The organism is Arsukibacterium indicum, assembly GCF_019100565.1.
Classification (GTDB): Bacteria; Pseudomonadota; Gammaproteobacteria; order Enterobacterales; family Alteromonadaceae; genus Alishewanella; species Alishewanella indicum.
The window spans coordinates 1-57,539 of sequence record NZ_JAHRID010000007.1; the positions used below are offsets into that span (position 1 = coordinate 1).

The window sequence follows — 57,539 nt, forward strand, 5'->3', positions numbered from 1 at the left end:
TAGTGATTTAAACCTGACTGTCAAGGGTCTTTTTTAAAGATTTTTGCAATCCGGTTTATCTCACCTGAAGCCTGCTTAACGCAGCACCCGTCGGCATGGCGCGCATTATAGGGGGTTTGAAGTTGGGTGCAAGCGATAAAACAGTAAAACTTAGTTTTTAGCGATCGTTCGGATAAAGTTTCAACGAAACGCGTTTTTTAGCAGCATTTGCTGCATAATAACTCAGCATTGCCGGCGATTTGGAGATGAAGATGTCGATTAGAGCTTATAAAGGAATACTGCCGAAACTGGCAGCAGGCGTTTACGTAGATGAATCCAGTGTACTGATCGGTGATATTGAACTGGCAGCTGATGTCAGTATCTGGCCCTTAGTTGCGGCCCGGGGGGATGTGAATTATATCCGGATTGGTGCCCGCACTAATATTCAGGATGGCACAGTGTTGCATTTGTCCCGGCCCAGTAGTGGTAAACCTAATGGCTGCGCCCTGATCATTGGTGAAGATGTAACAGTTGGTCATAAGGTTATGCTGCATGGCTGTACCTTAGGTAACCGTATTCTGGTTGGTATGGGTGCCATTATTATGGACGATGCCATAGTTGAAGACGACGTTATTATTGGCGCAGGTAGTCTGGTGCCACCAGGGAAGCGTTTACAAAGCGGTTATCTATATGTCGGCAGCCCGGTAAAACAGGCACGGCCATTAACTGATGCAGAAAAGGCATTTCTGCCGGAGTCCGCCGCTAACTATGTAATTCTTAAAAATGAGTATCTGGCTGACATTTAAAGCCAGATCTCGCCAGCCGGGTTAAAAGCGTCGTCTGCAATCGCTTGCTCTGCGCTGTCTTCCCAGTTGAAAGCTTCAGCTTTAACTGAGGCTAAGAACTCTGAAGCTGTTGTGCTGGCGGGTAGCGCAACAAAGCAGTGTACTTTTAAACCCGCTAGCAGACAGCTAAAACGCACAGCCTGTCGCACTGCATCATATTGAAAATCGTTATTGAAAATCAGTTGCTGATTCATGATGCTAGTTGCTTTTTAAGTAATGCAATTACCGGTTCAATATCAGGGGTTACTCCGCGCCAAATTGTAAAGGCAGCAGCGGCCTGTGCCAACAACATGCCCAAGCCATCGGCTTGCTGTGGCACGCCCTGTTGTTTAGCCCATTGCATAAAAGTTGTCGGTTTTGCACCATATACCATGTCATAAGCAAGCTGGCAGTCTTTCAAGTGCATTGCAGCTATTTCTGGCCTGCCATCTGCTAACCCTGTCGATGTTGCATTAATAATAAGTGGGTAGGCCTGCTCAGGAATGTCAGTTAAACCACTGGCAATTACCCGGCTATCAAAACTGGCTGCTATGGTCTGAGCTTTACTGACAGTACGATTCGATAAAACAAGTTGCCTGATACCTGCATCCAGTAAAGGTCCAATTGCGCCACGGCTTGCACCACCTGCGCCCAGCAACAATACTGTGCAGCCTGCTAAGTTGACCCCTAACCTGATTAAATCGGCTACCAGGCCAATACCATCTGTATTATCGCCACAAAACCTACCGGCGCTGTCTAAATAAAGCGTGTTAACCGCACCCGCTTGTTGTGCCCGCGCTGAAAGCACGTCTGCCAACTGATATGCCTGCTCTTTAAAAGGTACAGTGACATTACCGCCCTTACCGCCACTGGCAACAAAGTTTCGCCAGCTGTCGGCAAAGCCATCTGCCGGTGCTAGAATAGCTTCGTATTGCATTGGCTGGTTGCATTGCAATGCAAACTGGCTATGAATAAAAGGCGACTTTGACTGGCCTATCGGATTTCCAAATACAGCGTAACGGTCCACAACTGATGTCCATCAAGAAGTTAGTAAAGATGATTGTTAATAAAACCACCGCAAATAGCAAGCAACACCCTACACCGGCTCAAACACCTTACTACCTGATGGGGGGAGAGCCAAAGGTGCGGCAATTGGCTAACCGCTTTTATGACATTATGGCAAGCGACCCGCAAGTAGCTGAGTTATATGCTATCCACCCGTTGCCGCTGGATACTATCCGTCAGAAGTTTTTTGAGTTTTTATCCGGTTGGTTGGGAGGCCCGGCGCTGTTTGAACAAAAATATGGCCACCCACGGCTTCGGGCGCGTCACCTGCCCTTTCAGGTAGACGAAAAGCTGCGTAACCAGTGGATGTATTGTATGGATAAGGCGCTGGATGAGGTGGTAGATAACAAGTTACTGCGAGATGGCATTCGCCAGTCGATTGGCCAACTGGCGAGCCATATGATCAACTGCTAATTATTGCTGGCTAACCAATTCTGCGGTTTAAGATAACGGCTGTACAACAAGGCCTCGGCACTGCCTGGCTCGGGTTGATAACCATACTGCCAACGCACCAGCGGCGGCATCGACATTAAGATGGATTCAGTACGGCCGCCACTTTGCAGACCAAATAAGGTACCTCTGTCGTATACCAGGTTAAACTCGACATAACGACCACGGCGGTATAGCTGGAACTGCCGTTCCTGCTCACCATAAGGTGTGTCTTTACGCCGTTCAACTAGAGGCAGATAGGCTGGTAAAAACGCCTCTCCCACTGCACGCATTAAGCCGAAGCTTTGGGAGAAACCCAGGGCATTCAGATCATCAAAAAATAAGCCGCCGACGCCGCGGGTTTCGCCACGGTGCTTTAAGTAGAAATAGTCATCACACCATTTTTTATAGGCCGGGTAATACTCAGTACCAAAAGGTTCCACTGCAGCTTTCGCCGTTTGATGCCAGTGCACTACATCCTCTTCGTACGGATAATAAGGGGTTAAATCAAAACCGCCACCAAACCACCAGACTGGCTCTTCACCGTCTTTTTCAGCAATAAAAAACCGTACATTGGCATGGGTAGTGGGTAAATGCGGGTTATGCGGATGCAACACCAATGAAACCCCGCAGGCATGGAAGCTGCGGCCAGCCAGCTCTGGCCGGTGAGCTGTGGCAGAGGCTGGCATTTGTGCGCCAAAAACGTGTGAGTAATTAACGCCGGCTTGTTCGAACACACCACCATTGATCATTACCCTACTGCGACCACCACCGCCCTCCGGCCGTTGCCAGGCGTCCTCGACAAAATGGCCTTTGCCGTCGGCTTTTTCCAGTTCGCTGCAAATAGTATCTTGTAACGCCATCAGAAATTGTTGTACCTGCTGCAACTGCTCATTGTAACTCTGTGCCATATTAACTCCTTACTACCTGGCCGCTGATGGCATCACGGATTTGACTGGGCTGAGCTGAGCCGCCTAACGCTCCCTCTACTATGCAGGCCACTTTTAAACCCAGCGTAGCCTGGAGCTGCTGAAAGTCAGTTATAGCAGGTTCGCCAGCCAGATTTGCACTGGTTGAAACCAGCGGTTTGCCATATTGCTGACACAATTGCTGCACTACCGGGTGCGCACTTACCCGCACCGCGATACTGTTAAACTGACCGGTAATCCACTTTGGTGCCGTTTTGCTGGCGGGTAACACCCAAGTTATATGCCCTGGCCAGCTGGATATAATCTGGTAGCGCTTTTCCAGAGGAATAGCTTTATCATCAACATAAGGCAATAGCTGAGAATAGGTTGCAGCCACCAGAATAAGGCCTTTTTCAACCGGCCGTTGCTTTACTGCCAGCACCTTCAACACAGCGGCTTCATTATCAGGATCGCAACCCAGGCCATAGACTGCCTCAGTCGGATAGCTGATCACTTCGCCTTGTTGCAACAATTCTACAGCTGTGGCTACGGTGCACCCATTCATCAATGTACCCCTGGTATCAGTAAAAATTCTAATCAGACTCAGTTGCCGCTATAATAGCGCCTTAGTCATTTCAGTTCATTAAGTTCAGAAGGAAAGCGGCATGCAAGTGGGTATTATAATGGGTTCAACATCAGACTGGCCAACCATGAAGCTGGCAGCTGATATGCTTGATTCTTTTGGCATCAGCTATGAAACCAGGGTGGTATCTGCTCATCGCACCCCGCAATTACTGGCCGACTATGCCAGCAATGCGGCCAGCCGTGGTTTAAAGGTTATCATTGCCGGCGCTGGCGGCGCCGCTCATTTGCCCGGTATGGCAGCCGCTTTTACCAGCCTGCCGGTACTGGGAGTACCAGTGCAATCTAAAGCGTTAAAAGGTATTGATTCGTTATTATCGATAGTGCAAATGCCAAAAGGCGTTGCCGTAGGTACTCTGGCAATTGGCGAGGCCGGTGCAGCCAATGCCGGCTTGCTGGCAGCGCAAATTCTTGCAACAAGCAACCCTGCGCTGCTTAGTAAAATAGATGCCTTTCGTCAGGCCCAGACCGATACGGTACTAAGCCAACCAGACCCATCTCAGGTGAAAGCATGAACGTATTAGTATTAGGTGCCGGCCAACTGGCCCGGATGATGGCGCTGGCCGGGGCGCCGCTCAATATCGTGATCAGCGCCTATGACGTTAACACTGACACTATTGTTCATCCACTAACCCTGCAAAAACTTGGAACTGGCCTGGCAAATGCTATTGCAGAGGCACAGGTAATCACGGCAGAGTTTGAGCACATTCCGTTATCAATCCTTGAGCAGTGTCAGCAAAGCGGTAAGTTTCTGCCCGGTAGCGAAGCCATCCAGGCCGGCGCCGACCGCCGACTTGAGAAAGCGTTGCTGGCCCGTTGTGGCGTAGCCAGTGCCCGTTATAAAGTGATAGAAAATGAAGCTGACTTTAAACAAGCGGTCAGCGAGCTGGGTTTACCCCTGATATTTAAAAGTGCCCTGGCTGGCTATGATGGTAAAGGCCAGTGGCGGTTAAAAGACGCAGCCAAAGCCAGTAGTGTGTGGCAAAAAATGGCAGACTTTCTGGCTGAAGATAATAAGCAGGCGATTGTTGCCGAACAATTTATTGGTTTTAACCGCGAAATATCGCTGGTTGGGGTCAGAGCAAGCAGCGGTGAAATCAATGTATATCCGTTAACGGAAAACCACCATGTCAATGGTGTGCTCAGTGTTTCACTGGCACGGCCGGTTGACGCCCAGCTGCAGCTGCAGGCTGAACAGATGTTTGCCGCTATTGCCAATTACCTTAATTATGTCGGGGTGCTGGCGATTGAGTTTTTTGACGTAGATGGCACGCTGCTGGTTAACGAAATTGCACCACGGGTCCACAATTCCGGGCACTGGACCCAGCAAGGTGCAGATGTTTGTCAGTTTGCCAATCATCTACGTGCCGTAGCCGGCATACCACTGGGTAATACCGAATTGCTGCGGCCCACCCTGATGGTTAATATTCTGGGTGAAGATAGTGTACCAAACGCCATTCTGGGCATTCCGGGTTTGCATCTGCACTGGTATGGTAAACAAAAGCGACCAGGCAGGAAAATGGGCCATATTAACTTATCAGCAAGCTCGTTAGCCGAACTCAAAGCCCGTTTTGCCCGGCTGATTGACTTATTGCCCCCGGCAGCGTTCCCGGAGTTAGAGCAAATGTTAGGCCGGGTGAGTGATTAATCTGCTACGCCGGCTGCTGCAGCCGGCTGCTTTTTCTCACAGCCTTTTTTAACACAATACAGTCCATCTTTTTTCTGCACCAATAGAGGGTAATGGCAGCAGTAACATTGCCCCTGCTGTGGTTTGTCATTCAACAAAAAACGGCAGTCCGGATACCGGTCGCAGCCATAAAAATGCTTACCAAATTTATTTATCCGCTCAATTAACTGACCCTTTTTGCATTTTGGACAGCTTAGCTGTGGCTGGTCTTTGTTGTCGTCAAATTGGTCAACAACAAAATCACAAGCCGGATAAGCCGTGCAACCGATAAACATGCCATAGCGGCCGTTTTTAACGGCCAAGCCAGCCCCGCATTGTGGACATAATTCAGTGGGCAATGCTTTTACTATGGTGTGGTCGTGTTGCTGCAGCGGTTTAATATAGCTACAAGCCGGGTAAGCACTGCACCCCAGGAAAGGGCCGCTCTTAGATGACTTTATCTGTAAAGTATTCTGGCATAGCGGGCAAAGCTGCTGCTGTTGCGGCAGCTTAAACAGCGGTGTGTCGTCGGTCATATCTACTCAGGCCGCTTAATGCAGCGGCCCTTCGGGTTCATCAAAAATTAAATCTTCCATCTGGGCGTAGGCCGATTCGCGACCCGGCACATTAAATAGTACCATCAGGACTACCCACTTTAGGTCTTCCAGACTAAGCGCTGCGCTATCTAGATCCATTGCCCGGTCTATCACCATCTCCCGGGTATTGGCATCAAGCACGTTAATTTGCTCTAAAAACAGCAAAAATCCCTGATCGGCAACGTCCAGTTTACGCTGCTCTTCCGGCGTATAAATCCTGATCGCGGTAGAGTTAACTTTAGTTAAATACGGCTTGATATGACTTTCCTGCAGGGCAGATAAGCTATCCAGCCATTTCAGCGCTTTAAAAATATCATCATCATGAAAGCCAGCACGGCTGAGTTCTTTGGTCAGATCCGCATGGTTAACATAAATATCAGATTCATTATGAATATAGTTTTCAAACAGATAAACGAGGATATCAAACATTATCAGGCACTCCTCACTCTAATGTAACCACCGGGTACTGCTGCCACCTCACCTGCTATTTCCAGCTGCAGTAAGGTTATGGATACGTCTGTCACTGACATGTTAGACCGCTCCGCAATCAGATCTATTGCAGTAGCGTCATCTCCTACGTTAGCCAACAACTGCTGCGCAGACAAGTCCGGCGCAGACTTTTTTTCATCCAGAGCTAAAGTACTCAAACCATTCTGGGCAAAAAACTGCCACTCTTCCAGAATATCGGCCACACATGTAACAAGTTTAGCCCCTTGTTGAATTAACCAGTGACAACCGGCAGATTGCCGGCTGTATATCGGGCCTGGCACCACAAAAAGATCGCGATTATATTCTGCCGCTAAATTAGCACTGATCAGCGAGCCACTTTTCAGGGCGGCTTCGACCACTATAGTGGCGGAGCTTAGCCCGACGACAATCCTGTTACGTTGCGGAAAAAACTCTGCCCGCGGCTGAATATCCGGGAAAAACTCACTAACCAGGGCTCCGCTGGCACATATTTGCTCTGCCAGTGCCCTGTTGCTGGCCGGATATATTTGTTGCAAACCATGCCCCAGTACAGCAATAGTAAAACCGCCACCCTGAAGTGCACCTTTATGGCTCTCACTATCAATGCCCCGCGCCATACCACTGGTAACCATATAGCCTTGTTGCACCAGTTCTGCCGCAAAGTTCTGGGCCACCTTGCGACCGGTTGGGGTTGGCTGGCGGGTGCCAACCATTGCCAGTTGCTGGCGGGGTAACAGTTCAGCCTGCCCTTTTACGAACAACAGTAACGGCGGCTGTTTCGTTTGCTTAAGCAGCGGTGGATAACGTGGGTCATGAAAGGTAACAATGTGATGGTCAGCAGACTGAGCCAGCCACTGCAAAGCTAAATCAGCGCGTTTTGAACCGTGCAGCGCCAGTAATTCAGCCTGGCGTGGGGTAAAACCGATATTACGTAACGTACTAACTGGTAAGCTGACCAGCTCGGCCAGAGAAATATGCTCGCTTAGGCGTTGGAACTTCAGGCCATCCAGGCCATGCACAGAGGCTAAAGCGAGCCAGTTGCGGAGATCATCCATGGCAAACTGGCTCCATCAAATTTATTACAGATTGGAGATAGAATCTCCAACCCGGATAGGCCGGCGAGTACTGGTAACAATACCGAAACTGACCCGCTCTGCTACTTTAAATATCATCAACTCGCCGACTTTCTCCCGCGGCATGCTAATGCTATTGTCTCCGAAATTACGGAACATTTTCTGAAGTTTATTGGCATCTTCCACATATACCGGACCATTTTCACCATCTATCACCGACGGTGACTGGCGGTATATACCTAACATCTGGCCAGCTTGCATATCGTTGATAAGTCCCTGGTTAAGCACCACGATATCCATTTTTGAGAACTCTCTTAACTGCGAGGTAGTATCAATAATGGTACCATTTACGTCAAAATCAGGTTTGGTGATTAGGAAGAACGCCGGTAATGATTGTCCCTCCAGGGCAGGCATCACCCGGTCGCCTTGCTTTATTTCGCGTTTAACACTCAATACCTGCAAAGATGCGGCTTCCAGGGGACTATCCTCTGTAGCTTCACGGCCTGGCCTGAACGCTCTGGCAGTAGCAATCAAACTGGTTTCATAGCCCAGAACAGAGCCAGACTCAGGATCAACGTAAGGTTTTCCTTTGCGGTAAACACCATAAGACGTGCCCGGCTGCAATACACCCTTAACATAAACGGTATGGGTTTCCGCAGCCATTTTAGTTGCAGTATTGGTACCCAGAACATAAGGCATTGCTGCAATTTGCTCTTCACTTAGCGCTTGCTCGTAAGTAAGAAATGGCCGGATCATACTAAGTGGCAAAGTGGTAATAGCGCCATCGCCTTTCATGGTTTTCCGCACTTCAGGCGTCAAACGTTTAACATTTTCATTCACCGACAAACGAGGTCTTCCCATACTGTCATAAGTCAGGGTTAGTACGTCGCCCGGATAGATCAAATGCGGATTGTCTACCTGCGGGTTCATTTGCCATAGTTGAGGCCACAACCAGGGTTCATTCAGGTAAAGTGCAGAAATGTCCCACAGGGTGTCACCTTTTTTCACAACATAGGAAGCAGGAGCATCCTCTCTAATTTGCAGTACATCTGCTTGCAGGCTGAAAGACAACCAACAAAACAGTGCGATGACAGATATTGCAATTTTTTTCAGCATGCCTGCTTCCTTGAACTTATTCTTGTTGTAATTATTGCACACTATGCTGTTAATACAGCGGATTAATGGCTAAAATTAAAACATATCACAACCTTTGAAATAAAGCATATTTTTGTAGGTATTATGGCAGTTTTAAAAGTATTACATTTTCCAGACGATCGGTTGCGTACTGTAGCGAAGCCGGTTACAGAAGTCACCCCGCAAATCAAGCAGTTAGTCATTGATATGCTTGACACCATGTATGATGAAGAAGGCATTGGCCTGGCGGCTACCCAGGTAGATGTGCACCTGCGGGTCGTTGTTATTGACGTATCTGAACAGCGTAATGAGCCTTTGGTACTGATTAACCCGGAAATTGTTGAGCGCGATGGCGTCACCAGCTATGAAGAGGGCTGTTTATCGGTACCGCAAAACTATGCCTCAGTGGAGCGGGCGGCCACCGTTAAAGTGAAAGCACTGGACCGTGATGGTAAGCCCTTTGAACTGGACGCTGACGGTTTACTGGCTATTTGCCTGCAACATGAGCTGGACCACCTGGTCGGCAAGTTGTTTATTGACTATTTGTCACCGTTAAAGCGTGATCGCATCCGCAAAAAATTGGAAAAAGAAGCCAGAATGGCCCAGCGCCACGCGCTGTAACACAGGACTCACAGTGACTCAGCCTTTACGAATTATTTTTGCCGGCACTCCCGATTTTGCTGCCCGTCATTTACAGGCCCTGATTAACAGCCCGCACCAGATTGTTGCGGTTTACAGCCAGCCAGATCGCCCGGCTGGCCGGGGCCAGAAGCTGCAAGCAAGTGCAGTCAAACAACTGGCAGAACAACATGACTTACCGGTTTATCAGCCAAAATCTTTAAAAAAATCTGCCGCACAGGCCGAACTGGCGGCTTTAAATGCTGACGTTATGGTGGTGGTTGCTTATGGACTAATCCTGCCAACGACAGTATTGCAATGCCCTCGGCTTGGCTGTATCAATGTGCACGGTTCATTACTCCCACGCTGGCGCGGCGCGGCACCTATTCAGCGCGCAATCTGGGCGGGTGATCAGCAAACCGGTATTACCATTATGCAAATGGACGAAGGTCTGGACACCGGCGCTATGCTCAGCAAAGTCAGCTGTGATATCAGCCCCGTTGATACCAGTGCCAGTCTTTATGACAAACTGGCTGAATTAGGCCCGGAAGCGTTATTAGCAGCGTTAGCCAGCTTACCAGCACTGCAGGAAACTGCAGAACCGCAGGATGATAAACAGGCCAGTTATGCTGAAAAGCTGCAGAAGGAAGAAGGGTTGCTCGACTTTGCGAAAACTGCAGCAGTCCTTGATCGGGAAATCCGCGCATTTAATCCCTGGCCAGGCAGTTACCTGCAACTGGCGCAAGGTACGGTAAAAATCTGGCAGGCGCACTGCAAGGATTCATCGCATCAGGCGACACCTGGCCAGATAATAGCTGCAGGTAAAAAAGGAATTGAAGTTGCCTGTAAAGATAGTGTGTTAGTACTTACTACGCTGCAACCCCCAGGTAAAAAGCCTATGCCGGTAGCTGACTTTCTAAATGGCCGGGCTGACTGGTTTAAAGCCGGCACCAAACTTCAGCCGCAAGCAATGTTGCAAGAAGTATGAGCCGGGATTGCCGGGCATTGGCTGCGCAATGCTGTTATCAGGTTATTGATCAGGGACGTTCATTGTCAGATGTGCTGCCTAAAGCCCAGCTTAAGCTTAACAACCCGCTGGATAAAGCCTTGCTGCAGGAGATTTGTTTCGGTGTGATGCGCACCCTGCCCCAGCTTGAACATGTTTGTGCGCGGCTAATGCAAAAACCATTAGTTAAGAATTTCCGGGTATTACAGTTTCTGATCTATGTCGGCATCTATCAGCTGCACTTTATGCGGGTACCTGATCACGCCGCTATTAACGCTACTGTTGATGCAGCGCGCGAATTAAAAGGTCAGTCGCTAACCAAGCTTATTAATGGTGTTCTGCGAAATGTGCAACGTCAGCCGGACTTATTTGATTTTAGCCAGGCAGGCCAGGCGGTGCAGTTTAATCATCCGGGCTGGTTAATAAGCAGCCTGCAAACGGCTTATCCGGATGAGTGGCCACAGATACTCCAAGCCAATCAGCAAAAAGCCCCATTGTGGCTGCGGGTCAATAACCGGCAAATCAGTACTGAACAGTTTTGTGCTGCTTTAGCGGACGAGCAAATTGCTTACAGCCAACCGATTGCCGGGCTGCCCAGCGCAATATTACTGGACATCCCAGCCGACGTGATAACCTTACCTGGCTATCAGCAAGGTTGGTTTTCAGTGCAGGACGCCGCAGCGCAATACGCCGGCTGGTTACTAGCTCCCGCTAAAAATGACCGGCTGCTCGATGCCTGTTGTGCGCCGGGTGGTAAAACCAGCCATCTGCTGGAACTGGCTGATGATACTGAGCTTACGGCATTGGATAAAGACCCGGCCCGGTTAGTACGGGTAACAGAGAACCTGGAGCGGCTTAAGCTTAGTGCTAAGGTACTTGCGGCTGATGCGGCAAATCCTGCCAGCTGGTGGGATGGTCAGATGTTTGACAAAATTCTGCTGGATGTACCCTGCTCAGCCACTGGTGTTATTCGCCGCCACCCTGATATTCGCTGGCTGCGCAAAAAAAGCGATATTGCACCGCTGGTGCAATTACAACAGCAGATTTTGCAGCATTGTTGGGCACTACTGGTGCCGGGCGGTAAGTTGCTCTACGCTACCTGCAGTGTGCTGCCGGCAGAAAATCAGCAGCAAATTAGCCTGTTTCTTGCTAATAATGCTGATGCTGTGTTGCTGCCAACAACATTACCGGCCAGCAATGAAATTGATAGCACCGCTCAACCGGGTTGGCAATTATTACCGGGCCAGCTGAACCGGGATGGCTTTTATTATGCGCTGTTGCAAAAAGCGCCACAGGATAATCACGCCGGATGAAGATTATTATTTTAGGTTCAGGTCAGGTAGGCGCCACCTTAGCTGAAAACCTGGTTGGTGAGCAGAACGACATTACCCTGGTTGACACCAATCTGGATAAGTTGCGCAACCTGCAGGACAGATTTGATTTGCAGGTAGTCCACGGTCATGGCTCTCACCCCGATATACTGAAGAAAGCCGGCGCGGAAGATGCCGATATGATTGTTGCCGTAACCAACAGCGATGAAGTAAACATTGTTGCCTGTCAGGTGGCTTACAGTATTTTTAATACACCGCTAAAAATTGCCCGCATTCGCACCAATCAGTATCTGAAATACCGCGATGAGCTGTTTCATAAAGATGATATGCCGGTCGACCATTTTATTGCGCCAGAAGCGCTGGTTACCAATTATATCCGCCGGCTGATTGATTACCCTGGTGCGTTGCAGGTAGTGGAGTTTGCCGAAGGCAAGGTTAGCCTGGTGGCAGTTAAGGCCTATTACGGTGGCCTGTTAGTAGGCCATGCGCTTTCTGCACTAAAAGAGCATATGCCCAATATTGAAACCCGGGTAGCTGCCATTTACCGGCGCGGTAACGCCATAAAACCGCTGGGTACAACGATTATTGAAGCCGATGATGAGGTGTTTTTTGTCGCGGCCACTAAACATATCCGGGCTGTTATGAGCGAACTACAGAAGCTGGAGCGTAGCTACCGCCGGATAATGATTGCCGGCGGTGGTAACGTTGGTTTCGGCCTGGCGCGGGCACTGGAAAAAACCCACAGTGTTAAGCTTATCGAACGCAGCAAAGAGCGCGCAGAATTTCTGGCCTCCAGCCTTGACAGCACTCTGGTTTATGTCGGTGATATTTCTGATCCGGAGTTACTGGAAGAAGAAAGCGTTGAACAAATTGATGTGTTTATCGCTGTAACCAATGACGATGAGGCAAACATTATGTCGGCAATGCTGGCGAAAAGGATGGGTGCCCAGAAAACCATGGTGCTGATTAAACGCGGCGCTTATGTTGATTTACTGCAAGGCGGTGAAATCGATATTGCCATATCACCGCAGCAGGCCACCATTTCAGCTTTGCTTACCCATATTCGCCGGGGTGACATTGTCAATGTTTACTCATTGCGCCGCGGTGCCGCTGAAGCCATAGAGGCTGTGGTTCGTGGTGACAGCAGCACCAGTAAGGTTGCAGGTAAAACCATTGGTAACCTGAAATTGCCACCCGGTACCACCATCGGCGCTATTGTCCGCGGTGATGAAGTGTTAATTGCTCACGATACAACAGTTATTGAAACCGATGACCACGTTATTCTGTTTATGGTAAACAAAAAGCATATTGTCGAAGTGGAAAAACTGTTTCAGGTTAGCGCTATATTTATTTAGTCCCGCCAGAATGCCGGTATAAATAATACCAACAGTGTAAAAATTTCCAGCCGGCCAAATACCATGGCCAGAATCAACAACCATTTGGCAGCATCGGGTATGGCGCCAAAATGTGCTGCGACTTCACCCAGCCCGGGGCCCAGATTATTTAAACACGCAGCGGTGGCGGTAAAAGCGCTGATATTATCCATACCGGTTAAAATAAGTGACAGCATAATCACTACAAATACCACAGCATAAGCCGCAAAAAAGCCCCATACCGCTTCCACAATCCGGTCTTCCACCGGCCGGCGGCCCAGTTTAATGGCATAGACTGCCCGCGGGTGCACCAGCCGGTTTAACTCACGGCGGCCCTGCAAAAACAAAAGCAGCACCCTAACCACTTTCATGCCGCCACCGGTAGAACCGGCGCAGCCACCGATAAAGCTGGAGAAAATTAACAAAATAGGTAAAAACAGCGGCCAGGTGGAAAAACCATCAGTGGTAAAACCAGCTGTGGTGGAAATAGATACCGCCTGAAATGCAGCATGATTCAGCGCTTCAGCACCGGTTGCATAGACATTGGTATTCAGCAGTACCAGAAAACAAATAAGTATCAGAGTAGCCTGAATGCCCAGAAACACTTTAAATTCCGGGTCTCTGAAATACGTACTGACGCTTTTGCCACGAATAGCCGCAAAATGTAGTGGAAAATTTACTGCACTAATCAGCAGGAATATGACGCAAATCATATTAATGGTGGCGCTGTTAAAATAGCCCATGCTGGCATCATAAGTAGAGAAACCGCCAATCGCCACCGTGGAAAAGGCATGGCAAATAGCGTCAAAAACCGACATGCCAGCGAGATGAAATGCCAAGGCACAGGCAATGGTAATCGCCAGGTAGATATACCATAAATGTTTGGCGGTATCGGCAATGCGCGGGGTCATTTTGTTATCTTTTACAGGGCCGGGAGTTTCTGCCCGGTACAGCTGCATGCCACCTACTCCTAGCAGTGGCAGAATAGCGACTGCTAAAACGATGATCCCCATTCCACCAAGCCATTGCAACTGCTGGCGGTAGTAGAGGATAGCCTTAGGCAGGGTTTCAATGCCGGTCAGCACGGTGGCGCCGGTGGTTGTCAGACCGGAAAACGCCTCAAAAAAGGCGTCTGCCGGACCCAGATCCGGATTGCTGGTTAACAGCAGTGGAATAGCCCCTACTGCACCCAGCACTGTCCAGAACAGCACCACTATTAAGAAGCCATCCCGCACTTTTAATTCCGAGCGGTTACCCCGGTTTGGGTACCAGATGGCAAAACCCATGGCAAGACATAACAGGAAAGACAGGATAAAAGGAACGCCTGCACCGTCTTTGTAACCAAAAGCCACCAATGCCGGCGGGATCATGGTGATACTGAAAATGGCGATCAGCAACCCCAGGATCCGTATTATAGAGCGATATTGCATAGCGTCCCTTTACGCCTGATCAGGCGAGCTGCAAATCCCGGGTCATATTTTCATTCCGGTCACGATGCACGATGATATCGTCCTCAATCCGGATCCCCCCGAACTGACGGAACGCTGCTATTTTATCCCAGTTTATGCTGGCCGCTGCATCTGTTTGCTTTAAGTCTGCCAGCAGGCTGTCGATAAAATACAAGCCTGGCTCAATCGTAAAAACCATATCTGGCTCTATCAGCCGGGTGCAGCGCAAAAACGGATGGTTAGCCGGCGGCGCAATATGAGTGCCCCGCTCATCCTGCATAAAGCCACCAACGTCATGTACCTGCAAGCCAAGGTGATGGCCCAGGCCATGCGGGAAGAAAGTACGGCTGATCTCACGCTCGACAATGCTTGCGGGGTCCAGCCGAACAAAATCAAAGTCATGTAAAATCCGGGCTATGCCCTGGTGGCACTGTAAATGTAAGTCAGTGTAATTAATACCAGGCTTCAGCCCGTCAACCAACGTTAGCTCTAACTGATTAACGGCGGCGATCAGATCGCTAAACTCATCGTTTTTATTAAAACTGTAGGTGCGGGTAATGTCTGCGGCATAACCGTTAAATTCAGCACCGGCATCAATTAAAAATGAGTGATGTTGCGCAGGCTTTTTCCGCTCTAACGCGGTGTAATGCAAAATTGCCGCATTCTGGTTCAAACCAACAATATTGCCATAAGGCACTTCGTTCTCGGTCTGGCCAACAGCTGCCAGATAGGCCAGCTGAATATCAAACTCGCTGCCACCGGCATAGAATGCTGCTTTAGCCGCCCGATGGCCAGCTACCGCCAGTTTGTTAGCCTGGCGTAAGCAGGCCAGCTCATAACCGGTTTTATAAGCACGGTAGTAATGCAGATAACTTAACACGGGCTCCGGGTTAATTTCGGTAAAGCCCAACGCCTGTGCTACCTCCAGATATTCGCCGATATAGGCCAGCCGCGCTTTATCATAAGGCAACAATGTTTCAACCTTATTGGCTTTTTCCAGCAACTGGATATCAAAATATTCTGCCCAGAAGTCAGCGGGCTCGTCCGGCACTTTATGCCAGAAGTCTTTTGGCCGGTAAAAAATCAGTTTCGGCTTGTTTACGCCATCGAGTAACAGCCAGCAATGCGGGTTATCAACCACTGGCAACCAGGCTTTGAAATGCGGGTTTGCTTTAAATGGATAATCCATATCATCCAGAAATTTGCGCTTGGCCTGGCCTGAGTGAATAACCAAACCATCCAGATTTTCGCGGGCCAGCACTTGCCGGGTACGCTGCTGCAACTGTTCAATATGCGCCTGATATAACGCCTGATAACCTGAGTTCATAGCTACCTTTTTTGGTTGGGTGGGCTTAATTGGGCAAATAATAGCACTATTCGACAATCACCCCAATCTTCATAGCCACCAGCGGTTTAAAAACATCCTGAGCCACATTCATCCGAAGATTATAAATCTGATAATAAGCCATTACCGCTTTTACGTACTCACGGGTTTCCCGATATGGAATGGTTTCAACCCAAACATCGGCCGGTAGCGCATAATCCTGCGGGATCCACTGTCTTACCCGGCTATACCCGGCATTATAAGCCGCCGTTGCTTTTAGCAGGTTGCCATCGTTGCGTTTTTTTAAATAGTTAAGGTAATCCGTACCATAATCAATATTGATTACCGGGTTATACAACTGACGAATTTGTACCTTTTTTTTCGCAATCTCATTAGCCGTGCCCGGCATAATCTGCATTAAGCCTCGGGCACCCGCCGGCGAGTAAGCATCTGCCATAAATGAGCTTTCCCGGCGCGCTATTGCCATACTCCAGCCGGAATCGATTTGAAACTTATCGGCAGACAACTGCATCTCCTGCTGATATGCCAGCGGGAAGCGCAGCTCTACGTCGTCCCAATAGCCCACATCTGCCAGCGAGAATATCGCCCGTTCATACCATTGCAGCTGACTGGCCAGCTTTGCTGAGGTCAGTTTTTGCTGCTCGTCCGAGGTATCCTGTAAATGATTCCATTCGCGCCGCGCTTCAGTTAATCGCCCCAGAGCCAGAAATTGCTGGGCACGCTGTACTGCAGGGTGCTGCTGCAATTGCACTATTTCTTCATCGCTAACCTTCACCGGATTGTGCGCCAGGCTGGGTGGCAGGCCAATTCTGGCCGCAGCCATAAAGCCGTAATAATGACGCTCGCCGGCAATAGCGGTAAACTCTGTGGTTGCCTTTTCGGCTTGGCCTTGTTCTTCCAGGGCCCTGGCCCGCCAGTAGCGCCAGTTAATATCGCCCTGCAGTTCAGCAGGCAACTGTTCTATTACCTGCTGCACCTTTGGCCAATCCAGCTCGCGCAAGGCATGGGCTACCTGCCACTGGGCCAGGTTAGCGTCAAATAATTCCGCAGGTAAGGTTGTCAGCCAGTTATCAGCGCGGTTATCGCCCTTGCTGGCCAGAGCAATAGCAAACTGGCGCTGCACATCTAACCGTTGTGCCCTGGTAAAGTAAGGGTCATTAATATGACGTTGCCAGGTCGCCAGCGCCTGATCAGGCGAACGCCAGACTAAGCGTTTTAAACCATAGGCGAGGATGTCCCGCTCGATAATATGCTTACCCGGGAAAAATTTAGCCCGGGCAATCACAGCCGGGTTACGCCGGGTTTGCAGCCATAAATCGGCCAGATATTGCTCGCTGGCCGGAAGCAATGTTTTCAAGTATGGAATAAGCTGAGTCTGGCCGCCTTCTGCCGCTAATTGTAAGCGACGGTGCACGGTTTCACTTTGCAGTGGCTTACTATTACGCCATGCAGTAAATAAGGGGTCACAGGCTTTTGGCTGTGACTTACCCTGGGTCCAGATGTCCTCTGTTTGCTGCCAGATTTCAGGCTCTGAAAGGGTTTTGGTTTTTAGCTGAAAGCGCAATGCATGGCACTGCAGCTCGCTATCAGATGAACCCGGGTAGTTCGCCAGAAACCGTTCAGCCAGCCCCTGCTCTGCCAGTCGCTTTAACCAGGGTTGTCGTAATGGCCAGTCCATTGGTGTGCCCTGATACTGCCCCAGAAACTCTTCAATCGCGTCATGGGCATTTAAAAAATTTTGCAGCCGCTTTAAGCGCAAATACGGCTGCAACGGATAATCGGCCAACTCTGCATACCAGGCTTCCGCCTGCTTGCGACTAACCTTGTCAATATTGTGCTCTAACCTGACAAAGCGCTCACGTTGTTGTTGAAATTTATCCTGTTCAGCCGCGCGGGCTGTTAATGCGCAGGACGCCACCGTGGTAGTGAAAACGGTGGCAATGAATAATGAACGAAAAGCTATCACGACTTACCTCTGACTCCAGCGAAAAATAGAAAAACAACTATAGTTAGTGACATTCAATAGCAACGTTAAGCTGGGTTTAGCTACCTTTTTCAAACGCCTGTTTAAATAACGGTTGAAATTTTTAGTAAAGCACGACACACTGAACCTGTTAACCTCATCGTACCAGTTGCGACAATCACCCTACAACGCGACCAAGGAGCATTTTTATGATCTACCAGAGTGACACTATCAGTGTTGAATATATTAAACCTGGTATCGCCCGGTTTACCTTTGCTGCCGCAGGCTCTGTCAATAAATTTGATCAACAGACCCTGACTGATTGTAAGACAGCTTTAGACAAGCTGCACGCTGACAGTAACCTGAAAGGTGTGATCTTTACCAGTAGCAAAGACACCTTTATTGTTGGCGCGGATATCACCGAATTCTTAAGTACTTTCCAGCGTCCGGAAGCAGAACTGGTACCGTGGATTAAACAAGCCTCTGATATTTTTGATTTATGTGAAGACCTGCCGGTTCCGACCGTGGTAGCCATAAAGGGTTTTGCCTTAGGTGGTGGTTGTGAATGGACCCTGGCGTGTGACTACCGGGTTGCTGACACCAGTACCCGGATTGGCTTACCGGAAGTAAAACTGGGTTTAATGCCCGGCTTTGGCGGTACAGTGCGCCTGCCGCGGATTATTGGTGCCGATAATGCGATGGAGTGGATAACCACTGGTAAAGACCATAGCGCTGAGCAAGCCCAGAAAGCCGGTTTAATTGATGCTGTAGTCGCACCGGAAAAACTGGAAGCTGCTGCACTTAGCGTATTAGAAGACGCCATTGCCGGTAGTTTAAACTGGCAGAAAAGACGCGCTGTTAAGCTGCAGCCGTTAAAACTGAACAAAACTGAAGCCACCATGAGCTTCAGCACCGCTAAGGGAATGGTATTTGCCAGCGCCGGTAAGCATTACCCAGCGCCAATGGCTGCAGTACAAACTATTGAAGCTGCAGCAACCCTGGACCGCGCCGGCGCCATGGCGCTGGAAAACGCTGGCTTCGCCAAGCTGGCAAAAACCGATGCAGCAACTGCTCAGGTTGGCCTGTTTTTAAATGACCAGCTGATAAAAGGCAAAGCGAAAAAGGCTGGCAAAGTGGCCACCAAAACCATTAAAAAGGCCGCCGTATTGGGTGCTGGTATTATGGGTGGTGGCATTGCCTATCAGTCAGCATTAAAAGGCGTACCAGTGGTAATGAAAGACATCGCTGATAAAGCGCTGGCGCTGGGCATGGGCGAAGCGACTAAGCTGCTGAGCAAACAAGTTGAGCGCAAAAAGCTCGATGTCGCGGGCATGGCTAAAGTGATCGCCAGTATTACCCCTACCCTTAGCAACGACATGGTAAAAGACGTTGATATCGTGGTTGAAGCGGTAGTAGAAAACCCGAAAATTAAAGGTGCAGTGTTAAAAGAAGTGGAAGGCTTAATCAGCGACGACGCTATATTAACGTCAAATACCTCGACCATTTCAATTAACGCCCTGGCGAAAAATTTAAGCCGACCACAAAACTTCTGTGGTATGCACTTCTTTAACCCGGTACACCGGATGCCGCTGGTAGAAGTTATTCGCGGCGAGCACACCAGCGATGAAACGGTCGCTGCGGTAGTGGCATACGCTGCGAAAATGGGCAAATCGCCGATAGTGGTCAACGACTGTCCCGGCTTCTTTGTTAACCGGGTGCTGTTCCCCTACTTTGCCGGTTTCAGCAAACTGGTGCTGGACGGCGCCGACTTTGCCCAGGTTGATAAGGTAATGGAAAAGCAATTTGGCTGGCCGATGGGCCCGGCTTACTTACTGGATGTCGTCGGATTAGATACTGCTTTCCATTGTACTGACGTGATGGCTGAGGGCTTCCCAAGCCGGATGGCGAAGCTGGATAACGACCCGGTTGCTGCCATGTACAAAGCTGATCGCTACGGCCAGAAGAATGGCGTGGGTTTCTATGCTTACAGTAAAGATGCCAAAGGCAAACCGAAAAAAGATATCGACCCGAAAAGTGTCGAGTTACTGACTGGCATTGCTGAAGATAAAAAAGAATTCAGCCCGGATGAGATTATCGCCCGGGTTATGGTGCCGATGATCAACGAAACGATTCGCTGTTTAGAAGAAGGCATCGTACAAACCGCTGCCGAAGCCGATATGGGCCTGATTTTCGGCCTGGGTTTCCCGCCGTTCCGTGGCGGCCCGCTGCGTTATGTCGACACCATCGGTTTAACTAACTTTGTCGCCCTGGCCGATAAATACGCCCACTTAGGCGAAATTTATCAGGTTACAGATAAAACCCGCGCTATGGCCGACAATGGCCAGCGTTTTTTCCCGGTTTAAGCGCAGGAGCAGAATAATGAAAAATGCAGTTATTGTAGATTGTATCCGTACCCCGATGGGACGCTCAAAAAATGGTATGTACCGTAATGTTCGTGCTGAGCAGCTATCTGCCCATGTTATGGCGTCATTGCTGGAGCGCAACCCGGCGTTAAACCCCAGTGATATCGACGATATTATCTGGGGCTGTGTCCAGCAAACCCTGGAGCAGGGCTTTAACGTGGCGCGTAACGCTTCGCTGTTAGCCGGCATTCCGCATTCGGTGCCTGCCGTTACCGTTAACCGCTTATGCGGCTCGTCGATGCAGGCGCTGCATGATGCAGTTCGCGCAATTCAGACCGGTATGGGTGAAGTGTATTTAATTGGTGGCGTAGAGCATATGGGCCATGTGCCAATGAACCACGGTGTCGATTTTCACCCGGGCTTGTCTACGTCAATTGCCAAAGCGGCTGGCATGATGGGCCTTACGGCTGAACTGCTGGGCAAAATGCACGGCATCAGCCGTGAGCAGCAGGACGAATTCGGCGCCCGCTCGCACCGGTTAGCGCAGGAAGCCAGTGAGCAAGGCCGCTTTAAAAATGAAATTATCCCAACCGAAGGCCACGACGCTGATGGCGTGTTAAAACTGATGGATTACGATGAAGTTATTCGTCCGGAAACCACAGTAGAAGCTCTAGGCCAGTTACGGCCGGTATTCGACCCGGCTAACGGCACGGTAACAGCCGGTACCTCGTCAGCGTTATCTGACGGTGCCTCTGGCATGCTGGTAATGAGTGAAGAAAAAGCCAAAGAACTGGGCTTACCTATTCGTGCTTATGTGCGTGGTATGGGCGTGGCCGGTTGCGACCCGTCAATTATGGGTTACGGCCCGGTGCCGGCCTCGAAAAAGGCGCTGAAAATGGCCGGTTTGTCTATTAACGATATCGACTTCGCTGAGCTTAATGAAGCATTCGCAGCGCAGGCGTTACCGGTAATGAAAGACCTAGGCTTAATGGAAGTAAAAGATCAAAAAGTAAACCTGAACGGCGGCGCCATTGCGCTTGGCCACCCGCTGGGCTGCTCTGGTTCACGGATCAGCACTACCTTAATCAACGTTATGGAAGATAAAGGCGGAAAATTTGGCCTGGCTACCATGTGTATTGGCTTAGGTCAGGGTATCGCGACTGTTTTTGAGAGGCCATAAGCTGACAGCAACAGGCTGGTAGCAACCAGCACAATCGCATAGAATAAGGGCCGTTTTTACGGCCCTTTTTTTGTTGTTTGCTATTCAGGTAACGGCTGTAGGTTGCAACACCCACTGTGCTCGCCACAGCAACTCGGCTTTGCTGACGCAAACCCTCAGACACTCTGTGTCTGCGCAAGTGGGGTTCCAACCATCGCCTTAGCTTAGCGATAATAGCCCACTACAATTTATACTTGATAGTACACAATCCGTTTGCTGAATAAGTTAGGTTTTGAAATAAGATTATCGGAGTAACCATGAACCCGCATTTTAACAGCGCCACCCAAACCCTGGACGCCTTAGGCATGCGCTGCCCCGAGCCGGTAATGATGGTGCGGCTGCAAATGCGTAAAATGCAGGTCGGTGAAACCTTACTGATTATCGCCGATGACCCGGCCACCACCCGTGATATCCCAGCATTCTGCCGTTTTATGGATCATGAGTTACTAGCGAGTGATACAGCTAAGCTGCCTTATCGGTATGTGGTGAAAAAGGTAAGTAGCTAACAACTTTCAAATGGCACAACATTTTGAATTAATTATTGAGCCACAATTGCATCGTACCAATTCCCCTCTTACACCCTTTGTTACAATCGCTTGCAAAGCGCCGTTTGACTTAAAAACCTCGGTTTTATACCGTTGCTGTGTGAGTTAATGCTATGGAGTAGCATGTTATGTTATGGCCTTTAATTAAAGACTCAGTGCCGGTAAAAGCTTTAGTGCTGCTGGTGTTAATGTTTCTGCTGTGGTGGTTTAACTGGTATACCGCTGGCGCGGCGCTGATACTGCTTATTACCGACATTCTAATCACCTTAAGTATAACCCCGGCAAATAAGGGTGAGTTCGTCTTTAGCAAAGATATTCAAAAGCTGTTCTCTACTGATGGCACCTGGCTGCAAGTGGCAATGGAAAGAGCCAAAGTCAGTGATGTGAAAGAGCTCAATCTATATCAGCAGGACCAACTGGCTTACGTTGATTTCAAACTTAACGCTAACCTGCATGTGCGCTATAAGTTTCCGCTGCAACAATACCAGCCGTTTTTACTGTGGCTGCAAAACCATTTACCACAAACGCAAATAGTGACCAGTTTAAAAAGCTAAGTTCTTTGTTGCAAATTGCTAATTGCAGTGGCAGCACTCACTCCTTTTGCTATGGTTGTGATTACCCTCTTTCTGTTCTGGACAACGCACGACTATGACATCGCAGTTTTCAGCCAAACTTGATGAGCTTCACAGCGCTATTTACAACCCTGAGATCAATGAAAACGAAGCCCGCGAGCATTTGCTGCGATGCTGTTTAGACGGGCTGAAAATCCAGCAGGTCGGGCTGTGGCAGTTTGTTGACCATGACTTACTGCGCTGCCAGTTGCTGCTGGATAAAGACAATGGCTTTTCCCAGGAAGCCTTGCTGGTCGATCGCTGGAGCTTTCCGGGTTATTTTGCCGCGCTGGATCAGAAGAAAGTTATCCGGGCGGTCGATGCCCTGAAAGACCCTGCCACCAAAGATCTCGCCGAGCTGTTTTTAAAACCTTTTAATATTAAATCGTTACTCGATGTACCTATTTATCACGGTGACAAAGCGACCGGTATCATCTGTTGTGAACAAACAGCGGTTATTAAACGCTGGACGGAGGAAGAGGTAGCCTTTGTCGTGGCGGTAGCTGATATTTACCGTTCACGCTTTAGTTAAGGCGTTTTGCCGCGTTGCACTGGCGCCGTAGCTAAAGCCTTGGCACACTGGTGCCCATGCCCCCTGTATAATCTGAAAGGACTTACCATGCGCCTGCTGTCTAGCATCTTATTGCTGTTTATCAGCACCAGTTGTTTGCCTGTGTTAGCAAATACCCCTGAACGTACACCATCTGCGCCTGAGCGCATTCAAGGTGAAGGGGACGGCCCCTATAAACGGTTAATTTTACGCGGCGGCATCTTAATCAGTGGTGAAGGCGCGCCCGCTATTGGCCCGGTGGATATTGTCATTGAAAACGACCGGATCAGTCAGGTTACCGTTGTCGGTTACCCCGATGTACCGGTGCTGGCCGGCGGCCGGCCGGTTGCAAAAGACGGTGACACCGAAATGGATGTCAGCGGTATGTATATTTTGCCCGGTTTTATTGATATGCATGGCCACATTGGTGGCTCTGCTAATGGTATTCCGGCTGAGTACGTGTTTAAACTCTGGTTGGCACATGGCATTACCACGGTGCGGGAACCCGGTAGTTTTAATGGCCTGGCCTGGACCTTGAAACATGTGAAAGCCTCGGCAGAGAACCAGATAGTGGCACCACGAATTGTGCCTTATGTCGGTTTTGGTCAGGGCTTGGCGCAAGCGGTGTTTAACCCGGAGCAGGCCCGCAAATGGGTGCGCGATATTAAAAAGGCCGGTGCAGCCGGTATTAAATTTTTTGGTGCCACCCCGGGTATTATTGCCGCTGCGCTGGAGGAAGCAAATAAACAACAACTGGGTACCATGATGCACCACGCCCAGCTGAATGTCGCCCGTACCAATGTACTGGACAGTGCGCGAATGGGTTTAGGCTCAATGGAACATTGGTATGGTTTGCCAGAAGCATTGTTCACCGGTCAGACTATTCAGAATTATCCGGCAAATTATAATTACCAGAATGAACAGGACCGTTTTGGCGCCGCAGGCGAATTGTGGCGTCAGGCTGCCAAACCAGGTTCAGAGAAGTGGAATGCAGTGCGCGATGAGTTAATTGCGCTCGATTTTACCATTAACCCCACTCTTACTATTTACGAGGCCAGCCGCGATGCCGCAGCACAGCGCAACGCCGAGTGGCACCAGCAGTATACCCTGCCGACGCTGACTAAATTTTTTACCCCCAGCCGCTATGCCCATGGTTCTTACTGGTTTGACTGGACCACTGACCATGAAATTGCCTGGCGGGAAAACTACCGGATTTGGATGCAGTTTTTAAATGACTATAAAAACCATGGTGGCCGGATCACCGTCGGCTCCGATGCCGGTTATATCTATAAAATATACGGCTTTGCCTTTGTTCAGGAGCTGGAGCTGCTGCGCGAAGCGGGTTTTAATGCGCTGGAAGTGGTTCAGGCTGCCACCCTTAATGGCGCTCTCGCCCTTGGGCTGGAGCAGGATATTGGCAGCGTTGTGCCGGGTAAAAAAGCCGATTTAGTTATCGTTGCTGAAAACCCGCTGGCAAATTTTAAAGTATTATATGGTACCGGCCACTACCGGCTAAATACAGACAATCAGGCTGTGCGTACCCAGGGCGTGCGTTACACCATTAAAGACGGCATCGTGTATGACGCGCAGCTACTGCTGGCTGATGTGCGGAATTTGGTTGCGCTGGCAAAGCAACAGGAAACCAAACCGTAAGTCTTAAACTATGTATGCAGAAGGGCAGGCTGCGCCCTTTTGCATTTGCCCGCTCTTTATTCATTTACAGTTCATGCTCATCTTTTACACTCCTTTTTATTAATTGAAATGCAATAATTTTGTTTCAAATACAAGGTACTGGCTCGCCGTTTTAACTGGTGTGCCCGCCTTGCGTATTTACGTTGTGCAAAATTACCAAAATGACTATATGGAGCCTGACCTGCTATGGAATCGCTAAAGAATAAATCCTCCCATCGTTACAAATTCCCTGCTGCAGTCCTGTTAGTGCCGTTGTTCAGTACAGCGCTGCTATGGCAGCAAGCCGCTTATGCAACAACCCCTGTCTCAGTGCCAGATGAGCCTGTTATTCTGGAGCGGGCAGAACCCCGCTATCCGGTGCAGGCTGCTTCTGATGGCGTACAGGGCTTTGTTGAATTACAGTTTAATGTTGAGGCTGATGGCTCAACCAGCAACATTCAAGTTATTGAAGCAAAACCCAAGCGGGTGTTCGAACAGGAAGCAATAAGGGCATTGGCACGCTGGAAATACCAACCCGCAGCTACTGACTCTGCCAATCAGAATGTCGTAGTAACAATTGACTTCAGTCTCAGGTCGCATCTGGCCCAAACCCTGAGTAAATAGCCCGGCTGACGTGATTATCTACATCTGACGCAGGGCATTACTAATGTTGTTATTGCTACAGTACTACCTTTGTATGCTAGGATGAATAAAAAAGGGGGTAGTGCTGTTGCAGGTAACTCTTAACAAGGATAGTGCTCAGCAAGCTGAAAAAATTGATGCCAGACGCCGGCGTTATATTTTATCTTTTGTCAGTTATATTACCTCTGTTGTCATGTTTATCTATGGTTTTAAAAACCTCGGTGGTGAAATTGCCTTACTGCCTGTGATCTTGTTTGGCACTGGCGCTACCTTTCTTATTAATATCAGTTACTTCCGCTGGTCTGGCAATTTAAACCTGGCTTGTAATATTGAAGCTGTGCTGGTCGGTTTTTTTGTACTTGCCCTGGTATATCAGGGTGGCTTTAATAATACCGCCCTTTACTGGGTGTTCCCTTTCCCGGCTATTCTGTTTGGCTTACTTGGAGTAAAGAAAGCGCTGTTAAGCAATGCATTACTACTAACTGTACTGGGGGTAATGCTATTCATACCGGACCTTATTTTGGCTGACTATAAAGAAGCCGAGGCCAGCCGGTTTATTGCATCACTGCTTATCGTCATTATTGTCTGCTGGATTAACGATCACTACCGGGAGCGTAGTCATGAAGCGATGGACTTACTGCAACAGAGTAAAGAAGTACAGGCCAATACTGACCCGCTAACCTTATTACTTAACCGCAGGTTTATTGATTCATCGCTGAACATTAATTTGCAACAGCAAGCTGACGCCTTTCTGCCGATGGCAGTTATTATTTGCGATATTGACCACTTTAAACAACTGAACGACCAACATGGCCATGCCGCAGGTGATGCTGTTTTACGCCACCTCGCCAATTTATTTCGACGTAATCTGCGACAGCAGGATATTGCCTGTAGGATAGGCGGCGAAGAGTTTCTGTTTTTTCTGCCTAAAACCAATACTGACGACGCCATGCTGGTTGCTGAGAAAATACGCCAGGCTTTGCTGGATCACCCGCTACAACTTGGCAAACTGGCACTGCCGGTGAGTGCCAGCTTTGGGGTTGCAGGTTGCAACGACAGCACCAGTCTTGCTGCCGCTATAGAACACGCCGATAAGCAATTGTACCTGGCAAAACATAGCGGCCGTAACCTGGTGTGCTAAACGGTTAACTTTGCCACAGCCAGTTCCAGCCTTTTCAGTTCACGCAATGTGGAGCTACGGTTGGTTTCCATCCATATCCACATTTTAGTACCGACCTGTGCCTGGAATGCCAGTAGTAGTAGCACGCCCCAGAATAGTTGTTGTTCCGGCTCTGCGGTAAAAAAATGGAAGCCGCAATAAAAAATTGCCACGGCCAGTAAGGTTGCCAGTATATAAGCAATTATCATAATGCTGCCCAACCCGCCTTTAAAGCCAGAGGCTAATACTTTTTCAAGCCCCTGCTCTTCCCGCATTAATTTATCCAGCTCAGCTGCCTGCTTCGCTAATTGCTTTTTAATATCGTGGTCAATGGTCATAAGCTACTCCTCGTTGTGTTTGTAAGAACTATTTCACTTGCTATTGCAGGTGCTGTTGCAACTGCTGTCGCGCCCGGTGCAAGCGTGATTTAACCGTACCGATGGGTATTTCAACAATTAACGCGATCTGGCTTAGTTCCAGCTCATGCAAATAATGCAACTGCAACACCAACCGTTCATCTGCCGCCAGCATCGCCAGTGCTTTACGTAAGTCGCTGTTATCAGCATGCTGCTGAGCGTAATCCGGTCCGAGGCCGGATATTGGTTCAGCGTCATCGATTGACTGCTGCTTTCGGCTCGCCGCCTGCTTCTGATAATCCAGCACTTCCCAACGCACTGCCCGATATAGCCAGCTGGTAAATACTGCCGGGTCATTTAAGCGGGTAATTCGCCGGCTTACTTTCAACCAGACGTTTTGCACCAGATCTTCCGCCACTGCCGGGTTAGCCAGTAAATAGGCTGCGAACCGGCGCAAATCACGATGATAATGCTGATATAACAAGGCAAAAGCGCGTTTGTCGCCGTCTTGCATGGCCATCACCAGTAAATGAAGTTGCGCCTGCTGCATTTTCACCCTTAATGTTGTTTTACCGTTAAAAGACGACGCTAAGTATTACCAGGTTCACGCTAAGCCAGGTTTATTTTTCTGACAGTGTGGTAACTTCCCTTATCAGGCAAATAAAAAAGCCAGCGGTTAAGCTGGCTTAGTTAATTGACGGGGCGCTTCGTTATTACTGTAATACCGAGATATCGGCCACTTGAAGGAATAATTCCCGTAACTGTTGCAACAATGCAAGGCGGTTAAAACGCACTGCGTTATCGTCAGCATTTACCATTACCTGGTCAAAAAAGCTGTCGATCACACTGCGCATACCGGCTAAATGGGCCAGGCTGTCGCGGTAGCTGTGCCCTTCTGCCTGATATGCATGTTCGGCAGTAATCGCCTGATAAAGCGCCTGCTCTGCGGACTCTTGCAGTAAGTTAGTGCTTACTTGCACTGGTATATCGTCAGTTACTTTCGCCAGAATATTAGCCACTCGCTTATTGGCCGCAGCCAGCGCTGCTGCTGCATCCAGCTTACTGAATTCGGCCACGGCGCTTACCCGCTTGTCAAAGTCACTCGGGCTGGTTGGCCGGCGCGCCAGAACCGCCTGAATAACATCGACTGAATAGCCTTCGTCCTGATACCAGGCGCGGAACCGCCCCAGCATAAAGTCCAGTACTTCTTCAGCCACCTTAGCATTAGTTAACTTATTGCCGAAAGTCTGCTGGCTAAAGGCAATAATATCTACCAGATCTAAAGGTAGTTGCTTTTCAACCATAATCCGCAGTGCGCCTATAGCAGCCCGGCGAAGCGCAAACGGGTCTTTATCACCTTTTGGTGTCTGACCAATGCCAAAAATACCGACCAAAGTATCCAGCTTATCGGCTATTGCCACCGAAGCGCCTTCCTGCCTGCTTGGTAGCTGATCGCCGGCGAAGCGCGGCATATACTGCTCGTTCAGTGCCAGGGCAACGGCTTCATCTTCACCATCCAGCCGTGCATAGTGCATACCCATAATGCCCTGCACTTCCGGAAACTCGCCAACCATATTGGTCATTAAATCGGTTTTCGATAGCAAACCGGCCCGCTCGGCAGCGGCCTGGTCGGCGCCGATTTTGGCTGCAATAAAGCCGGCAACTTTGCTGATGCGCTCTGATTTTTCTGCCAGCGTGCCAAGTTGCTGCTGGAACAACACCGTTTTTAAACTATCCAGCCGGTGTTCCAGTTTGGTTTTACGGTCGGTTTTAAAGAAAAACTCAGCATCAGCCAGCCGTGGCCGGACGACTTTTTCATTGCCACTGATAATTTGCTGCGGGTCTTTGCTTTCGATATTGGTGACAAAGATAAACTTATTGATTAACTTGCCTTGCTTATCCAGCAATGGGAAGTACTTCTGATTATCTTTCATCGTTGAAATTAATGGTTCAGCAGGTACCTGCAAAAAGCTTTCTTCGAAACTGCCCACTAAAATTACCGGCCATTCCACCAAAGAGGCCACTTCTTCCAGCAAAGCATCATCCATTTGGGCTGTGGCATTTAAGCTATCTGCTGTGGCTTTAACCTGTTGGGCGATAGTGGCTTTGCGCTGCTGATAATCAGCCACCACATACGCTTGCTGTAAAGTGGGCAAATAAGCATCAGCATTGGCAATTTCAACCAATGCAGGTGCATGGAAGCGGTGGCCATAGCTCTTATTACTGCTACTACGGCCTAAAATAGTGGCAGGCACGACCTCATTGCCATATAGCATAACAATAGTATGCACTGGGCGGATAAACTCTGCATCTGAGTTGCCCCAACGCATTGGCCGGGCAATCGGTAACTTGGCCAGGGCAGTTTTAATCACGTCTGCCAGTAAGTCAGTTGTATTCTGGCCCTTTTGCAATTGTTTGTGCAGCAGCCAGGCACCTTTATCGGTTTCCAGTCGCTCAGCCTCCTCAATACTGATCCCGCAGCCTGCAGCCCAACCCTGGGCAGCTTTTGTTGGCTTACCATCAGCATCGAAAGCAGCAGCAATAGCCGGGCCGCGCTTCTCGACAACTTTGTCGCTCTGGCTGGCAGCCAGGCCATTAACCCGCACTGCTAAGCGCCGCGGTGCGGCGTACCAGACTATGTCGTCATGGTTTAACTCTTGTTTAGCCAGCTCTGCAGCAATATTATCAGCAAAAGCGGTAGCAAGCGTTTTCAGTGCCTTCGGTGGTAACTCTTCGGTGCCAATTTCTACCAGAAAATCCTGAGCGCTCATTTGGCCTCCTGCTGTGATGACTGGTCTTTTTTACATAGCGGAAAGCCAAGTTTCTCGCGGCTGGCAAAATAGGCTTCCGCGCAGGCCTTAGCTAAAGTACGCACCCGCAGGATATAGCGCTGGCGCTCGGTGACCGAAATTGCATGGCGGGCGTCTAACATATTAAAAGCATGGGAGGCTTTCATGACTTTTTCATAAGCTGGCAACGCCAGACCTTGTTCTATCAGGTAATGGCTTTCTTTCTCACACTGGTCAAACTGAGCGAACAGCGCCGGCACATCAGCATGCTCAAAATTGTAGGTAGATTGCTCTACTTCGTTCTGATGGAACACGTCACCGTAAGTTACCCGGCCTAACGGACCGTCGGTCCACACCAAATCATAGATAGAATCGACACCCTGAATGTACATCGCTAAGCGTTCTAAGCCGTAGGTAATCTCACCGGTTACCGGCCGGCATTCCAGCCCTCCTACCTGCTGGAAATAAGTAAACTGGGTTACTTCCATGCCGTTTAACCAAACTTCCCAGCCCAGCCCCCAGGCACCCAGGGTTGGCGATTCCCAGTTATCTTCTACAAAGCGGATATCATGCACCAGGGTATCAATGCCTAATTCACGCAACGAGCCTAAGTACAGCTCCTGAATATTGTCTGGCGACGGCTTTAAAATTACCTGAAACTGATAGTAATGCTGCAACCGGTTCGGGTTTTCACCATAACGGCCATCGGTAGGCCGGCGGCATGGCTGGACATAAGCCACATTAGTTGGTTCTGGCCCTAATGAGCGTAAAAAGGTCATCGGGTGGAAAGTTCCGGCACCCACTTCTAAATCCAGCGGCTGGACAATAACACAGCCCTGACGCGCCCAGTAATCCTGCAGGGCTAAGATCAGGCCCTGAAAGGTTTTAATATCATATTTATGCATGCGCTGCTAACTCGCTAAAATGACTGAGGGGCCGCAGCCCCTGTCTTGTTATCTGGTAAAAAAACTATACGTCTAAGTTGGCAACGTACAGCGCGTTCTCTTCAATAAAGGCACGCCGTGGCTCTACATGGTCACCCATTAAGGTGGCAAACAGCTGATCGGCACCTACCGCATCTTCAATAGTAACCTGCAGCATCCGGCGATTCTGTGGGTCCATCGTAGTTTCCCACAGCTGATCCGGGTTCATTTCGCCCAGTCCTTTATAACGTTGAATGTATAGACCACGCTTTGATTCAGCCATTAACCAGTTTAGTGCTTCCAAAAAGCTTTCAACAGGCTTAACTTTTTCACCACGGCGCACATAACCGCCTTCTTCTATCAGGTCGCGAATTTCATCACCTAAGGCAACAATATTCTGATAGTCGCGCGAGGTAATAAAGTCGTAATGCAGTGCATATTCGTTATCAATACCGTGCTGACGGATAATCACTTTAGGCTGGAATAAGTGGCGCTCGCGATCTTCCAGCACGTCATACTTATAGCTGGAACCATCCCCCTCTTTCTCGTCCAGCCGTTTGGCCAGGGTTTTCACCCAGGCTTCAACTACGGTTTTATCCTTCACGTTTTCCGGGCTCAGACCGGTAACGTAGATAAGCTCGTTAAGCAGGTTATAAGGAATTTTCCGACTTAAGCGGTCAATAATAGCGGTAACTTTGTGATACAACCGCACCAGTTTTTCCAGGTGCTCACCACTAATCCCTGGTGCATCAGCATTAACGTGTAAACTCGCTTCATCCAGTGCCAGGGTGGTTAAGTACTCAACCAGCGATGGCTCATCTTTAATATATTGTTCCTGCTTACCTTTTTTCACTTTAAACAGTGGTGGCTGCGCAATATAAATATAGCCTCGTTCAATCAGTTCCGGCATTTGCCGGTAGAAAAAGGTTAGTAACAAGGTGCGAATGTGTGAGCCGTCGACGTCAGCATCGGTCATTAATACGATACTATGATAGCGGGTTTTATCTGGATTATATTCTTCACGGCCAATGCCACAGCCAAGCGCGGTGATTAGGGTACCCACTTCCTGCGATGATAACATTTTGTCAAAGCGGGCTTTTTCTACGTTCAGAATTTTACCTTTAAGTGGCAAAATAGCCTGATTTTTACGGTTACGGCCCTGCTTGGCAGAACCACCCGCAGAGTCACCCTCTACAATGTAAAGTTCAGATAAGGCAGGGTCTTTTTCCTGACAGTCTGCCAGCTTTCCTGGCAAACCTGCGATATCAAGCGCCCCTTTGCGACGGGTCATTTCCCGCGCTTTACGGGCGGCTTCACGTGCCCGGGCAGCATCAACAATTTTGCCGACAATGATTTTGGCATCGCCCGGACTTTCCAATAAGTATTCGTTCAGTTTTTCGGCCATTACACCTTCGACTGCCGACCGCACTTCGCTGGAAACCAGTTTATCTTTGGTTTGCGAGCTGAATTTCGGATCCGGTACTTTTACACTGACCACCGCAGTTAAGCCTTCCCGGGCATCATCACCGGAGGCCTGCACCTTCATTTTTTTGGCGTAGCCTTCCTGCTCAATGTAGTTATTCAGTACCCGGGTTAAGGCGCCACGAAAACCGGCTAAATGGGTACCACCGTCACGTTGCGGAATGTTGTTGGTATAGCAGAACACGCTTTCCTGATAACTATCATTCCACTGCATAGCAACTTCAACTGAAATACCATCATCCCGCTGATCAGAGAAATAGAAAGCTTTAGGGTGAATACTGGTTTTACTACGATTTAAGTACTGCACAAAGGCTTCAATGCCACCTTCATATTTAAAGTGGTCTTTTTTATCATTGCGCTCATCAGTCAGAATAATACTGACGCCTGAATTCAGAAAAGATAGCTCACGCAGTCGTTTTGCCAGAATATCATAGTGGTAGTCGATGTCGCTGAACACGGTAGGGCTTGGCCAGAAGCGGATAGCAGTACCGGTATCGTCGGTTTCGCCGATAACAGATAACGGTGCCTGAGGCACACCCAAATGATAAATCTGGCTGTGTACCTGCCCTTTGCGCCGGATGGTCAATTCCAGTTTGTCAGATAAAGCATTAACTACAGAGACACCAACACCGTGCAGGCCACCTGACACTTTATAAGAGTTTTCGTCGAACTTACCACCAGCGTGCAGTACCGTCATAATAACTTCAGCAGCTGATACGCCCTCTTCGTGCATTTCAGTTGGTACGCCACGGCCATTATCACGCACAGACACAGAACCATCACTATGGATAGTTACCCAGATATCAGTGCAATAGCCTGCCAGTGTTTCGTCAATTGAGTTATCAACCACCTCAAACACCATGTGGTGCAAACCTGTGCCGTCGTCGGTGTCGCCGATGTACATGCCTGGTCTTTTACGAACGGCATCCAGCCCTTTTAATACTTTAATACTTGAGGAATCGTAATTATGTTGTTCGGCCATCTTCATCTGTCCGTGCTGTTATCTGACCGTGTTCCACGTGAAACATTTTGCTGCGCTGTGCAGCAATATAGGGTGAAACCTGATCAGCATTAATTGCAGTAATAAATACCTGTGAATTAATCTGGGTTAAATACTCAAAAACAACTTGGGTGGAACTGACATCCAGTTCCGACGCCAAATCATCAATCAATAACAATGGCTGTTTGCTACCACTATTGCTGATTACATTGTTCTGGGCGATTTTAAGTGCAAATAATAACACTTTTAGCTGGCCACGGGATAATACTTCTTCCACGTTCAACTGCGCTTTTTTTAACTTCAAATCGGCTTTCTGAGGTCCGTACTGACTGAATCCCTGTCGACTATCCTGTTCAAAATTTTGTTGCAGTAATTCCAGTAACGCCTGTTCGCTATTAATCCGCTCAGGCCAACCACTTTGTAGCTGCATACTGATGTCGGCTAACAATGCGTTGTTTTCCACCAGCAAATTGTACGACTCAGCTAGCTGTTGCACGTATTTGTGTCGCTGTGCTTGCAGTTGCCAGGCCAGGTTTGCAAATTGCTGGTCCCAGTACGCAAATTCATCGTCATAACGACGACGTTGCTTAAGTAACGCATTGCGTTGCTTCAATACCCGGTTAAATTGTAACCATACCGGGAAAAAACCTGGTTCCACGTGGAACACGCCCATATCAAAAAACTGTCGCCGCTCTTTTGGTCCGCCAAAAAATAAACGGAAACTGTCAGGTGTTAGTAATTGCACCGGTAGCAATTCAGCAAATTCAGCCAAACGTTGCACGTTAGCACCGTTTAACCGCAGCAGCAATTCTGAACTTCGACTACGTTGCAAGCCCAAACTGTAACTTTGCTGATTGTTGCTGACTTTAGCGTGTAAGGTAAATTGCTCAGTGTCGTCTTTAATCAGACGTTGATGCACCCTGCTGCGAAAAGAGCGGCCGTGCGCAAGATAATAGATTGCTTCAAGCAAACTGGTTTTGCCGCTGCCATTCTCTCCGTAAATAAGATTAAATTCTGGGTGGGCAGTTATAGCCAGCGCCGAAATATTACGGAACTGGCTAAGTTGCAAAGACTGTAAAGCCATATGTTACAAACGCATCGGCATTACTACATAAGACGCGCCTTCATTCCCAACCCCTTCAATCAAGGTGCTGGAGTTAGCATCATTTAAATGCAAAATAACCAGGTCAGTATTCAGGGTATTTAACACATCTAGCATGTAGCCTACGTTAAAACCAATCTCCAATGGCTCGCCCTGATATTCAACTTCAATAACCTCTTCTGCTTGTTCATGCTCAGGGTTATTTGCCATAATTTGCAGTTCGTCATTGCTCAGGGTAAAACGCACACCGCGATACTTCTCATTTGACAAAATAGAGGCCCGGGTACAGGCATCTTTTAATACCGGACGATGTGCTGTCACCAACTTAGTGCTGTTTCGTGGCAACACCCGCCGGTAATCAGGAAAGCGGCCATCAATCAGCTTGCTGCTAAAAGTAAAGCCCTGATCAGATAACCGGATATGATTTTGACCAAGACTCAGCTCAATAAGTTGCTCGTCATTGGCCAGCAAGCGCATAATTTCCAGTACACCCTTGCGCGGGATAATAATTTGCTTCTGCTGCAAATTCAGGCCTGGCAGCGCCAATTTGCTTAGCGCCAGACGGTGGCCGTCAGTACCGACGGCTGTCAGGCTGCCGTTATCAACTTCAAATAATAATCCATTTAAATAATAACGTACGTCCTGGTTAGCCATTGAAAAGGCCGTATCATCTAATAACTTGCGCAATTGTTGCCGGCTGATACTGATATCAACTTCGCCCTGCCAGCTTTCCAGATTAGGGTATTCTGCAGCACTTAACGTTGACAAGGTAAACTTGGTTTTACCGCAGGTTAAAATGCAACTCTCAGCCTGCAATACCACTTTTATATCACTGTTTTCCGGTAAACTACGGCAAATATCCAGCAGTTTTTTTGCTGGTACGGTAACCCGGCCAACCTGCTGTACCTGCACCGCATCGGTGGTAGCAACCAGCTCAACTTCTAAATCGGTACCGGTCAGTGCCAGTTGTTGCTCACTGACTTCAAGTAATACGTTAGATAAAATGGGTAAAGTGTGACGGCGTTCGATGGCGCCCGATACCATTTGCAGTGGCTTGAGTAAGGCGTCTCTGTTGATAACAAATTGCATAGCTTAACCCTAAGTTAGGATGACCCTGTTATAACCGGCTATGAAGACAACGTGCGAATGAGGTTTTGAAAATCCTCTTTAATTTCGTGGGTTTCTTCTTTTAAAGATTCAATTTTGCGACAAGCGTGTAATACCGTTGTGTGATCGCGACCACCAAAAGCGTCACCAATTTCCGGTAAGCTATGGTTGGTAAGCTCTTTCGATAATGCCATCGCCATTTGCCGCGGCCGGGCGACGGAGCGCGAGCGACGTTTCGACAGTAAATCTGCCACCCGGATTTTATAATACTCTGCTACCGTTTTCTGGATGTTTTCAATGGTAACCAGTTTGTCCTGCAACGCCAGTAAGTCTCTTAGGGCTTCACGAACAAAATCAATGGTAATTGGCCTACCGGTAAAATTCGCATTGGCAATAACCCGGTTTAACGCACCTTCCAATTCGCGCACATTAGAACGCAGCCGTTTCGCCACAAAAAAGGCGACCTCTTCTGGCAGTCGTATTTGGTTTTCCTGAGCTTTACGCATCAGAATAGCGACCCGGGTTTCAAGTTCCGGTGGTTCAATGGCAATCGTTAAGCCCCAGCCAAAACGGGATTTCAGGCGGTCTTCCACACCATCAATTTCTTTCGGATAACGATCACTGGTTAAAATGATTTGCTGGTTGCCTTCAAGCAAGGCATTAAAGGTATGAAAGAACTCTTCCTGTGACCGCTCTTTATTGGCAAAAAACTGAATATCATCAATAAGCAACGCATCCACTGAGCGATAGTAGCGCTTAAACTCTTCTATTGCATTGTTTTGTAAAGCTTTTACCATATCCTGGACAAAACGTTCAGAATGCATGTAGATAACTTTAGCATCGGGTTTTTTTGCCAGAATACCGTTACCCACTGCATGCAGCAGGTGAGTTTTACCCAAACCAGTGCCACCATAAATAAACAGCGGGTTATAAGCAGTGCCTGGATTGTCGGCAACCTGACTGGCCGCCGCCCGTGCTAACTGGTTCGACTTACCTTCTACAAAGTTGGTAAAGGTATAATTGGCCCGCACATTACTGCGAACAATGGTTTTAGGTGCAGGTTCGGCGGCTTCTCGAGGCGCTGGGCTGGCATTATTGCCACTTTGCTCGGGTTGGGGCAAATGTCCGTTACCCGCTGGCCGCTTTGTTTGCTGCTGACTGTTACCAACATCAAACTTTAAGCGGGGAGCATCATCACCACAGTAATCCTGGATCAGTTCAAGGATCCGGTTTAAGTATTTCTCGCGGACCCAATCCAGTACAAAGCGGTTTGGCGCATACAGGATCAGCGAATCAGAAGAGCTGTCTGCCTGTAACGGCCGGATCCACATGCTGAAATGCTGAGCAGGAAGTTCCGCCTGCAATGCCTGTAAACAATTTTGCCAAACAGATTGATACACCGTTTCTCCTGAAGCCCTGGTTAAAATTATAAAATAAGGCTGGTGTCATAACGCAAGTTGGCCATTATCGTACGATCTTATCCACAAGTTCAATATTGACTTTTCAAAAAAAAACCTTATCCAAGAAAAAAAACAATATCTTCATGTTTTAAATAGATATTTCTGCCTTATTCGATTTGATAATACCGATTAATTGAAGCTGTACTTTCTGACCTAAGAAATAAATAACCCACACTTTATTCAGTAAGATCAGCCACCCTGTGGAAAACTTTTTAAATGGCTTGGCAAAACTGTTGCTGCAGCATTGATCAGATCAGAATAAAAGTGAGGATCGCATTGACTTTAGGGCCCGAACTACTTAAAATTCGCGCTCATTTTTGTCAGCTGCGTTTTGGTGTATTTGCTAAAACACAGGTAATCTTAGTAAATATTTCGACCGGACGGATGAAATTATGAGTAAAAGAACGTTTCAACCAAGCGTATTAAAACGCAAGCGTAACCACGGTTTCCGTGCACGTATGGCCACTAAAAATGGTCGTCAGGTTTTAGCGCGTCGTCGTGCTAAGGGCCGTCAGCGTTTATCAGCGTAATCGGCTGTTAAGCGCTGCGTGGTCAGCCTGAACTTCGGCCGGGAGTTACGCCTGTTAACTCCCAGTCAATTCGACAATGTATTCCAACACCCATTTCGGGTTGCTTCTCCCCTGTTTACCATTCTTGCAAAACCAAATCAGCTTGTTCATCCGCGATTAGGCCTTACTATCGCTAAAAAACGTGTTAAATTGGCCGTGCAACGCAATCGTATAAAACGTTGTGTGCGTGACAGCTTTCGTTTGCATCAACACCAGTTGCCCGGCGTCGATCTGGTATTAATGGTAAAGGGTGATATCAGTAACACCCCGAATAGTGAACTGTTGAAACAACTGGAACGGCTATGGAGCAAAATCGCTCGCCAGTACATCGCTTTACAATCAAGCTGATGTTAACACTGGTCAGAGGCTATCAGCTGGTATTAAGTCCGCTGCTGGGGCCACACTGCCGCTTCAACCCAACCTGTTCACATTATGCCATTACTGCTATCGAACGCTTTGGTGCGGTAAAAGGTGCTTGGTTAGCAGGCAAACGCATATTAAAATGTCACCCCTTAAATAAGGGCGGTGATGATCCCGTTCCTGATAAGCATAATGAGAAAAGCTAACCCATGGATTCACAACGCAGTTTTTTAGTAATTGCCCTGGCAATCGTCAGTTTTTTCCTCTGGCAGGAATGGCAAAAAGATTATGGCCCAAAGCCGATAGCCGCCCCCACTTCTGTTGAACAGACGCAGAATATCACGCCGGGCAGTAGCACTACCGGCAGTAATGGTGATATACGGCTGACTGGTGATGATGCACCAAGTCAGGTAACTGCCCCGACTACACCGTCAGCTCAGCTGGTGTCAGTGGCAACCGACGTATTAAATGTACAGATTGATACCAGTCGTGGTGATATCGTTGGGGTAACGTTACCCGAATATGATTTAACCAAGGACAGCGACCAGCCCTATGTGCTGATGCGCAAGCTGCCTGGTTTTGAGTACACCGCCCAGTCTGGCCTGATTGGCGCAGACGGCCCGGATGATCAAACTAATAACCGGCAGCCCTATCAATTTGCCCAGCAACAGTATCAGCTTGCTGAAGGCAATGATGAACTGGTGGTGCCACTGGTCACCAACTTTAATGGCCTGCAAATAGAAAAGCGTTTTATCTTCAGTCGCGGTCAATATGATGTCCGGGTAGAGTATTTTATTGAAAACCAAAGCGATGTCAGCAAACGCGTTCAGCCTTATCGGCACCTGGTGCAAAATATTGATAACGGCGAAAGCAGCAGCATGATGATGCCAATCTACCGTGGCGCAGCTTACGGCACCAGTGAAGAACGTTACGAAAAGTACGACTTTGATGATATGGCCAAGAAAAATCTGGCCATTAACACAACCGGTGGCTGGGTTGCGATGCTCGAGCACTACTTTGTTGCAGCCTGGGTCCCTGATCAAACCACATCCCAGCGCCTGTACAGTATGGTTTCCGGTAGCAAAGGTGTTATTGGTACCCGCAGCGACGTGATTGAACTGCAACCGGGCGCAAGCACGGTTGTGGGCAGTACCTTTTATGCCGGCCCGAAACAACAGGACAAATTAGCCGAGCTTGCAAATGGCCTGGATTTAACGGTTGATTACGGCTTTCTGTGGTTTATTTCGCAGCCCCTGTTCTGGCTACTGACCACAATTCAAAGCTTCGTTATCAATTGGGGTCTGGCGATCATTATTATCACGATCATCGTAAAAGGTGTGATGTATCCGCTGACTAAGATTCAATATGAATCTATGGCCAAAATGCGCAACTTAAAGCCCAAAATTGAAGAACTGCAGGCCCGCTACAAGGATGATCGCCAGAAAATGGGCCCGGCAATGATGGAGCTGTACCGCAAAGAAAAAGTTAACCCAATGGGTGGCTGTTTACCAATGCTGGTACAAATGCCAATTTTCCTGGCGCTGTACTGGGTATTTGTTGAAAGCGTCGAGTTACGCCACGCACCCTTCATGCTGTGGATCACCGATTTATCGACTAAAGACCCGTACTACATTCTGCCGGTACTGTTCGGGATCAGTATGTTTGCCATGCAAAAACTGACCCCAATGCAGGTTACTGACCCGCTACAGCAAAAAATTATGATGTGGATGCCGGTTGCGTTCTCAGTGTTCTTTATCTGGTTCCCAAGTGGTCTGGTATTATACTGGTTGGTAAGTAACCTTATTTCACTGGCACAGATGCTGTATATCTACAAAGGTATGGAAAAGAAAGGCTTACATACCAAGAAAGCCTGACAACAATACCGACAGGCTGGAGTCAGGCGTTCTTGCGTAGCAGCGGCAAGGATGCCGCGCAGGCTGAGACAGCATCGTTGTTTCAAAAAAGAAGCGACGTGCTGTCGAAGACGGCGAAGCTGGAATTTCCCGGCTCCGGCCAGATGTAAAAATTAGCCTGTCAGCATTATGCGACAGGCTTTTTCCATTAAGAGAGCAACTATGTTTAGTACCGACACCATCGCCGCTTTAGCCACCGCCCCCGGCCGCGCCGGTGTGGGTATTATCCGTATTTCCGGCCCTGATAGTAAAGCGGTAGCGCAGGCCATCCTGCATAAGCTGCCTAAGCCACGCACTGCTGAATATCTGCCGTTTTTTGATACCGACAGCAAGGTATTAGATCAAGGCATCGCTCTGTACTTCCCGGGCCCAAATTCTTTTACCGGCGAAGACGTGCTCGAACTGCAGGGCCACGGTGGCCCGGTGCTGCTCGATATGCTGCTAAAACAAGTGCTGGCTGTACCTAACGTGCGGATAGCCCGTCCCGGCGAATTCTCTGAACGGGCATTTTTAAACGACAAGCTCGACTTAGCTCAGGCTGAAGCCATTGCCGACTTAATTGATGCCAGTAGTGAACAAGCCGCCCGCAGTGCTATGCAATCACTACAGGGTGAGTTCTCGCGTCGTATTCACGAGCTGGTGGAAAAAGTGATTTACCTGCGGATGTACGTCGAAGCCGCCATAGACTTCCCCGATGAGGAAATTGACTTTTTGTCTGATGGCAAAGTGGCGGCCGACTTAGCCGAGATTATCGACTACCTTGCCACCGTTAAAAAACAGGCGGCACAAGGCAGTATTCTGCGAGAAGGCATGAAAGTGGTGATAGCCGGCCGGCCCAATGCCGGTAAATCCAGCCTGTTAAACGCCTTAGCCGGCCGCGAAGCGGCTATTGTTACCGAGATAGCCGGTACTACCCGCGATGTGCTGCGCGAGCATATCCATATTGATGGTATGCCGCTGCATATTATTGATACCGCCGGACTGCGCGAAGCAACCGATCAGGTAGAACAAATCGGCATCGAACGCGCCTGGCAGGAAATTAAACAGGCCGATCGGGTACTGTTTATGGTTGATGGCACCACCACAGATGCCACCGATCCGCATTCTATCTGGCCCGATTTTATTGATCGCCTGCCTGAAAGCTTAGGCGTTACCGTTATTCGCAATAAGGCTGATATTACCGGCGAAACCAATACCACGAGCAGTCCACATAACAGTAATGATATACCGGTGTATCGGATATCGGCTAAAACCGGCGCCGGTATCGATGCGCTGCGCGAGCATTTAAAACAATGTATCGGCTTTGACGCCAGCACCGAAGGCAGCTTCCTGGCCCGTCGCCGCCATTTAGATGCGCTCGATCGCGCCGCCGAACACCTTGCCATTGGCCAGGAGCAGCTGCACAGCTATATCGCCGGTGAAATTCTGGCTGAAGAGCTGCGGCTAACCCAGCAGCACTTAAATGAAATTACCGGCGAATTTAGCAGTGATGATTTACTGGGCCGGATTTTCAGCTCATTCTGTATCGGCAAGTAACCTTGTTGCAGCTAGCCAGCTATTTTACCGCATCCAGCTGCTGTGCGGTTTGGTCGGTAACAATCAATACCGCTATCAACAAGGCACCCAGGCCTACAAAACCGGCCGCCAAGTATAAACCGATAGTATAGTAACCACTTACTTCTGCGAGATAACCCGTGAGGGCGGGTGCGATAACCTGGGCACTGCCGTAGGCTAAGGTCATTTTGCCCATTAGTTTCGCCGGCTTACTGGGGTATAAGCGCCCTGCCATCGTTAGCACTAAACTCACTACCCCGATAAAAGTGGCGCCAAATAGCGCTGCACTGAGTAGCACTACCGCCAATGAACTCACCAGCAGCGGCAGTAAAATCGCCAGCATTTGCGCCACCAGCGCCAGCATAATGGCTTTCAGGTAGCCGGTTTTGCGGGCAATAAAGTCCCATAGCAATACCGCCGGTGCAGCAGCTAAGCCCAGTATAATAAAACTCAGATTACCGCTGCCGCTTAAGCCCGGCATTCGCTCTACTATGGTAACGATAAAAGTGGCACTAATCACATAACCGTAACCGGCACAAAAATAGCTGGCCAACAGCAGACGGTAAAAGCGTTTAGACGGTGGAGTATCAGCTGCGCGGTCACTTGCGGCAGCGGCAACGCTGGCAGGGCGTGGCAACCAACGCCAGGCCGGAATAGCCAGCAGCACCGCCAGCATGGTGAAGTATTGCCACTGGGTGCGCCAGTCCAGGTGCAGTTTTAGCATTAGTTCTACCAACACTGCAGCAAGCGCAATACCCAGGCCCAGCCCTGCAAAGTGAATACCCAGTTCAGCGCGTTGCTTATGGCTTAGCAGCCAGTGCATAATCAGGCCGGAGGCAATTAACATTGAGCCGGCACTGCTTAAACCTGCCACAAAGCGCCAGAATGACCACAGATAGGCGTTCTCGGTGAGTGCCATACCCAATGTGCTTATCACAGCAAGCAGCAGACCTAGCCGGTACAGGCTATCTTTTAGTGTAAGGTTAGTCAGATTGGCTGCCAACAGCGCGCCGGTCATATAGCCTAGATAGTTAACAGCTGCCAGCATACCGCCACTGCTATCAGTCAGGATAGTTTGCTGCTGCATCAGCGGCAGTAGCGGCGTATAGGCAAAGCGGGCCACACCCAAACAAAGTAACTGACTAAAAAACCCGGCTAACAAGACAAAATAGCGTTGTGGCAACTGATACTCCTGCAATTAGCTGATCAGACTGGCATAGCCTGTATGCAAAACCCCAGCTTAGCCCAGAAAAAAAGGCCGCGATATGCGGCCTTAGTAGGAAAGGGTTTTGCTGCTCCGGCAGCAATAGTTGTAGCAATAGCTACCGGGCGTAAGTGGCCGTTAAGGTAGCCTTAGCCAGCGCATTGGCATTTAGCATAAAACTCACCACAGCGGCACTGGCATCATCCGGTACCGCCAGGGTTTCTTCTGGCAGCGCCCACACCGTAAACTGATAGCGATGCATGCCATGGCCTTCTGGCGGGCAGGCGCCACCAAAGTCTTTACTGCCATAATCGTTGTTAAAGCTACGACAACCTGGCGGTAAGCGGCCCTTACCCACCCCCTGCGCTAAGCCGGTAGCATCGGCCGGAATATCGGTTACCAGCCAGTGCCAGAACCCTGAGCTGGTGGGCGCGTCCGGGTCAAATACTGTTACCGCAAAACTTTTTGTATCCTTCGGTGGATGTTGCCACGCCAATTCAGGTGACACATTGTCGCCGTTACAACCAAAGCCATCGAACTCGTGAACCTTTGCCATAAAATGGCCTTCCTGCAAGTCCGGGCTACTAAGGGTAAAACGCGCGTCAGTCATATTGCCTCCATAGCTGATAAAAAAGTTAGTAAATACTTACTTATACTGAGATAACCACTGATAAAAAGATTGCTTCGGTAATGCGCCGGCTTGTTGTGCCAGCACTTTGCCCTGCTTAAATAACATTATGGTAGGAATTGAACGAATATTAAACTGGCCTGCCAATTGTTGCTGCTTCTCAGTATCAATTTTTCCAAAGCGGAACTGCGGCTCCAGTTCAGCGGCTGCCTGGCTGAAAACCGGCGCAAAACTTTTGCACGGGCCACACCAGCTGGCCCAGAAATCGACCACTAAAGGCAATTCAGATTTATTAGCGTGGGCGGCGAAGTTAGTAGCAGTAAGCTCTAACGGCTGACCAGCAAACAGCGCCTGCTTACATTTACCGCAGTTGGCATTCAGGGCCGGCTTGTCAGCCGGTAAACGATTAAGACTATTACAAAACGGACAGGCAACTATCATATTGCTACTCCAACTTTTTAGCTTAGCTTTAGAACCTCGATTTGGTTGCCACAGAGTGTCTGAGCTGGCGCGCCAGCGCAAGCGAGTTGCTGTGGCAAGCCAAAATGAGCGTTGTAAAGGTTCGCAACAAACTTGCTAAAGCTTAAATGGGTTTTGTTAAGCCAAGTTTAAACCACCAGCCATAAAAAAACCCTGCCAGGGCAGGGTTTTCTACAACAACTAGTGTTTAATCACGTGGCTTACGCGGAGCCCTAGGTGCGGCACCCGGGCGTGGGCCAGGACCGCTGCGCCGCTCTCCACCACTATTCGGGCTGGCATTACCTGCGCTACTACCGGTATCTATACTGATATTCAGCTTTTGCTTACGCACATAAACTTTTTTCAGGTGCTGGAAAATTTCCGCCGGAATATTGGCCGGCAGTTCAACCGTACTGAAATGATCAAATAGTTTAATATTACCGATGAACTGGCTGTCGATGTTGGCTTCGTTAGCAATAGCACCAACGATATCACCGGCGCGTACGCCGTGCTCTTTGCCAACTTCAATCCGGTAATTGTTGTAATCACCTTTCATTTCGCGGCGCACCCGCGGGCCACGGTCTGGACGCTCACCGGAACGGTCGCCGCGCTCACGCCGAGGCCGCTCTTCCCGTTCCCCCCGGGCGTGTGGCTGACGTAATTCCGGGAATTGCTTCGCCACATTCAATGGCTGATCTTTCTGTGCCAGGAATAACAGCGCCGCTGCAAGATCAACATCTGTGGTTTCCAGCTTTTCACGCCAATCGGTTACCAGTTCCTGGAAAAAGCTCAGGTTCTGGGTTTCAATAGTTTGCGCCAGTTGCTCCCGGAACGATTCAATCCGGCGTTGCTCAATAACCTGACCGGTAGGCAATGACATTTGCTCAATCGGCTGCTTGGTAGCGTGTTCAATGGTACGTAATAAACGACGTTCACGAGGTGATACAAATAATATTGCTTTACCCTCACGGCCAGCACGGCCGGTACGACCAATCCGGTGCACATATGCTTCGCTGTCGTAAGGGATATCATAGTTAACAACTAAGCTGATCCGTTCAACATCCAGACCACGGGCAGCAACATCGGTAGCAACAATAATATCTAACTGGCTGGCTTTCATCCGGCGGATAGTTTGTTCACGGTGCGCCTGATTCATATCACCATTTAAGCAGGCTACCGCATAGCCGCGGGCACCCAGTTTTTCTGCAATCTCTTCGGTCGCACTTTTAGTACGCACGAAAACGATAGACGCATCATACTCTTCGCCTTCCAGTACACGGGTTAATGCGTCGAGCTTTTGGTTGCCATCCAGCATGACATAACTTTGCTTGATACGTTCAACGGTACTGGTTTTCGAGGCAATCTTAATTTCTTCAGCATTTTTTAGATGCTTCTGGGCAATAGCACGGATTTGCGCCGGCATAGTTGCCGAAAACATGGCTACCTGACGGCCTTTCGGTGTCGCATCCATAATGGTTTGGACATCATCGATAAAGCCCATACGTAACATTTCATCGGCTTCATCCAGCACAATGGCCCGCAGTTTATCCAGCTTTAAAGTACCACGGTCTAAATGGTCCAGAATACGGCCAGGAGTACCGACAATGACCTGCGAGCCCCGTTTCAGTGATTTCAACTGATTGGTATAGCTCTGACCACCGTATAAAGGCAGGACGTGAAATGCCGGCATGTAGCGGGCATAAGCCTGAAAGGCTTCAGCAACCTGAATAGCTAGTTCACGGGTAGGTGCCAGTACCAGAATTTGCGGATCGTTTTGCGCAGGGTCAAGCCGCGCAAGTAAAGGCAGAGCAAAAGCGCCGGTTTTACCGGTTCCTGTTTGCGCCTGGCCTAACACGTCTTCACCAGCTAACAGTTTTGGAATGGCCGCCGCCTGGATAGGCGATGGTGTTTCATAACCAAGTTCAGTGACCGCGCGCACCAGCGGTTCCGGCAGCATTAGCTGGGAAAAAGACAAAGTTTCAGACATACGTTGTTATAACCTCAATCACACGCAGGCTTGTTGGTAAGTGCTATTGTTGTTTTTACCTGGCCTGCAATGCAGTAAAAACACGAAAACGGGCAAAAGACGTAGCTTTCCCCGAATTTATTCCAGTAGTATAGCCAAACATTTACCACCTGGAGGATCACCATGATAGAAATCCTCGTTGGCAGCCAAATGGGCGCAGCGGAATATGTGGCAGAACAAGTTGCTGAAACACTGGTACAAGCGGGATATGAAACATCACTTCATTTTCAACCCGATTTGGATCAGCTGAACCCGACTTACATCTGGTTAGTGATCACATCCACCTATGGCGCAGGAGATCTGCCTGATAATATTCAACCCTTTGCGGATCAATTAGCACAAGATCAGCGTGATCTTACCACACTTTCTTTCAGCGTGATCACTTTAGGTGACTCCAGCTACGATACTTTTTGTCAGGCGGGCAAAACCTTGCGAAGTTTATTGCTGCAACATGGCGCAAAACCACTGCTGGAAAATCTGGAGATAGATGTGCTGACTGCTGATTTACCTGAGGACCAGGCCTTAGTTTGGTTGCCACAATTTATTGCCAGTATAAAAAAAGGCGAGTGATCACCACTCGCCAAAACACAAGTATCTCAGGAAGAACAGATAAACAAGTCTCTGCTCCCGGTTGACCTCAGCAATAAAACCAACCAGGCGCCACTGTATCCTGAACGACGAAAATCTGCTTAACAATACCCTGATAAAGCGTTGATAAAACCTGGTTTTAGCAGTTAACTCATGCATTAACTGCTGTTACGTTACCCCCAAGTTATCAACAAACTTACAATTGAAAAACTTACTTTGTGTATAAGATAGCTTTTATCCGGTTACTAACCTGTACTTATGCACTTTATAAAAAAAATATCAATTCCAAATGTGTATAAGTAGCCATATTGTCCACCTGTTCAGACATACTTGATCCAACCTTGATCACAGGATCTGATCCTATTTAAGCTATTGATCCGATATCGTAATAATCGCTTATCCACCGAAAACAGCCTGCTTAGTAGTAATAGTAGTAAAAAGATCTTTAAATAGATCTTATATATAATATTGCGATCCGAAACCATTTTAGCCGTTTCACAAGTGCCAGGATCGCGCTACAATACGCGCCCTATTTTAACGCGGCAGCTGTGCCGGAATTGAGGCAGTTATGTTGTATCAAGAAACTTTTGATGTGATCGTTGTCGGTGGTGGCCATGCTGGCACTGAAGCTGCTTTAGCTGCTGCGCGCATGGGTATGCAGACATTATTGTTAACTCATAACGTTGAAACGCTTGGCCAAATGTCCTGCAACCCAGCTATTGGTGGAATTGGTAAAGGCCATCTGGTTAAAGAAATTGACGCCCTCGGCGGCGCTATGGCCATCGCAGCTGACAAAGGCGGTATCCAGTTCCGAACCCTGAACAGTTCTAAAGGACCTGCAGTCCGTGCGACAAGAGCCCAGGCTGACCGTCAGTTATACCGGGCAGCAATCCGCCAGATCCTGGAAAATCAGCCTAACTTACGAATATTTCAGCAAGCCTGCGATGATCTGATAGTTGAAAACGATCAGGCAGTTGGTGTCATCACTCAGATGGGCTTAAAATTCCGGGCTAAATCCGTTGTGTTAACGGTAGGTACTTTTTTAGGTGGTCAAATTCATATTGGCCTGGAACAGTTCTCAGGCGGCAGAGCAGGCGATCCACCATCAGTTGCCCTGGCAAAACGACTACGTGAGTTGCCATTTCGGGTTGACCGGTTAAAAACCGGCACACCACCGAGAATCGATGCCAGAACTGTTGATTTTTCAGTGATGCAGGCACAACCCGGTGATAACCCAACGCCGGTGTTTTCCTTTTTAGGCAAACACACTGATCACCCTGCTCAGATCCCGTGTTATATCACTTACACCAATGATCATACCCATCAGGTGATCCGGGATAATCTTGATCGCTCACCGATGTATACCGGCGTAATCGAAGGTATTGGCCCGCGGTATTGCCCGTCTATTGAAGACAAAGTAATGCGCTTTGCCGATAAGGATAAACATCAGATCTTTATTGAACCTGAAGGCTTAACTACCCACGAGTTATACCCGAATGGTATTTCTACCAGCTTGCCTTTTGATGTTCAGTTATCAATAGTCAGGTCGATTAAAGGTATGGAAAATGCCCATATTACAAGGCCGGGTTATGCTATTGAATATGACTTTTTCGACCCACGCGATCTCACCAGTTCACTGCAAACCAAATTCATTAAGGGACTGTTTTTTGCTGGCCAGATAAATGGCACTACCGGTTACGAAGAGGCTGGCGCCCAGGGCTTGCTTGCCGGATTAAATGCTGCACTGTTTGCTACTGAACGTGAAGCCTGGGCACCAAGCCGCGACCAGGCATACTTAGGCGTGTTGGTGGATGATTTAACCACCCAGGGCACCAAAGAACCTTACCGGATGTTTACCAGCCGGGCTGAATACCGCTTACTGTTACGCGAAGATAACGCAGATTCACGCTTAACGGCCAAAGGCCGTGAACTGGGCTTAGTAGATGATCAACGCTGGCAAGCATTCAATCAAAAAATGGAGCAAATCGAGCTGGAACGGCAACGCTTACGCCAAAGCTGGATCCATCCCCAACATACTGCTTTAAAAGCGGTTAATGATTTACTAAAAACGCCGTTAAGCCGGGAAGCCAGTTTAGAAGAATTGGTACGTCGGCCGGAAATGACTTACCAGCAATTGATGAATATTAGTGATTTAGGCCCTGCCCTGACCGATCCGATCGCTGCTGAACAAGTCGAAATTCAGATTAAATATGAAGGTTATATAAACCGTCAGCAAGATGAAATTGCCAAACAGCAACGTAATGAAGCAACCAAATTGCCCGGTTCTTTCGATTATAGTGCAGTCAAAGGCTTATCGAATGAAGTTATTATGAAGCTAAATCAAAGCCAGCCAGCCACAGTTGGTCAGGCTTCAAGGATCTCCGGCATTACTCCTGCGGCTATTTCGCTATTGTTGGTGTATCTGAAAAAACAAGGTTTACTTCGCAAATCAGCTTAACGTGGCGTTGATATGCCTGAAAGGATCGGTATGCTTGAAAAACTGCGGCAACTGGTAGCTCAAACCAGCCTGCAACTTAGCGACAGTCAGTTACAACAGTGTATTGACTACGTCCAGTTACTGCATAAATGGAACAGCGCCTATAACTTAACCTCGGTACGTGATCCGGCTGAAATGCTGGTAAAACATGTCATGGACAGTCTGGTGATTGCGCCTTATTTAGAGGGGCAGCATTTTATTGATGTTGGCACCGGGCCGGGGTTACCCGGGGTATTGCTGGCGATATATTATCCGGATAAGCAATTTACGCTGCTCGATAGTCTTGGCAAACGTATTCGTTTTTTAAATCAGGTTAAATTACAGCTTGGTCTTAGCAATATTCAGCCTGTGCAAAGCCGGGTTGAGCAACATCAACCGGCAACCCCTTATGACGGTGTGATCAGCCGTGCGTTCGCTTCTACCCATGATATGCTCAACTGGTGTCGTCATTTGCCTGCAGCGAAGGGGCATTTTTATGCGATGAAAGGCGCAGCGGTGCAAGAAGAAATTGCAGCTTTGCCGGATTTTGTTAAAGTAAGCGCAGTTATACCATTGCAGGTACCAGAACTGGATGCCAGCCGGCATCTGGTTGTTATGACCAGCGCTTAACCATAATGAGGGAGCCTTGTGGGTAAAATCATCGCCATTGCTAATCAGAAAGGTGGAGTAGGCAAAACCACCACTGCTGTTAATTTAGCAGCATCTATGGCGGCGACTAAACGTAAGGTTTTGCTTATTGACCTCGATCCTCAGGGTAACGCCACTATGGGCAGCGGCGTTGATAAATATGAAGTGCCAGCAACCGCGTATGAGTTATTAATTGATCAAAAACCACTGCCGGAAGTGATCGTCAAAGAAACCAGCGGTGGTTATCATCTCGTGGCCGCAAATTCGGACGTGACAGCTGCAGAAGTCAGACTAATGGATGTTTTTGCCCGCGAACTGCGTTTACGAACTGCGCTAAAAGATTACCGCAGCAGCTACGATTTTATTTTTATCGACTGTCCGCCTTCCCTGAACATGCTAACCGTTAATGCCATGGCCGCGGCCGATACCGTTCTGGTGCCAATGCAATGTGAGTATTTTGCCCTGGAAGGCCTGACAGCATTAGTCGATACCATTAATAAACTGGCAGCAGTTGTAAATGCTGATTTAAAAATTGAAGGCATTTTACGTACCATGTACGACCCCCGTAACCGGCTGGCTAATGACGTGTCGGAGCAGTTGAAACAACATTTTGGTGATAAGGTTTACCGGGCGGTGATACCGAGAAATGTACGACTGGCCGAAGCACCCAGTTTTGGTACACCAGTAATGTATTACGATAAAAACTCCACCGGTGCTAAAGCTTATCTGGCATTGGCCGGTGAAATTCTGCGGCGTTCTGAAAAAAAAACCAGTGGCAAAGCAACCTCACTATAACCACGATAAGTTAAAGGATATTTTTGCGCATGGCGGTTAAAAAACGCGGTTTAGGCCGGGGCTTAGATGCTTTACTCACATCGAATAAAACGACAGAGCAACATCATGCTAACCAGCAATCTGCCGAGTTGCAGAAATTGCCGGTTGAGTTTTTAAAGCCCGGTAAATACCAGCCAAGAAAGGATATGTCACAAGATGCGCTGGAAGATTTAGCCAGTTCAATCCGCGCGCAGGGTGTTATTCAGCCCATAGTGGTGCGCGCTATCAGTGAAAACAGCTATGAAATTATTGCCGGTGAGAGGCGCTGGCGTGCAGCCCAGTTAGCCCGCCTGCCCGAAGTACCCTGTCTGATAAAAAATGTACCTGATGAAGCGGCAGTGGCCATCGCATTAATTGAAAACATTCAGCGCGAAGATCTGAATGCAATGGAAGAAGCAATAGCACTGGATCGTTTACTGACAGAATTTGAACTTACCCACCAGCAGGTGGCGGATGCTGTTGGTAAATCCCGCGCTACGGTAACTAACTTACTACGCTTAAATGCCCTGAACGACGATGTTAAAGTACTGCTGGAGCATGGTGATATTGAAATGGGCCATGCCCGTGCTCTGCTGGCATTAACCGATGACAGTCAGTCAGAAACTGCCCGCTTAGTTGCCCACAAGCAATTAACAGTGCGTGAAACTGAAAGCCTGGTGCGACGGATTCTGGAACCGAAAGCACCTGCAGCGGCAAAAGTAAAAGATCCGGATGTCGATGCCCTTGAACAAAGGTTAAGTGAGCGCTTCGCTGCACCGGTGCAGATAATGTATAACAAAAAAGGTAAAGGTAATCTGGTAATCAATTACAGTAGCCTGGCTGAACTCGATGGTATTTTAGCTAAAATGCAATTAGCAGAGCCCGATTAAGCATTTTATTTCTCGATGTTATGGACAAGCCGCCACAAAAACCGCTTTTTGTTGCAAATCGGGGGCAAATAAGTATACTTTCGCAAGTTTTTTCTACCCCTGCACGGGCTATTACAACGAGGGGTACAGTGGCAGAAAATATTGCAAACCAGGCCAGAAAATCAGCGTATCTCGCGGTACTGGGTCAGGTTATCGTCGCCGGTTGTATCGCACTGGCGTTTTTTTTGCTGACTGATAGCGCTGGAGCCAAATCTGCTTTTAAAGGTGGCTTAGCAGCAGCGGTGCCAAATTTTGTATTTGCTTTTTTTGCGTTCCGGTATAGTGGCGCAGAACAGGCACGACGGGTAGCGGCAGCGCTGATGCGCGGCCACAGCTTAAAAGTATTGTTAACTGTTATATTGTGTGCGTTAGTGTTACAACAGGAGCATTTAGTACCAGAAGCATTTATTACTGGTTTCCTGATCACCTTACTGACACAGTGGACAGCACCGTTTTTCTTTAAACATTAAACTATTGGGATGAAACATGGCTGCAGGTGAAGAGTTAACACTGTCTAGCCATATTCAGCACCACCTTACTAACGCGAAAATGTGTACTGTCGATGGCAGTGTCGCATTTAACAAAGCGTGCAGCGAGGCTGGGTTCTGGACATGGCATGTCGATACCTTAGCGTGGTCTATAGGCCTGGGGATCTTATTCTTGTGGATATTCCGCAGTGTGGCGAATAAAGCCACTGTTGGAGTACCGGGGAAGCTTCAGTGCTTTGTTGAAATGGTGGTCGAGTTTGTTGCGGCAAACGTTAAAGACACCTACCACGGCCGAAGTAAATTAATTGCACCACTGGCATTAACTATTTTTGTCTGGGTGTTTTTAATGAACCTGATGGACTTAGTGCCGGTAGATTTCCTGCCAGCCTTTGCCGGTTTTGTTGGTGAAACGGCTTTTGGTATGGACTCGCACGATGTTTACATGAAAATTGTACCCACCACAGATATTAATATGACAGCCGCCCTGGCGATTGGCGTATTTATTCTGATGATTGGCTACTCTATTCGGATTAAAGGTGTGCTGGGCTTTATCAAAGAGCTGACGTTACACCCGTTCAGCACTAAGAATATCCCACTACAGATTTTATTGATCCCGTTCAACTTATTACTGGAACTGATTGCGCTGGTGGCAAAACCGTTTTCATTGGCGCTGCGGTTATTCGGTAACCTGTATGCTGGCGAAATGATCTTTATCCTGATTGGTGCCATTGGTCTGGCGCAGTTACCATTGCACTTTGTTTGGGCCGTGTTCCATATTCTGGTCATTGTGTTGCAGGCGTTCGTGTTTATGATGCTGACCATTGTGTACTTAAGTATGGCCAGTTCAGATAATCATTAATTTTTTACTTTAACTTTAACTATAGAAATATCGGAGATAAAAATGGAAATTGCAGTAGCTATTAAACTAATCGCTGTAGCGTTGTTAATCGGTTTCGGTGCTATCGGTACCGCACTGGGTTTCGGTAACATGGGTGGTAAGTTCCTGGAAGCATGTGCCCGTCAGCCAGAACTGGCTCCTTCACTGCAAGTTAAAATGTTCATCCTTGCTGGTCTTATCGATGCCGTAGCTATGATCGGTGTTGGTATCGCTATGTACATGTTGTTCGCAATGTAATTGAAGGTTTTAATCGTCGAACAACTAAATAAGGAGGAGCGGACGTGAACTTAAACGCCACTCTGTTAGGTGAATTAATCGCTTTTACCGTCTTCGTACTTTTTTGTATGAAGTTTGTATGGCCGCCGCTGATGAAAGCCATCGAAGCGCGCCAACAAAAAATTGCTGACGGTTTAGCTGCTTCTGATCGGGCAGAAAAAGACCTGGCGATGGCCCAGGATAAAGCCAAAGATCAATTAAAAGATGCAAAAGCGCAGGCAGCTGAGATTATTGAGCAAGCCAGAAAGCGCGAAGCGAAGATGATTGAAGAAGCGGCCCAGAAAGCGAATGCTGAGCGGGAATCTATCCTGGCTCAGACCAAAGCCGAAGTTGAAGCGGAACGTAACCGTTTACGCGAAGATTTACGCAAGCAGGTAGCTGCCTTGGCGGTAGCCGGTGCAGAGCGCATTCTGCAACGTTCTATCGACGAAGCTGCTCACAGCGATATTCTGGAAAAACTGGTACAAGAACTGTAATGGGGATGAGCTATGTCTGATATGACGAATATTGCTCGTCCGTACGCTAAGGCGGCTTTCGATTTTGCAGTAGAGCAAAACGCGTTAGACGCCTGGCTGCAAATGCTGGCTTTTGCTGCTCAGGTAGCAGAAAACGACCAGATTGCAGCCTTGTTGCGTACTTCTGGTGTTGCTGAAAAGCAAGCCGACCTGTTTCTTCAGGTTTGCGGTGAGCAACTCAACGAGCAGGGTCAGAACTTTATAAAAGTAATGGCTGAAAATCATCGCTTGTTGGCGTTGCCTGAAGTATTGGCAGCTTTTGTTGAGCATAAAGCAGCGTACGAGAAAGAAATTACCGTTGACGTAGTTTCTGCCACTGCTCTGGATAAAGCGCAACAAAACAAGCTGATAGCTGCATTAACGCAACGTTTGGCACGCAAAGTTAAATTGAACTGTAGCGTCAATCCTGACATGGTCGGCGGTATGCTGATCAAAGCAGGTGACATGGTAATTGATGGCTCGGTCCGCGGTAAGCTGGATCGTTTAGCAACTGCGCTGCAGTCGTAATTGGGGAATAGAGTATGCAACTGAATTCCACTGAAATTTCAGAACTGATCAAGAGTCGTATTGCTCAGTTTGAAGTGGTCAGTGAAGCTCGTAACGAAGGTACTATTGTTCAGGTAACTGACGGTATTATCCGGATTAATGGCCTTGCTGATTGTATGCAAGGTGAGATGATCGAGCTTCCTGGCAATCGTTATGCTATCGCGCTGAACTTAGAGCGCAATTCTGTTGGCGCCGTGGTTATGGGTCCGTACGCGGATTTAACCGAAGGCACCAAAGTAAAAAGTACTGGCCGTATTTTAGAAGTACCGGTAGGCCCGCAGCTGTTAGGCCGGGTGGTTAACACCTTAGGTGCGCCTATTGATGGTAAAGGCCCGATTGATGCTGCAGGCTTCGCGCCGGTAGAAAAAATTGCGCCAGGCGTAATTGACCGTCAGTCAGTCGATCAGCCAATGCAAACCGGTTATAAATCTGTTGATGCGATGATTCCTATCGGTCGTGGCCAGCGTGAATTGTTAATCGGTGACCGTCAGACCGGTAAAACTGCTTTAGCAATCGATGCCATCATCAACCAGAAAAACACTGGTATTAAGTGTGTTTACGTGGCGATTGGTCAGAAAGCCTCTACCATTGCCAACGTGGTACGCAAACTGGAAGAGCACGGTGCCCTGGCCAACACTATTGTTGTTGTAGCCTCTGCATCTGAAGCTGCTGCCCTGCAGTTCCTGGCGCCATACTCTGGCTGTACCATGGGTGAATATTTCCGTGACCGCGGTGAAGATGCGCTGATTGTATACGATGATTTGTCTAAGCAAGCTGTTGCTTATCGCCAAATCTCGTTGCTGTTACGCCGTCCACCAGGCCGTGAAGCTTACCCGGGTGACGTATTTTATCTTCATTCACGTCTGCTGGAGCGGGCATCACGGGTTAATGCCGACTACGTTGAGCGTTTAACCAATGGTGAAGTAAAAGGCCAGACCGGTTCACTAACCGCCCTGCCAATTATTGAAACTCAGGCCGGTGACGTATCTGCCTTCGTACCGACTAACGTAATCTCGATTACTGATGGTCAGATTTTCTTAGAATCTGATTTATTTAATGCCGGTATCCGCCCTGCGGTTAACGCCGGTATTTCAGTATCGCGGGTAGGTGGTGCAGCACAAACCAAGATCATCAAGAAATTAGGTGGTGGTATTCGTCTGGCATTAGCCCAGTACTCAGAGCTGGCAGCGTTCGCGCAGTTTGCATCTGACCTGGATGAAGCGACCCGCGCCCAGTTAGAACACGGTCAGAAGGTTACTGAGCTGATGAAACAGCTGCAGTACAGCCCGATGAGCGTTGGTGAAATGGGTGTGTCTATTTTCGCAATTGAAAAAGGTTATCTGAAAGATGTTGAAGTGGCTAAAATCCAGGATTTTGAGTCTGCTTTGATCAGCTTTATGAAAGCCGAATACGCCGAGCTAATGGCTGATATCGCGAAAACCGGTAACTACAACGATCAAATCGAGTCGTCGCTGAAAGCGGCCATTGAGAAGTTTAAAGCAACTCAGACTTGGTAAATTACGTGGGTGGTTACGGCCACCCCGTTCGTTGAATGAAACGGAGATACAGTCATGGCCGGTGGTAAAGAGATAAAAAGTAAGATCGGGAGTATTAACAATACTCGCAAGATCACCAGTGCTATGGAAAAAGTTGCGGTCAGCAAAATGCGCAAAGCGCAGGAGCGCGTAGCTGCAACCCGCCCATACGCTGAAGGTATGCGCAAAGTTATCGGTAATATTGCTCAGGGCAACATCGAATATCGTCATCCGTATTTATCGGAGCGTGACGTAAAACGGGTTGGCTACATTATTATTTCAACCGATCGCGGTCTTTGCGGTGGCCTGAATACCAACGAGTTTAAGAAAGTTGTGCTGGAAATGAAAAGCTGGAAAAACAAGAACGTGGAAGCTGAGTTTGCCGTTATCGGTAACAAAGCCACCGCGTTTTTCAAGCGTTTCGGCGGCAAAGTTGTAGCACAACAAACGGGTTCAGGTGACGTGCCACGTTTGGCTGATGTGATTGGTACGGTTAAGGTAATGCTGCAAGCTTACCTGGATGGCCGCATCGACCGCTTATTCCTGGTATACAACACTTTTGTCAATACCATGAAACAAGAGCCAGTGATCGATCAACTCTTACCTTTGCCCAAAGCAGATATCGCTCAAAAAGAGCATAACTGGGATTACCTGTACGAGCCGGATCCGCAACCTATTTTAGATATGTTGCTGGACCGCTACATCGAGTCACAGGTTTACCAGGGTGTTGTTGAAAACGCAGCCAGTGAACACGCTGCGCGAATGGTGGCAATGAAAGCTGCTACCGACAACGCCGGTAATTTAATGGACGACCTGAAGCTGGTATACAACAAAGCACGTCAGGCCGCTATTACCCAGGAGCTCAGCGAAATTGTCGCAGGTGCGGCAGCTGTAGGCTAAGGTGAACAGTTTTGAGAAATTTGAGGAAACATCATGAGTCAAGGTAAGGTCGTCCAAATCATTGGCGCCGTTGTGGATATCGATTTTCCACAAGAAGCGGTACCTAGCATCTATGACGCGTTAAACGTGACTGACGGTGATCTGGCTGGGTTAGTGCTGGAAGTACAGCAACAGCTGGGTGGCGGTACAGTACGTACTATCGCAATGGGCACCACCGACGGTTTACGTCGTGGTACCCTGGTTGGAAATTCAGGCAAAGCCATTCAGGTTCCTGTCGGTAAAGCGACTTTAGGTCGTATTATGGACGTATTAGGTAACCCGATTGACGAAGCTGGCCCTATCGGTGAAGAAGAGCGTTGGTCAATCCACCGCGCAGCCCCTTCATACGAAGAGCAAGCAGCATCAAACGCCCTGCTGGAAACCGGTATTAAAGTTATCGACTTAGTATGCCCGTTTGCTAAAGGCGGTAAAGTAGGTTTATTCGGTGGTGCCGGTGTTGGTAAAACCGTTAACATGATGGAATTAATCCGGAACATCGCGATCGAGCACAGCGGTTACTCTGTATTCGCCGGTGTCGGTGAGCGTACCCGTGAAGGTAACGACTTCTATCACGAAATGAAAGATTCTAACGTACTGGATAAAGTATCGTTAGTATACGGTCAGATGAACGAACCACCAGGTAACCGTTTACGCGTGGCGTTAACCGGCTTAACCATGGCGGAGAAGTTCCGGGAAGAAGGCCGTGACGTACTGTTCTTCGTGGATAACATCTACCGTTATACCCTGGCCGGTACTGAAGTATCAGCTTTGTTAGGCCGGATGCCATCAGCAGTAGGTTACCAGCCAACACTGGCAGAAGAGATGGGTGCGCTGCAAGAGCGTATCACTTCTACCAAAACTGGTTCTATCACGTCGATCCAGGCCGTATACGTTCCTGCGGATGACTTAACCGATCCGTCGCCAGCTACCACCTTCTCGCACTTAGATGCGACGGTAGTATTGAGCCGGAACATTGCTTCACTGGGTATTTACCCGGCGATCGACCCACTGGATTCAACTTCTCGTCAGTTAGATCCACTGGTTATCGGTAAAGAGCACTACGATGTGGCGCGTGGCGTACAAACGGTACTGCAGCGTTACAAAGAACTGAAAGACATCATCGCCATCTTAGGTATGGACGAACTGTCTGATGAAGACCGGACCTTAGTTTACCGCGCGCGGAAAATTCAGCGGTTCCTGTCTCAGCCGTTCTTCGTTGCTGAGGTATTTACTGGCTCGCCAGGTAAGTACGTACCGCTGAAAGAAACTATCCGTGGCTTTAAAGGCATTCTGGACGGTGAATACGATCACTTGCCAGAGCAGGCTTT

57 protein-coding genes (1 of these 57 running past the window's edge) are annotated in these 57,539 nt (G+C 48.6%); 34 read left to right on the plus strand and 23 right to left on the minus strand.

Annotated elements, in window-relative coordinates:
• The first annotated feature begins 251 nt into the window (after positions 1-251).
• Positions 252-785: a gamma carbonic anhydrase family protein gene (locus KQY15_RS14090; RefSeq protein ID WP_217670245.1), complete on the plus strand. Its 534-nt coding sequence runs from the start codon at positions 252-254 to the stop codon at positions 783-785.
• Here KQY15_RS14090 and KQY15_RS14095 read toward each other — a convergent pair.
• Positions 782-1,018: a DUF1488 family protein gene (locus KQY15_RS14095; protein WP_217670247.1), complete on the minus strand. Its 237-nt coding sequence runs from the start codon at positions 1,016-1,018 to the stop codon at positions 782-784. The genes KQY15_RS14090 and KQY15_RS14095 overlap by 4 nt on opposite strands.
• Entirely contained in the window at positions 1,015-1,830 is an 816-nt protein-coding gene (aroE, locus tag KQY15_RS14100) for a shikimate dehydrogenase (RefSeq protein WP_217670249.1), read from the minus strand. The genes KQY15_RS14095 and aroE overlap by 4 nt, the downstream gene beginning before the upstream one ends.
• 29 nt (positions 1,831-1,859) lie before the next feature.
• Between aroE and KQY15_RS14105 the strand changes: the two genes are divergently transcribed.
• Positions 1,860-2,282, plus strand: a complete 423-nt coding sequence (locus KQY15_RS14105; RefSeq protein WP_254795736.1) for a group II truncated hemoglobin — start codon at positions 1,860-1,862, stop codon at positions 2,280-2,282.
• Here the strand turns inward: KQY15_RS14105 and hemF are convergent.
• Both hemF and tsaC read right to left on the minus strand, forming a co-directional pair.
• Complete coding sequence (gene hemF, locus KQY15_RS14110) at positions 2,279-3,208, minus strand: oxygen-dependent coproporphyrinogen oxidase (protein ID WP_217670252.1); 930 nt, start codon at positions 3,206-3,208, stop codon at positions 2,279-2,281. The two genes, KQY15_RS14105 and hemF, sit on opposite strands and share 4 nt — an antisense overlap.
• Before the next feature lies 1 nt (position 3,209).
• The gene (gene tsaC, locus KQY15_RS14115) at positions 3,210-3,770 is read right to left on the minus strand and encodes an L-threonylcarbamoyladenylate synthase type 1 TsaC (protein WP_217670254.1); all 561 of its coding nucleotides are present in this window, start codon (positions 3,768-3,770) and stop codon (positions 3,210-3,212) included.
• 100 nt (positions 3,771-3,870) lie between these two features.
• Here tsaC and purE point away from each other — a divergent pair, with 100 nt between their 5' ends.
• Together purE and KQY15_RS14125 are read left to right on the plus strand one after the other, a co-directional pair.
• Positions 3,871-4,362 (plus strand): 5-(carboxyamino)imidazole ribonucleotide mutase, encoded by a 492-nt coding sequence (purE, locus tag KQY15_RS14120; protein ID WP_254795737.1) that lies wholly within the window; start codon positions 3,871-3,873, stop codon positions 4,360-4,362.
• Positions 4,359-5,495 (plus strand): 5-(carboxyamino)imidazole ribonucleotide synthase, encoded by a 1,137-nt coding sequence (locus KQY15_RS14125; RefSeq protein WP_217670256.1) that lies wholly within the window; start codon positions 4,359-4,361, stop codon positions 5,493-5,495. The genes purE and KQY15_RS14125 overlap by 4 nt, the downstream gene beginning before the upstream one ends.
• Here KQY15_RS14125 and KQY15_RS14130 read toward each other — a convergent pair.
• From KQY15_RS14130 to KQY15_RS14145, 4 genes are read right to left on the minus strand one after another with little or no spacing between them, the layout of a single operon-like run.
• Positions 5,492-6,049 carry a DNA topoisomerase family protein gene (locus KQY15_RS14130; RefSeq protein ID WP_217670258.1) on the minus strand — a complete coding sequence of 186 codons (558 nt, stop codon included), beginning with the start codon at positions 6,047-6,049 and terminating at the stop codon, positions 5,492-5,494. The genes KQY15_RS14125 and KQY15_RS14130 overlap by 4 nt on opposite strands.
• Positions 6,050-6,064: 15 nt before the next feature.
• Complete coding sequence (locus tag KQY15_RS14135; RefSeq protein WP_217670260.1) at positions 6,065-6,538, minus strand: DUF494 family protein; 474 nt, start codon at positions 6,536-6,538, stop codon at positions 6,065-6,067.
• A gap of 2 nt (positions 6,539-6,540) precedes the next feature.
• Positions 6,541-7,632 carry a DNA-processing protein DprA gene (gene dprA, locus KQY15_RS14140; RefSeq protein ID WP_217670262.1) on the minus strand — a complete coding sequence of 364 codons (1,092 nt, stop codon included), beginning with the start codon at positions 7,630-7,632 and terminating at the stop codon, positions 6,541-6,543.
• Positions 7,633-7,656: 24 nt separating this feature from the next.
• Entirely contained in the window at positions 7,657-8,766 is a 1,110-nt protein-coding gene (locus tag KQY15_RS14145) for a LysM peptidoglycan-binding domain-containing protein (protein WP_217670264.1), read from the minus strand.
• Between the two features lie 123 nt (positions 8,767-8,889).
• Here KQY15_RS14145 and def point away from each other — a divergent pair, with 123 nt between their 5' ends.
• The 4 genes from def to trkA are packed head-to-tail and all read left to right on the plus strand — an operon-like array spanning position 8,890 to position 13,094.
• Positions 8,890-9,405, plus strand: coding sequence for a peptide deformylase (def, locus tag KQY15_RS14150; RefSeq protein ID WP_217670266.1), 516 nt, complete (start codon positions 8,890-8,892; stop codon positions 9,403-9,405).
• A 13-nt stretch (positions 9,406-9,418) separates the two neighbouring features.
• Positions 9,419-10,390, plus strand: coding sequence for a methionyl-tRNA formyltransferase (gene fmt / locus KQY15_RS14155; RefSeq protein ID WP_217670268.1), 972 nt, complete (start codon positions 9,419-9,421; stop codon positions 10,388-10,390).
• Positions 10,387-11,721, plus strand: coding sequence for a 16S rRNA (cytosine(967)-C(5))-methyltransferase RsmB (gene rsmB, locus KQY15_RS14160; protein WP_217670270.1), 1,335 nt, complete (start codon positions 10,387-10,389; stop codon positions 11,719-11,721). The genes fmt and rsmB overlap by 4 nt, the downstream gene beginning before the upstream one ends.
• Positions 11,718-13,094, plus strand: coding sequence for a Trk system potassium transporter TrkA (gene trkA / locus KQY15_RS14165; protein ID WP_217670272.1), 1,377 nt, complete (start codon positions 11,718-11,720; stop codon positions 13,092-13,094). The genes rsmB and trkA overlap by 4 nt, the downstream gene beginning before the upstream one ends.
• Here trkA and KQY15_RS14170 read toward each other — a convergent pair.
• From KQY15_RS14170 to KQY15_RS19255, 3 genes are read right to left on the minus strand one after another with little or no spacing between them, the layout of a single operon-like run.
• Entirely contained in the window at positions 13,091-14,542 is a 1,452-nt protein-coding gene (locus KQY15_RS14170; protein WP_217670274.1) for a TrkH family potassium uptake protein, read from the minus strand. The two genes, trkA and KQY15_RS14170, sit on opposite strands and share 4 nt — an antisense overlap.
• Positions 14,543-14,561: 19 nt before the next feature.
• Positions 14,562-15,887, minus strand: a complete 1,326-nt coding sequence (gene pepQ, locus KQY15_RS14175; RefSeq protein WP_217670276.1) for a Xaa-Pro dipeptidase — start codon at positions 15,885-15,887, stop codon at positions 14,562-14,564.
• Between the two features lie 46 nt (positions 15,888-15,933).
• Positions 15,934-17,871, minus strand: a complete 1,938-nt coding sequence (locus KQY15_RS19255; RefSeq protein ID WP_217670278.1) for a transglycosylase SLT domain-containing protein — start codon at positions 17,869-17,871, stop codon at positions 15,934-15,936.
• A 206-nt stretch (positions 17,872-18,077) separates the two neighbouring features.
• On the opposite strand from KQY15_RS19255, the gene fadB reads away from it, so the two are divergent.
• The 8 genes from fadB to KQY15_RS14220 all read left to right on the plus strand — a co-directional run bounded on the left by fadB (position 18,078) and on the right by KQY15_RS14220 (position 26,610).
• Complete coding sequence (gene fadB / locus KQY15_RS14185; RefSeq protein WP_217670280.1) at positions 18,078-20,231, plus strand: fatty acid oxidation complex subunit alpha FadB; 2,154 nt, start codon at positions 18,078-18,080, stop codon at positions 20,229-20,231.
• Between the two features lie 16 nt (positions 20,232-20,247).
• Positions 20,248-21,411, plus strand: coding sequence for an acetyl-CoA C-acyltransferase FadA (gene fadA / locus KQY15_RS14190; protein WP_217670282.1), 1,164 nt, complete (start codon positions 20,248-20,250; stop codon positions 21,409-21,411).
• Between the two features lie 296 nt (positions 21,412-21,707).
• Positions 21,708-21,956, plus strand: coding sequence for a sulfurtransferase TusA (gene tusA, locus KQY15_RS14195; RefSeq protein WP_217670284.1), 249 nt, complete (start codon positions 21,708-21,710; stop codon positions 21,954-21,956).
• Between the two features lie 167 nt (positions 21,957-22,123).
• Positions 22,124-22,549, plus strand: a complete 426-nt coding sequence (locus tag KQY15_RS14200; protein ID WP_217670286.1) for a hypothetical protein — start codon at positions 22,124-22,126, stop codon at positions 22,547-22,549.
• Positions 22,550-22,643: 94 nt separating this feature from the next.
• Complete coding sequence (locus KQY15_RS14205; protein ID WP_217670295.1) at positions 22,644-23,138, plus strand: GAF domain-containing protein; 495 nt, start codon at positions 22,644-22,646, stop codon at positions 23,136-23,138.
• 87 nt (positions 23,139-23,225) lie between these two features.
• On the plus strand, positions 23,226-24,809 hold the full coding sequence (locus KQY15_RS14210; protein WP_217670297.1) for an amidohydrolase family protein: 1,584 nt from the start codon (positions 23,226-23,228) through the stop codon (positions 24,807-24,809).
• Positions 24,810-25,034: 225 nt separating this feature from the next.
• Complete coding sequence (locus tag KQY15_RS14215; RefSeq protein WP_217670299.1) at positions 25,035-25,451, plus strand: TonB family protein; 417 nt, start codon at positions 25,035-25,037, stop codon at positions 25,449-25,451.
• A 100-nt stretch (positions 25,452-25,551) separates the two neighbouring features.
• Positions 25,552-26,610 carry a GGDEF domain-containing protein gene (locus KQY15_RS14220; protein ID WP_217670301.1) on the plus strand — a complete coding sequence of 353 codons (1,059 nt, stop codon included), beginning with the start codon at positions 25,552-25,554 and terminating at the stop codon, positions 26,608-26,610.
• Here the strand turns inward: KQY15_RS14220 and KQY15_RS14225 are convergent.
• The 8 genes from KQY15_RS14225 to dnaA all read right to left on the minus strand — a co-directional run bounded on the left by KQY15_RS14225 (position 26,607) and on the right by dnaA (position 36,787).
• Positions 26,607-26,966 carry a DUF6768 family protein gene (locus KQY15_RS14225; protein ID WP_217670303.1) on the minus strand — a complete coding sequence of 120 codons (360 nt, stop codon included), beginning with the start codon at positions 26,964-26,966 and terminating at the stop codon, positions 26,607-26,609. The genes KQY15_RS14220 and KQY15_RS14225 overlap by 4 nt on opposite strands.
• A 40-nt stretch (positions 26,967-27,006) precedes the next feature.
• Positions 27,007-27,534 (minus strand): RNA polymerase sigma factor, encoded by a 528-nt coding sequence (locus KQY15_RS14230; RefSeq protein ID WP_217670304.1) that lies wholly within the window; start codon positions 27,532-27,534, stop codon positions 27,007-27,009.
• 163 nt (positions 27,535-27,697) lie between these two features.
• The gene (glyS, locus tag KQY15_RS14235) at positions 27,698-29,755 is read right to left on the minus strand and encodes a glycine--tRNA ligase subunit beta (RefSeq protein ID WP_217670306.1); all 2,058 of its coding nucleotides are present in this window, start codon (positions 29,753-29,755) and stop codon (positions 27,698-27,700) included.
• On the minus strand, positions 29,752-30,678 hold the full coding sequence (glyQ, locus tag KQY15_RS14240) for a glycine--tRNA ligase subunit alpha (protein ID WP_217670308.1): 927 nt from the start codon (positions 30,676-30,678) through the stop codon (positions 29,752-29,754). The genes glyS and glyQ overlap by 4 nt, the downstream gene beginning before the upstream one ends.
• Positions 30,679-30,742: 64 nt before the next feature.
• Entirely contained in the window at positions 30,743-33,160 is a 2,418-nt protein-coding gene (gyrB, locus tag KQY15_RS14245) for a DNA topoisomerase (ATP-hydrolyzing) subunit B (RefSeq protein WP_217670310.1), read from the minus strand.
• On the minus strand, positions 33,144-34,262 hold the full coding sequence (gene recF / locus KQY15_RS14250; RefSeq protein ID WP_217670312.1) for a DNA replication/repair protein RecF: 1,119 nt from the start codon (positions 34,260-34,262) through the stop codon (positions 33,144-33,146). The genes gyrB and recF overlap by 17 nt, the downstream gene beginning before the upstream one ends.
• Positions 34,263-34,265: 3 nt before the next feature.
• Entirely contained in the window at positions 34,266-35,369 is a 1,104-nt protein-coding gene (gene dnaN, locus KQY15_RS14255; RefSeq protein WP_217670314.1) for a DNA polymerase III subunit beta, read from the minus strand.
• A 38-nt stretch (positions 35,370-35,407) separates the two neighbouring features.
• The gene (gene dnaA / locus KQY15_RS14260) at positions 35,408-36,787 is read right to left on the minus strand and encodes a chromosomal replication initiator protein DnaA (protein WP_217670316.1); all 1,380 of its coding nucleotides are present in this window, start codon (positions 36,785-36,787) and stop codon (positions 35,408-35,410) included.
• Between the two features lie 452 nt (positions 36,788-37,239).
• Here dnaA and rpmH point away from each other — a divergent pair, with 452 nt between their 5' ends.
• The 5 genes from rpmH to mnmE all read left to right on the plus strand — a co-directional run bounded on the left by rpmH (position 37,240) and on the right by mnmE (position 41,225).
• On the plus strand, positions 37,240-37,377 hold the full coding sequence (gene rpmH / locus KQY15_RS14265) for a 50S ribosomal protein L34 (protein WP_083923053.1): 138 nt from the start codon (positions 37,240-37,242) through the stop codon (positions 37,375-37,377).
• A gap of 18 nt (positions 37,378-37,395) precedes the next feature.
• Positions 37,396-37,764: a ribonuclease P protein component gene (gene rnpA / locus KQY15_RS14270; RefSeq protein ID WP_217670318.1), complete on the plus strand. Its 369-nt coding sequence runs from the start codon at positions 37,396-37,398 to the stop codon at positions 37,762-37,764.
• Positions 37,719-37,982 (plus strand): membrane protein insertion efficiency factor YidD, encoded by a 264-nt coding sequence (yidD, locus tag KQY15_RS14275; RefSeq protein ID WP_217670320.1) that lies wholly within the window; start codon positions 37,719-37,721, stop codon positions 37,980-37,982. The genes rnpA and yidD overlap by 46 nt, the downstream gene beginning before the upstream one ends.
• 3 nt (positions 37,983-37,985) lie before the next feature.
• The gene (yidC, locus tag KQY15_RS14280) at positions 37,986-39,650 is read left to right on the plus strand and encodes a membrane protein insertase YidC (protein ID WP_217670322.1); all 1,665 of its coding nucleotides are present in this window, start codon (positions 37,986-37,988) and stop codon (positions 39,648-39,650) included.
• Positions 39,651-39,851: 201 nt separating this feature from the next.
• Positions 39,852-41,225 (plus strand): tRNA uridine-5-carboxymethylaminomethyl(34) synthesis GTPase MnmE, encoded by a 1,374-nt coding sequence (gene mnmE, locus KQY15_RS14285; protein WP_217670324.1) that lies wholly within the window; start codon positions 39,852-39,854, stop codon positions 41,223-41,225.
• A gap of 19 nt (positions 41,226-41,244) precedes the next feature.
• Here mnmE and KQY15_RS14290 read toward each other — a convergent pair whose 3' ends face one another.
• The 4 genes from KQY15_RS14290 to KQY15_RS14305 form a co-directional block, all read right to left on the minus strand.
• Positions 41,245-42,426 carry a YbfB/YjiJ family MFS transporter gene (locus KQY15_RS14290; protein ID WP_217670325.1) on the minus strand — a complete coding sequence of 394 codons (1,182 nt, stop codon included), beginning with the start codon at positions 42,424-42,426 and terminating at the stop codon, positions 41,245-41,247.
• Positions 42,427-42,565: 139 nt separating this feature from the next.
• Positions 42,566-43,057: a YbhB/YbcL family Raf kinase inhibitor-like protein gene (locus tag KQY15_RS14295; protein ID WP_217670327.1), complete on the minus strand. Its 492-nt coding sequence runs from the start codon at positions 43,055-43,057 to the stop codon at positions 42,566-42,568.
• 36 nt (positions 43,058-43,093) lie between these two features.
• Positions 43,094-43,516 (minus strand): thioredoxin TrxC, encoded by a 423-nt coding sequence (gene trxC, locus KQY15_RS14300; RefSeq protein WP_217670329.1) that lies wholly within the window; start codon positions 43,514-43,516, stop codon positions 43,094-43,096.
• Positions 43,517-43,742: 226 nt separating this feature from the next.
• Positions 43,743-45,521: a DEAD/DEAH box helicase gene (locus tag KQY15_RS14305; RefSeq protein ID WP_217670331.1), complete on the minus strand. Its 1,779-nt coding sequence runs from the start codon at positions 45,519-45,521 to the stop codon at positions 43,743-43,745.
• Between the two features lie 162 nt (positions 45,522-45,683).
• Between KQY15_RS14305 and mioC the strand changes: the two genes are divergently transcribed.
• From mioC to atpD, 13 genes are all read left to right on the plus strand, one after another.
• The gene (gene mioC, locus KQY15_RS14310; RefSeq protein WP_217670333.1) at positions 45,684-46,130 is read left to right on the plus strand and encodes an FMN-binding protein MioC; all 447 of its coding nucleotides are present in this window, start codon (positions 45,684-45,686) and stop codon (positions 46,128-46,130) included.
• Positions 46,131-46,716: 586 nt separating this feature from the next.
• Positions 46,717-48,606, plus strand: a complete 1,890-nt coding sequence (gene mnmG / locus KQY15_RS14315; RefSeq protein WP_217670335.1) for a tRNA uridine-5-carboxymethylaminomethyl(34) synthesis enzyme MnmG — start codon at positions 46,717-46,719, stop codon at positions 48,604-48,606.
• Positions 48,607-48,636: 30 nt separating this feature from the next.
• Positions 48,637-49,254 (plus strand): 16S rRNA (guanine(527)-N(7))-methyltransferase RsmG, encoded by a 618-nt coding sequence (gene rsmG / locus KQY15_RS14320; protein WP_217670337.1) that lies wholly within the window; start codon positions 48,637-48,639, stop codon positions 49,252-49,254.
• A gap of 18 nt (positions 49,255-49,272) precedes the next feature.
• Positions 49,273-50,067, plus strand: a complete 795-nt coding sequence (locus KQY15_RS14325; protein ID WP_217670339.1) for a ParA family protein — start codon at positions 49,273-49,275, stop codon at positions 50,065-50,067.
• 29 nt (positions 50,068-50,096) lie between these two features.
• The gene (locus tag KQY15_RS14330) at positions 50,097-50,975 is read left to right on the plus strand and encodes a ParB/RepB/Spo0J family partition protein (protein WP_217670341.1); all 879 of its coding nucleotides are present in this window, start codon (positions 50,097-50,099) and stop codon (positions 50,973-50,975) included.
• Positions 50,976-51,103: 128 nt separating this feature from the next.
• Positions 51,104-51,484, plus strand: a complete 381-nt coding sequence (locus KQY15_RS14335; RefSeq protein WP_308160250.1) for an ATP synthase subunit I — start codon at positions 51,104-51,106, stop codon at positions 51,482-51,484.
• Between the two features lie 16 nt (positions 51,485-51,500).
• Positions 51,501-52,361, plus strand: a complete 861-nt coding sequence (gene atpB, locus KQY15_RS14340) for a F0F1 ATP synthase subunit A (protein ID WP_217670345.1) — start codon at positions 51,501-51,503, stop codon at positions 52,359-52,361.
• Between the two features lie 42 nt (positions 52,362-52,403).
• A complete protein-coding gene (gene atpE, locus KQY15_RS14345; RefSeq protein WP_062483651.1) occupies positions 52,404-52,637 on the plus strand; it encodes a F0F1 ATP synthase subunit C in 234 nt (77 codons plus the stop codon).
• A 44-nt stretch (positions 52,638-52,681) separates the two neighbouring features.
• Positions 52,682-53,152 (plus strand): F0F1 ATP synthase subunit B, encoded by a 471-nt coding sequence (gene atpF, locus KQY15_RS14350; RefSeq protein WP_217670347.1) that lies wholly within the window; start codon positions 52,682-52,684, stop codon positions 53,150-53,152.
• 12 nt (positions 53,153-53,164) lie between these two features.
• The gene (gene atpH / locus KQY15_RS14355) at positions 53,165-53,698 is read left to right on the plus strand and encodes a F0F1 ATP synthase subunit delta (protein WP_217670349.1); all 534 of its coding nucleotides are present in this window, start codon (positions 53,165-53,167) and stop codon (positions 53,696-53,698) included.
• Between the two features lie 14 nt (positions 53,699-53,712).
• Positions 53,713-55,254 (plus strand): F0F1 ATP synthase subunit alpha, encoded by a 1,542-nt coding sequence (gene atpA / locus KQY15_RS14360; RefSeq protein ID WP_217670351.1) that lies wholly within the window; start codon positions 53,713-53,715, stop codon positions 55,252-55,254.
• Positions 55,255-55,308: 54 nt separating this feature from the next.
• Positions 55,309-56,172 (plus strand): F0F1 ATP synthase subunit gamma, encoded by an 864-nt coding sequence (atpG, locus tag KQY15_RS14365; RefSeq protein WP_217670353.1) that lies wholly within the window; start codon positions 55,309-55,311, stop codon positions 56,170-56,172.
• Positions 56,173-56,205: 33 nt separating this feature from the next.
• Positions 56,206-57,539 carry the 5' portion of a F0F1 ATP synthase subunit beta gene (gene atpD / locus KQY15_RS14370; RefSeq protein ID WP_097110509.1) on the plus strand. It continues 52 nt past the right edge of the window, so the window shows 1,334 of its 1,386 coding nt (coding positions 1-1,334); its start codon is at positions 56,206-56,208; the stop codon falls past the right edge of the window.

Excerpts from the sequence above, each read along its gene's own strand:
- dnaN (WP_217670314.1), bottom strand. The coding sequence starts at position 35,369 with ATGCAATTTGTTATCAACAGAGACGCCTTACTCAAGCCACTGCAAATG.
- KQY15_RS14130 (WP_217670258.1), bottom strand. The coding sequence starts at position 6,049 with ATGACCGACGACACACCGCTGTTTAAGCTGCCGCAACAGCAGCAGCTT.
- def (WP_217670266.1), top strand. The coding sequence starts at position 8,890 with ATGGCAGTTTTAAAAGTATTACATTTTCCAGACGATCGGTTGCGTACT.
- purE (WP_254795737.1), top strand. The coding sequence starts at position 3,871 with ATGCAAGTGGGTATTATAATGGGTTCAACATCAGACTGGCCAACCATG.
- hemF (WP_217670252.1), bottom strand. The coding sequence starts at position 3,208 with ATGGCACAGAGTTACAATGAGCAGTTGCAGCAGGTACAACAATTTCTG.
- mnmE (WP_217670324.1), top strand. The coding sequence starts at position 39,852 with ATGTTTAGTACCGACACCATCGCCGCTTTAGCCACCGCCCCCGGCCGC.
- KQY15_RS14215 (WP_217670299.1), top strand. The coding sequence starts at position 25,035 with ATGGAATCGCTAAAGAATAAATCCTCCCATCGTTACAAATTCCCTGCT.
- pepQ (WP_217670276.1), bottom strand. The coding sequence starts at position 15,887 with ATGAACTCAGGTTATCAGGCGTTATATCAGGCGCATATTGAACAGTTG.
- fadB (WP_217670280.1), top strand. The coding sequence starts at position 18,078 with ATGATCTACCAGAGTGACACTATCAGTGTTGAATATATTAAACCTGGT.
- KQY15_RS14205 (WP_217670295.1), top strand. The coding sequence starts at position 22,644 with ATGACATCGCAGTTTTCAGCCAAACTTGATGAGCTTCACAGCGCTATT.
- dprA (WP_217670262.1), bottom strand. The coding sequence starts at position 7,632 with ATGGATGATCTCCGCAACTGGCTCGCTTTAGCCTCTGTGCATGGCCTG.
- recF (WP_217670312.1), bottom strand. The coding sequence starts at position 34,262 with ATGGCTTTACAGTCTTTGCAACTTAGCCAGTTCCGTAATATTTCGGCG.
- KQY15_RS14225 (WP_217670303.1), bottom strand. The coding sequence starts at position 26,966 with ATGACCATTGACCACGATATTAAAAAGCAATTAGCGAAGCAGGCAGCT.
- glyQ (WP_217670308.1), bottom strand. The coding sequence starts at position 30,678 with ATGCATAAATATGATATTAAAACCTTTCAGGGCCTGATCTTAGCCCTG.
- KQY15_RS14200 (WP_217670286.1), top strand. The coding sequence starts at position 22,124 with ATGTTATGGCCTTTAATTAAAGACTCAGTGCCGGTAAAAGCTTTAGTG.
- glyS (WP_217670306.1), bottom strand. The coding sequence starts at position 29,755 with ATGAGCGCTCAGGATTTTCTGGTAGAAATTGGCACCGAAGAGTTACCA.
- KQY15_RS14090 (WP_217670245.1), top strand. The coding sequence starts at position 252 with ATGTCGATTAGAGCTTATAAAGGAATACTGCCGAAACTGGCAGCAGGC.
- rpmH (WP_083923053.1), top strand. The coding sequence starts at position 37,240 with ATGAGTAAAAGAACGTTTCAACCAAGCGTATTAAAACGCAAGCGTAAC.
- yidC (WP_217670322.1), top strand. The coding sequence starts at position 37,986 with ATGGATTCACAACGCAGTTTTTTAGTAATTGCCCTGGCAATCGTCAGT.
- KQY15_RS14145 (WP_217670264.1), bottom strand. The coding sequence starts at position 8,766 with ATGCTGAAAAAAATTGCAATATCTGTCATCGCACTGTTTTGTTGGTTG.
- atpH (WP_217670349.1), top strand. The coding sequence starts at position 53,165 with ATGTCTGATATGACGAATATTGCTCGTCCGTACGCTAAGGCGGCTTTC.
- fadA (WP_217670282.1), top strand. The coding sequence starts at position 20,248 with ATGAAAAATGCAGTTATTGTAGATTGTATCCGTACCCCGATGGGACGC.
- gyrB (WP_217670310.1), bottom strand. The coding sequence starts at position 33,160 with ATGGCCGAACAACATAATTACGATTCCTCAAGTATTAAAGTATTAAAA.
- KQY15_RS14305 (WP_217670331.1), bottom strand. The coding sequence starts at position 45,521 with ATGTCTGAAACTTTGTCTTTTTCCCAGCTAATGCTGCCGGAACCGCTG.
- KQY15_RS14105 (WP_254795736.1), top strand. The coding sequence starts at position 1,860 with ATGATTGTTAATAAAACCACCGCAAATAGCAAGCAACACCCTACACCG.
- trkA (WP_217670272.1), top strand. The coding sequence starts at position 11,718 with ATGAAGATTATTATTTTAGGTTCAGGTCAGGTAGGCGCCACCTTAGCT.
- tsaC (WP_217670254.1), bottom strand. The coding sequence starts at position 3,770 with ATGAATGGGTGCACCGTAGCCACAGCTGTAGAATTGTTGCAACAAGGC.
- KQY15_RS14330 (WP_217670341.1), top strand. The coding sequence starts at position 50,097 with ATGGCGGTTAAAAAACGCGGTTTAGGCCGGGGCTTAGATGCTTTACTC.
- KQY15_RS14230 (WP_217670304.1), bottom strand. The coding sequence starts at position 27,534 with ATGCAGCAGGCGCAACTTCATTTACTGGTGATGGCCATGCAAGACGGC.
- trxC (WP_217670329.1), bottom strand. The coding sequence starts at position 43,516 with ATGATAGTTGCCTGTCCGTTTTGTAATAGTCTTAATCGTTTACCGGCT.
- rsmB (WP_217670270.1), top strand. The coding sequence starts at position 10,387 with ATGAGCCGGGATTGCCGGGCATTGGCTGCGCAATGCTGTTATCAGGTT.
- atpE (WP_062483651.1), top strand. The coding sequence starts at position 52,404 with ATGGAAATTGCAGTAGCTATTAAACTAATCGCTGTAGCGTTGTTAATC.
- atpG (WP_217670353.1), top strand. The coding sequence starts at position 55,309 with ATGGCCGGTGGTAAAGAGATAAAAAGTAAGATCGGGAGTATTAACAAT.
- atpA (WP_217670351.1), top strand. The coding sequence starts at position 53,713 with ATGCAACTGAATTCCACTGAAATTTCAGAACTGATCAAGAGTCGTATT.
- tusA (WP_217670284.1), top strand. The coding sequence starts at position 21,708 with ATGAACCCGCATTTTAACAGCGCCACCCAAACCCTGGACGCCTTAGGC.
- KQY15_RS14125 (WP_217670256.1), top strand. The coding sequence starts at position 4,359 with ATGAACGTATTAGTATTAGGTGCCGGCCAACTGGCCCGGATGATGGCG.
- KQY15_RS14135 (WP_217670260.1), bottom strand. The coding sequence starts at position 6,538 with ATGTTTGATATCCTCGTTTATCTGTTTGAAAACTATATTCATAATGAA.
- KQY15_RS14095 (WP_217670247.1), bottom strand. The coding sequence starts at position 1,018 with ATGAATCAGCAACTGATTTTCAATAACGATTTTCAATATGATGCAGTG.
- KQY15_RS14210 (WP_217670297.1), top strand. The coding sequence starts at position 23,226 with ATGCGCCTGCTGTCTAGCATCTTATTGCTGTTTATCAGCACCAGTTGT.
- mioC (WP_217670333.1), top strand. The coding sequence starts at position 45,684 with ATGATAGAAATCCTCGTTGGCAGCCAAATGGGCGCAGCGGAATATGTG.
- KQY15_RS14170 (WP_217670274.1), bottom strand. The coding sequence starts at position 14,542 with ATGCAATATCGCTCTATAATACGGATCCTGGGGTTGCTGATCGCCATT.
- KQY15_RS14295 (WP_217670327.1), bottom strand. The coding sequence starts at position 43,057 with ATGACTGACGCGCGTTTTACCCTTAGTAGCCCGGACTTGCAGGAAGGC.
- rsmG (WP_217670337.1), top strand. The coding sequence starts at position 48,637 with ATGCTTGAAAAACTGCGGCAACTGGTAGCTCAAACCAGCCTGCAACTT.
- mnmG (WP_217670335.1), top strand. The coding sequence starts at position 46,717 with ATGTTGTATCAAGAAACTTTTGATGTGATCGTTGTCGGTGGTGGCCAT.
- yidD (WP_217670320.1), top strand. The coding sequence starts at position 37,719 with ATGGAGCAAAATCGCTCGCCAGTACATCGCTTTACAATCAAGCTGATG.
- atpB (WP_217670345.1), top strand. The coding sequence starts at position 51,501 with ATGGCTGCAGGTGAAGAGTTAACACTGTCTAGCCATATTCAGCACCAC.